Source organism: Rhodococcus sp. P4_C10, assembly GCF_056402135.1.
This window is the reverse complement of sequence record NZ_JBFUHZ010000006.1, coordinates 230,687-272,802: the sequence shown is the minus strand read 5'-3', so window position 1 is coordinate 272,802 and position 42,116 is coordinate 230,687. Positions and strand designations below refer to the sequence as shown.

General features: G+C 67.9%; 36 protein-coding genes, 1 tRNA gene and 1 pseudogene (1 of these 38 cut by a window edge). 20 read left to right on the top strand and 18 right to left on the bottom strand.

Annotation, left to right across the window (positions count from 1 at the left end; all coding sequences use genetic code 11):
- The 5 genes and pseudogenes from AC1DWC_RS05695 to AC1DWC_RS05675 form a co-directional block, all read left to right on the top strand.
- Positions 1 to 587 (top strand): annotated as a pseudogene (locus tag AC1DWC_RS05695) (hypothetical protein); the annotation flags it as partial.
- A gap of 107 nt (positions 588 to 694) precedes the next feature.
- Positions 695 to 2,023 (top strand): S1 family peptidase, encoded by a 1,329-nt coding sequence (locus tag AC1DWC_RS05690; protein WP_477906552.1) that lies wholly within the window; start codon positions 695 to 697, stop codon positions 2,021 to 2,023.
- Positions 2,024 to 2,241: 218 nt separating this feature from the next.
- Complete coding sequence (locus AC1DWC_RS05685; protein WP_477906551.1) at positions 2,242 to 3,552, top strand: S1 family peptidase; 1,311 nt, start codon at positions 2,242 to 2,244, stop codon at positions 3,550 to 3,552.
- Between the two features lie 234 nt (positions 3,553 to 3,786).
- Entirely contained in the window at positions 3,787 to 5,088 is a 1,302-nt protein-coding gene (locus AC1DWC_RS05680; protein ID WP_477906550.1) for a S1 family peptidase, read from the top strand.
- 240 nt (positions 5,089 to 5,328) lie between these two features.
- Positions 5,329 to 5,520, top strand: a complete 192-nt coding sequence (locus AC1DWC_RS05675; protein WP_477844098.1) for a hypothetical protein — start codon at positions 5,329 to 5,331, stop codon at positions 5,518 to 5,520.
- 130 nt (positions 5,521 to 5,650) lie between these two features.
- On the opposite strand, the gene AC1DWC_RS05670 is transcribed toward AC1DWC_RS05675, so the two are convergent.
- A complete protein-coding gene (locus AC1DWC_RS05670; RefSeq protein ID WP_477906549.1) occupies positions 5,651 to 6,334 on the bottom strand; it encodes a DUF8020 domain-containing protein in 684 nt (227 codons plus the stop codon).
- 331 nt (positions 6,335 to 6,665) lie between these two features.
- Here AC1DWC_RS05670 and AC1DWC_RS05665 point away from each other — a divergent pair, with 331 nt between their 5' ends.
- Positions 6,666 to 9,812: a heterodisulfide reductase-related iron-sulfur binding cluster gene (locus tag AC1DWC_RS05665; RefSeq protein WP_477906548.1), complete on the top strand. Its 3,147-nt coding sequence runs from the start codon at positions 6,666 to 6,668 to the stop codon at positions 9,810 to 9,812.
- Positions 9,813 to 10,099: 287 nt separating this feature from the next.
- Complete coding sequence (locus tag AC1DWC_RS05660) at positions 10,100 to 11,056, top strand: type IV toxin-antitoxin system AbiEi family antitoxin domain-containing protein (RefSeq protein WP_477906547.1); 957 nt, start codon at positions 10,100 to 10,102, stop codon at positions 11,054 to 11,056.
- Between the two features lie 107 nt (positions 11,057 to 11,163).
- Here AC1DWC_RS05660 and AC1DWC_RS05655 read toward each other — a convergent pair whose 3' ends face one another.
- Complete coding sequence (locus AC1DWC_RS05655) at positions 11,164 to 13,116, bottom strand: S9 family peptidase (protein ID WP_477906546.1); 1,953 nt, start codon at positions 13,114 to 13,116, stop codon at positions 11,164 to 11,166.
- A 99-nt stretch (positions 13,117 to 13,215) separates the two neighbouring features.
- On the opposite strand from AC1DWC_RS05655, the gene AC1DWC_RS05650 reads away from it, so the two are divergent.
- From AC1DWC_RS05650 to AC1DWC_RS05635, 4 genes are all read left to right on the top strand, one after another.
- Positions 13,216 to 14,472, top strand: coding sequence for a pyridoxal phosphate-dependent aminotransferase (locus AC1DWC_RS05650; RefSeq protein ID WP_072846599.1), 1,257 nt, complete (start codon positions 13,216 to 13,218; stop codon positions 14,470 to 14,472).
- Positions 14,473 to 14,482: 10 nt separating this feature from the next.
- Entirely contained in the window at positions 14,483 to 15,112 is a 630-nt protein-coding gene (bluB, locus tag AC1DWC_RS05645; protein WP_477906545.1) for a 5,6-dimethylbenzimidazole synthase, read from the top strand.
- Between the two features lie 292 nt (positions 15,113 to 15,404).
- The gene (locus AC1DWC_RS05640; RefSeq protein ID WP_477906544.1) at positions 15,405 to 15,728 is read left to right on the top strand and encodes a GNAT family N-acetyltransferase; all 324 of its coding nucleotides are present in this window, start codon (positions 15,405 to 15,407) and stop codon (positions 15,726 to 15,728) included.
- Positions 15,729 to 15,807: 79 nt separating this feature from the next.
- Positions 15,808 to 17,103, top strand: a complete 1,296-nt coding sequence (locus AC1DWC_RS05635; protein ID WP_477906543.1) for a YibE/F family protein — start codon at positions 15,808 to 15,810, stop codon at positions 17,101 to 17,103.
- Position 17,104: 1 nt separating this feature from the next.
- Here the strand turns inward: AC1DWC_RS05635 and AC1DWC_RS05630 are convergent, their stop codons facing one another.
- Entirely contained in the window at positions 17,105 to 17,680 is a 576-nt protein-coding gene (locus tag AC1DWC_RS05630) for a TetR/AcrR family transcriptional regulator (RefSeq protein ID WP_477906542.1), read from the bottom strand.
- An 89-nt stretch (positions 17,681 to 17,769) separates the two neighbouring features.
- Here AC1DWC_RS05630 and AC1DWC_RS05625 point away from each other — a divergent pair, with 89 nt between their 5' ends.
- A complete protein-coding gene (locus AC1DWC_RS05625; RefSeq protein ID WP_477906541.1) occupies positions 17,770 to 18,744 on the top strand; it encodes a quinone oxidoreductase family protein in 975 nt (324 codons plus the stop codon).
- Between the two features lie 4 nt (positions 18,745 to 18,748).
- Here AC1DWC_RS05625 and AC1DWC_RS05620 read toward each other — a convergent pair whose 3' ends face one another.
- The 3 genes from AC1DWC_RS05620 to dcd all read right to left on the bottom strand — a co-directional run bounded on the left by AC1DWC_RS05620 (position 18,749) and on the right by dcd (position 22,333).
- Positions 18,749 to 20,095 carry a DUF7159 family protein gene (locus tag AC1DWC_RS05620; RefSeq protein ID WP_477906540.1) on the bottom strand — a complete coding sequence of 449 codons (1,347 nt, stop codon included), beginning with the start codon at positions 20,093 to 20,095 and terminating at the stop codon, positions 18,749 to 18,751.
- Positions 20,096 to 20,237: 142 nt separating this feature from the next.
- Complete coding sequence (locus AC1DWC_RS05615) at positions 20,238 to 21,563, bottom strand: UDP-glucose dehydrogenase family protein (RefSeq protein ID WP_477906539.1); 1,326 nt, start codon at positions 21,561 to 21,563, stop codon at positions 20,238 to 20,240.
- A gap of 191 nt (positions 21,564 to 21,754) precedes the next feature.
- A complete protein-coding gene (gene dcd, locus AC1DWC_RS05610; RefSeq protein WP_477906538.1) occupies positions 21,755 to 22,333 on the bottom strand; it encodes a dCTP deaminase in 579 nt (192 codons plus the stop codon).
- A gap of 77 nt (positions 22,334 to 22,410) precedes the next feature.
- Here dcd and AC1DWC_RS05605 point away from each other — a divergent pair.
- Positions 22,411 to 22,484, top strand: a tRNA-Gly gene (locus AC1DWC_RS05605).
- A gap of 253 nt (positions 22,485 to 22,737) precedes the next feature.
- On the opposite strand, the gene AC1DWC_RS05600 is transcribed toward AC1DWC_RS05605, so the two are convergent.
- From AC1DWC_RS05600 to AC1DWC_RS05585, 4 genes are all read right to left on the bottom strand, one after another.
- Entirely contained in the window at positions 22,738 to 23,142 is a 405-nt protein-coding gene (locus AC1DWC_RS05600; RefSeq protein ID WP_477906537.1) for a hypothetical protein, read from the bottom strand.
- Positions 23,139 to 23,495, bottom strand: a complete 357-nt coding sequence (locus tag AC1DWC_RS05595) for a PadR family transcriptional regulator (RefSeq protein WP_477844074.1) — start codon at positions 23,493 to 23,495, stop codon at positions 23,139 to 23,141. The genes AC1DWC_RS05600 and AC1DWC_RS05595 overlap by 4 nt, the downstream gene beginning before the upstream one ends.
- 599 nt (positions 23,496 to 24,094) lie before the next feature.
- Positions 24,095 to 24,373: a hypothetical protein gene (locus AC1DWC_RS05590; RefSeq protein ID WP_477839128.1), complete on the bottom strand. Its 279-nt coding sequence runs from the start codon at positions 24,371 to 24,373 to the stop codon at positions 24,095 to 24,097.
- Between the two features lie 49 nt (positions 24,374 to 24,422).
- Positions 24,423 to 26,054 (bottom strand): alpha/beta hydrolase, encoded by a 1,632-nt coding sequence (locus AC1DWC_RS05585; protein ID WP_477906536.1) that lies wholly within the window; start codon positions 26,052 to 26,054, stop codon positions 24,423 to 24,425.
- Positions 26,055 to 26,173: 119 nt separating this feature from the next.
- On the opposite strand from AC1DWC_RS05585, the gene AC1DWC_RS05580 reads away from it, so the two are divergent.
- Positions 26,174 to 26,497 (top strand): YbjQ family protein, encoded by a 324-nt coding sequence (locus AC1DWC_RS05580; RefSeq protein WP_477839132.1) that lies wholly within the window; start codon positions 26,174 to 26,176, stop codon positions 26,495 to 26,497.
- A 798-nt stretch (positions 26,498 to 27,295) separates the two neighbouring features.
- On the opposite strand, the gene AC1DWC_RS05575 is transcribed toward AC1DWC_RS05580, so the two are convergent.
- The 3 genes from AC1DWC_RS05575 to AC1DWC_RS05565 all read right to left on the bottom strand — a co-directional run bounded on the left by AC1DWC_RS05575 (position 27,296) and on the right by AC1DWC_RS05565 (position 30,528).
- A complete protein-coding gene (locus tag AC1DWC_RS05575) occupies positions 27,296 to 28,474 on the bottom strand; it encodes a hypothetical protein (RefSeq protein ID WP_477906535.1) in 1,179 nt (392 codons plus the stop codon).
- A gap of 795 nt (positions 28,475 to 29,269) precedes the next feature.
- Entirely contained in the window at positions 29,270 to 29,710 is a 441-nt protein-coding gene (locus AC1DWC_RS05570; RefSeq protein WP_477906534.1) for a hypothetical protein, read from the bottom strand.
- 413 nt (positions 29,711 to 30,123) lie between these two features.
- On the bottom strand, positions 30,124 to 30,528 hold the full coding sequence (locus tag AC1DWC_RS05565) for a MarR family winged helix-turn-helix transcriptional regulator (protein ID WP_269589733.1): 405 nt from the start codon (positions 30,526 to 30,528) through the stop codon (positions 30,124 to 30,126).
- A gap of 157 nt (positions 30,529 to 30,685) precedes the next feature.
- Between AC1DWC_RS05565 and AC1DWC_RS05560 the strand changes: the two genes are divergently transcribed.
- From AC1DWC_RS05560 to argS, 5 genes are all read left to right on the top strand, one after another.
- Positions 30,686 to 30,943, top strand: a complete 258-nt coding sequence (locus tag AC1DWC_RS05560) for a hypothetical protein (protein ID WP_477906533.1) — start codon at positions 30,686 to 30,688, stop codon at positions 30,941 to 30,943.
- A complete protein-coding gene (locus AC1DWC_RS05555; RefSeq protein ID WP_477906532.1) occupies positions 30,918 to 31,319 on the top strand; it encodes an SgcJ/EcaC family oxidoreductase in 402 nt (133 codons plus the stop codon). Before AC1DWC_RS05560 ends, AC1DWC_RS05555 begins: the two co-directional genes overlap by 26 nt.
- Complete coding sequence (locus tag AC1DWC_RS05550; RefSeq protein ID WP_477906531.1) at positions 31,316 to 32,038, top strand: SDR family NAD(P)-dependent oxidoreductase; 723 nt, start codon at positions 31,316 to 31,318, stop codon at positions 32,036 to 32,038. Before AC1DWC_RS05555 ends, AC1DWC_RS05550 begins: the two co-directional genes overlap by 4 nt.
- 36 nt (positions 32,039 to 32,074) lie before the next feature.
- Positions 32,075 to 32,515 (top strand): SgcJ/EcaC family oxidoreductase, encoded by a 441-nt coding sequence (locus tag AC1DWC_RS05545; RefSeq protein ID WP_477906530.1) that lies wholly within the window; start codon positions 32,075 to 32,077, stop codon positions 32,513 to 32,515.
- Between the two features lie 519 nt (positions 32,516 to 33,034).
- On the top strand, positions 33,035 to 34,687 hold the full coding sequence (gene argS, locus AC1DWC_RS05540; protein WP_477906529.1) for an arginine--tRNA ligase: 1,653 nt from the start codon (positions 33,035 to 33,037) through the stop codon (positions 34,685 to 34,687).
- A gap of 252 nt (positions 34,688 to 34,939) precedes the next feature.
- On the opposite strand, the gene AC1DWC_RS05535 is transcribed toward argS, so the two are convergent.
- From AC1DWC_RS05535 to AC1DWC_RS05520, 4 genes are all read right to left on the bottom strand, one after another.
- Positions 34,940 to 35,956, bottom strand: a complete 1,017-nt coding sequence (locus AC1DWC_RS05535) for a methyltransferase (RefSeq protein ID WP_477906528.1) — start codon at positions 35,954 to 35,956, stop codon at positions 34,940 to 34,942.
- Between the two features lie 1,664 nt (positions 35,957 to 37,620).
- Entirely contained in the window at positions 37,621 to 38,220 is a 600-nt protein-coding gene (locus tag AC1DWC_RS05530; RefSeq protein WP_477906527.1) for a hypothetical protein, read from the bottom strand.
- A gap of 581 nt (positions 38,221 to 38,801) precedes the next feature.
- Positions 38,802 to 39,629: an alpha/beta fold hydrolase gene (locus AC1DWC_RS05525; RefSeq protein ID WP_477906526.1), complete on the bottom strand. Its 828-nt coding sequence runs from the start codon at positions 39,627 to 39,629 to the stop codon at positions 38,802 to 38,804.
- Between the two features lie 592 nt (positions 39,630 to 40,221).
- Positions 40,222 to 40,983, bottom strand: coding sequence for an SDR family oxidoreductase (locus AC1DWC_RS05520; RefSeq protein ID WP_477906525.1), 762 nt, complete (start codon positions 40,981 to 40,983; stop codon positions 40,222 to 40,224).
- Positions 40,984 to 41,041: 58 nt separating this feature from the next.
- On the opposite strand from AC1DWC_RS05520, the gene AC1DWC_RS05515 reads away from it, so the two are divergent.
- Complete coding sequence (locus AC1DWC_RS05515; RefSeq protein WP_477906524.1) at positions 41,042 to 41,398, top strand: winged helix-turn-helix transcriptional regulator; 357 nt, start codon at positions 41,042 to 41,044, stop codon at positions 41,396 to 41,398.
- A gap of 247 nt (positions 41,399 to 41,645) precedes the next feature.
- Here the strand turns inward: AC1DWC_RS05515 and AC1DWC_RS05510 are convergent, their stop codons facing one another.
- Positions 41,646 to 42,116, bottom strand: partial view of a MarR family winged helix-turn-helix transcriptional regulator gene (locus AC1DWC_RS05510; protein WP_477906523.1) — the 3' portion only. It continues 36 nt past the right edge of the window; 471 of the gene's 507 nt are visible here — the last part of the coding sequence; its start codon lies off the right edge, out of view; it ends in the stop codon at positions 41,646 to 41,648.

Sequence of the window (42,116 nt, the reverse complement as noted above, 5' to 3'; positions counted from 1 at the left end):
CCGCACCCGCACCCGCACCCGCACCCGCACCCGCGGTCACCGTCACCGCCGCGGCCGCGGCCGGGGCCGCGACCGAGGCTGCCGGCGACACCCGCCGCGGCCTGCCCGACCGCGCCGTCCTGATCGGGGTCGGGGTCGCGATCGCCGTGGTCGCCGCCGCGGCCGCCCTCGGGTTCGCCCTGATACCCCGCGGCGCCACCGAGACACCCCTCCCGCGCATCGCCCCCGTGTCGACCAGCGTCGCGGCCGTCACGACCACCACCCCGCCGCGGCCGAGCCGCACCCCCGCCTCGGCGCTGCCGTTCCCCACCGTGGACGCCACCACGACCACCGTCGCGCCGACCACCACCACCACCACCACCACGACGACGGCGCCGCTTCCGCCGGTCGAAATCACCACCACCGTCGTCACCACGCTGCCGCCGACCACCACGAGGACGACCACCACCACGACCGCGCCGCCGACGACGACCACGACCACCAAACCCACCACCAAGACGACTACCACCACCACGACCACCACCGAACCGCCGGAACCGACCTGCAAGCCCGCCGACGAACCCTGCACGGCCACCACGCCCGAATAGCCGAGAAATTGCCGATATCGCGTTGAGCTGCGGTTTCGGCATCCTCTTCGGCCTCGTGCCGTACTGTGGAGCGCTGACCTACCGTCCGCTCGCAACGAAGGGTTTTCATGCGTCTCCGGCTGGCACTACGTGCCGCAATCCTGGCCTCTGCCACGCTCCTCCCGGTCACCGCGATCGCCCAGGCAGCGCCGGACGAACCCCCCTCGACACAGGCCCAGCAACTGCCCGCGGAGCTCGTCGACGCCATCTCCCGGGACCTCGGGCTGACGCCGGAGCAGTACCTCGACCGCGCGGAGCTCGCCCAGCGGCTCGGCAGCTACGCGGACGGACTGCGCCAGGCTCGCCCCGACACCTACGCCGGCTCCTGGATCGGCCGCGACGGCGTCCCCGTCGTCGCGGTCACCACCACCGAGACCGCGCAGCATGTCGCGAACGACGGCTACGCCACCAAGATGGCGGCCGTGTCCGCGAACCACCTCGAGGACTCGCTCGCGCAGCTGAACAAGTGGATCCTCGGCCTGCCCCGGGACGTGTCGTCGCAGATCAACTCGACGTCGATCGACGTGATGGACAACCAGATCGTGATCGACGTGGTGAACAGCCCGATCGGCCGCGCCCTGAACCTGCCGACTCTGCTCGCGCAGCTGAAGGTGGTGCTGAGCCCCGGCGGCGGCGGACCCGTCGACGCCCGCGCGGAGGGCGGCGACACCTACGTCACCTCGGCGGTGCCGCTCGACAAGATCGACGACCCGGCCTCGATCGGCGTCTGCTCGCTCGGGTTCAACGCGGTCGCCTCGGGCGGCCAGGCCTACAACATCAGCGCCGGCCACTGCGACCCGCAGCAGGAGAACCCGAACGCGGGCGCCGCGTCGCCGGTGTACCTTCCCGACTACGGCGATGTCGCCCGCAGCCGCCAGATCGGCAACTTCGCGCACTCCGCCATGGGTGAGCAGGCCGACGGCCTCGACTACTCGCTGATCAAGCTGAACGACGAGGGCGTTCGCGCGGGCCTCGACCGTCCGGCGGTCCGTGGCGCGAACGGCACCACGGTCACCATCACCGGGACCGCGCGGCCGGTGGTCGGTGCCCCGATCTGCAAGTCCGGTCAGACGTCCACGTTCACCTGCGGCATCGTCGTCGCCGAGAGCGTCGACGCGCCCCTGTTCATGGCGGACGGCACCAGCCGCCTGGTCCGCGGCTTCGCCGGTTCCACCTGCACCCTGAGCGGCGACAGCGGCGGCGCGATCCTCAGCGGCACCCGCGCCCTCGGCATCACCAGCGGTTCCAACTCGGGCGGCGCGCCCAGCTGCACCGAGGCCAACCTCGTCCTCGCGCCGGACGGCGGAACCGCGAGCATCGGCATCCCGATCGAGAAGATCATCGGCGACGCAAATGCGGCGCTGGGGCAGAACGTGTCGGTGCGCACCGCGCCCTGACGTCAATCGACTACGCCGACCGGCGCCGATCGCTCGAAATCCTCGACGCGACCGGCGCCGGTCGTTTTCCGCGCGCGGAACTGCAATACCGTCCACCACCTGGAAAGCTCCCGATTCTCGGTATGCAACCGACCGCTCACCCCATATAGTCGTTGGCATTTGCCTCGGCCGCACCACGGTCGCGGCATACCCGCATGCCCTCGAATCGAAAGGTCCCCATGCGAAGCGTTCGCGCGCGCCGTGCCGCGATGATCGGCTCGGCTGCCTTGCTCCTGCTCGCCCCCACCGCTGCGCTCGCGCAGGCGGCGCCGGCCGAGCCCGCCGCGACTGTCGCTCCCGCCGCGACGCTGCCGCCTGAACTGGTGGCGGCGATCCAGCGCGACCTGGGCCTGACGCCGGAGCAGTACCTGGCGAAGGCCGACGCCGGCCAGCGCCTCGTCGAGTTCGCGGAGGCCATGCGCACGAAGTTCCCGGACTCCTTCGCAGGCGCCTGGCTGGACCCGTCGGGCAACCCGCTGATCGGCCTGGCCGACGGCAAGGGCAAGGACGACGCCCGCAAGGCCGCCGAGGACGAGGGCTACCGGGTCAAGGACCTGCCGCGCAGCGAGCGCACGCTCAGCGACCAGCTGAACAAGGCGCACGACTGGATCGCCACGCTGCCCGCCCCGCTCGCCGGACTGGTCGGCGGCACCGGCGTGGACATCGTCAACAACCAACTGGTGATGCAGGTCAAGAACACCGCTCAGGGCCTGGGCTGGCAGCTGCCGGACTTCCTCAAGGCCGTCGACGTCGTCTTCGTGCCGGACCTCGGCTCGGTGGGTCCGCAGCCGATCGACGCTCCCGGTGGCGCAGCCTCGCAGGGCGGCGACTCGTACGCGGCGGAGAACGCCGCGGGCGCCTTCCGCTGCTCGCTCGGATTCAACGGCACCGACGGCGGCGGCCGCGTCGTGAACATCTCCGCCGGACACTGCGACCCGAACCGCGGCACGGCCGGCACCGCCAACGCCTCCGTCGCGTTCGACATGCGCGGGCAGGGCGTCTTCGGGGAGCGGTTCGGCACGTTCGCCCGGTCCAACCTCGAGGGCCACGACTTCTCCGTGATCCGGATCGACGACAACGCCGCCGACCGCTTCCGCAACAACCTGGTGCGGGTGCCCGGCGCGGCCCCCGTCGCCATCACCGGCACCGCGGACCCCGTCGTGGGCGCGCCGGTGTGCAAGTCCGGCCTGACCACCGGGTTCACCTGCGGCACCATCAACGGCGTCAACCTAACCGTCGGCGTGGGCGCCAGGACGCTCAACCACGGCTTCTCGTCCAACATCTGCGCCCTGCAGGGCGACAGCGGCGGCGCCATGGTCACCGGCACCCGCGCGCTGGGCATCTCCAGCGCGTCCAACGTCGGCGACATGCGGCTCTGCGAGATCGCCCAGGTCATCACCACGGTGCTCGGCGACGCGCCGACGCTGTACGCGACGCCGATCAACGCGATCCTCGCGGACAACCCGGGGCTGTCGGTTCGCACCTTCTGATCCACGCGTCACCCCCACGACACAGGTCGGGGTGGAAAGTCCGGTCCGGCTCCTCGAGAGCCTGGACGGGGCCGTCCACCCCGACCTTCTGTCGTTGATCACGAATCACCAACTGGTGACTGATGATTCGCCAATTTCTGCCTACCGATTTCCGCATCCACCAGGGATCTTCACCGCTTAATGTCGAAGGCATTCGCCGCGGCAAGTCCGCATGCCTCGAACCGGAAGATCCCCATGCGACACGCCCGCGCACGCCGCGCCGCCCTCATCGGCTCAGCCGCCCTGCTCCTGCTCACCCCCACCCTGGCGCACGCCGAACCCGCAACGGCCGCGTCGGCCACCACAGCACTACCGCCCGAACTGGTCACCGCGATCCAACGCGACCTCGGACTGACCGCCGAGCAGTACCTGACGCAGGCCGACACCGGCCAACAACTCGTCGCATTCGCGAACACCCTCCGAGTGAAGTACCCCGACGCTTTCGCCGGCGCCTGGTTGGACCCGTCTGGAAACCCGTTGGTCGGTCTAGCCGACGGCGCCGGCAAGGACGACGCCCGCAAGGCCGTCGTGGACCAGGGATACCTGGTCAAGGACGTGCCGAACAGCGAACGCGCCCTCGGCGAGGAGTTGAACCGCGCCCACGACTGGGTCGCCACCCTGCCCGCCCCGCTGGCCGAGCTGATCGGCGCCGCCGGCATCGACGTGGTCAACAACCGCATGGCGATACAGGTCTCGGACACCGCGCAGAACCTTGGCCTGCAGCTGCCGGACTTCCTCGCAGCCGGCGACGCCCTCGTCATTCCGCTTCCGGACCTCGGTTCGTTGGCCCCGCCGCCGATCGACCCACCGGGCGGCCTCGCCGCACAGGGTGGTGACGCCTTCGCCGTCGGGGACCCGCCGGGTCCGAAGCGTTGCTCGCTCGGTTTCAACGGCACCGACGCGGCCGGCGACGCGGTCAACATCACCGCCGGACACTGTGTCGCGAACCCCGCGACCGCCGGCACCCCGGACGCCGACGTCGTGTACGACCTGCGCAATGGCGCCGTCCTCGGGGACAGGTTCGGCACGGTCGCCCGCTCAGTTACCGACGACGTCACCGACTTTGCTGTGATCCGGATCGACGGCGACGCCGCCGACCGGTTCCGCAACAACCTGATCCGGGTCCCAGGGGCGAGTTCCCTCGCGATCGACGGTACCGCCGACCCCGTCGTCGGTGCGCCGGTCTGCAAGTCCGGCCGGATGTCCGGGTACAGATGCGGCACGATCACCAGCACCGACCTCGTCGTCGACGTCGGTTACCGGATATCGCGCACCTTCGGGTCGAACATATGCGGCCTGGGGGGCGACAGCGGCGGCCCCCTCGTCACCGGTACCCGGGCCCTGGGCATCACCAGCGTGGCCAGCGCCCCCGGCGCGCAACTGTGCGTGGTCTCCAGCCTGGTCTCGTTCCTGAACGGCGAAGCCCCGTGGGTGGGCGCGACACCGATCAACGCCATCCTCCGGGAGAACCCCGGACTGTCGGTCAACACCCACTGACGCCACGTCGTCACCCATCGACACGGGTCGGGGTGAGCGGTCCGGGGTCGTTCACCCCGACCTTTTCCGTACCGGGTTTTTGCGCCCGCGAGCGATGAGCGGGCGGCACCCGCCGAGCCGGGTGAAATCATTTATGAATATGGTTCGCATCGATAGTGAATTACACGATTGCAATTCATCCAGCCGCCCGCAATATCGGGGAGGCTCCCCACTCGCATAACCCAGCCGGTAGAATGCCCGATGTTGCTGGCACGAAAAGAATTTCGCGCCGGCAACGAAGCTGACTGGGGGGACCAGTCGGACTCGCCGCCGGCCCGCGAGTCGGCCTACAGACAGGAAAATTCAATGGAGGAACTTCTCCCCATCGCATTCGACGTGTTCGGCTACGTCGTCAAGATCGCGACGAACGCCGGTGGCGCCGGACTCTCCTAGCGAGAACTTGGAGCCAGCGCACCGGGCCGCGCCTCGCCAACGTGAGACCGGTCGGACGCACTGCCGCAAACCAACGACAGCGGCCCGCCACCTCCGAAGAGGTGACGGGCCGCTGTTGCGTTTCGGGTTCTTACTTGGCGTACATCGTGGTGCCGGGAGCCGCCGTCAGCGTCTGAGCCAGGCCGATGCCAGCGGCAACCAGCGTCGGACCACCAACAGCAATGGTGCCGACAATTGCCCCGATGCCAGCGCCGGTCGCACAGCCCGGAAGGGCAAAGATCACGGTGGGCGCACCGAGGAGGCCACCCGCGATGCAACCGATGATGGTGCCGGTCAGGCCGCCGGCCGCGGTTGCAACCGCAAGCTGGGAGGAGAAGGTGTCCTGCGCCATCAGGTTCTCCTCCGGCGAGGCGATGTCCTTGATGGCGATACCACCGATGGCCTTGTCCGCGCGGACGTCGGCGGCGATCGGCTTCGCCTTGCCGAGGTCGAAGACCGGGGTCAGCGTCAGCTTCTTGCCGTCCTCACTGACCTTCTGCTCGTACGGGAACTGAAGGTTGGAAAGCTGGAACGCGAGCGGCAGGCTCACGACCGCGTTGCCCTTGCCGTCCTGGATCTCGACGTTCTTGCCGTCGCCCGAGACCTTGAACGCGCCGGCGTCGATGGTGGTGACCACCGACTTGCCCTCCACGTTGGATGCCCAGTTGATGCCGTCCGCGGCGGGGGCGGCCGGCGCCGCGTACGCGGTACCCGCTCCGACACCCAGCGCCGCGATGGACAGAACCGCGGTGGCGGCAAGCTTCTTCATTCTCATACTGATGAATCCCCTCCGGAAAGAACTTGTTATAGGCACGCAAAGTCTGTGCGACAGGCAGATCCTAGTCTGAGGAAGCCCTGAGAACAATGACTGTGAGGCGACGTAACGAGACCCCTCCCAGCCCGCTCCCGTGCAGGTCATCCGGGGAAGTTAGGATTACCTGCTAATCGGCCCTGATAGGGGCACAAATTACGGTGGACGTCACAAGACCTGTGCCGTCGCGTCCGGACCCCCGGCAGCGTATCTTGCACTCGACCCTGGATCCGCTTGCTACCGGCGGGTAACTTAGCCCGTAGCGACTGCTGTAAGTCAAATGAAAGGCCGTGACATGAACGCCCTGACGATCACGTTGGGCACGATCGGCGTACTGCTCAGCCTCGTGTGCTGGGCCTCGTTCTTGAGCGGGGCCTGGACCATGGCGAAGACAGTGCAGATCGGTCAGCCAGCCCCGGACCGGTGGCGCCCGTTCTTCCCCCGCTTCAAGCAGATGATCGTCGAGTTCATCGCGCACACCCGGATGCAGAAGTTCCGCACCGTCGGCTGGGCGCACTGGCTGGTCATGATCGGCTTCCTCGGCGGCTTCCTGCTGTGGTTCGAGGCGTACGGCCAGACGTTCAACCCCGAGTTCCACTGGCCGATCTTCGGCGACACGTGGATGTGGCACCTGTGGGACGAGATCCTCGGCATCGGCACCGTCGTCGGCATCCTGACGCTGATCGTGATCCGCCAGCTGAACCACCCGCGCATCCCCGAGCGGCTCTCCCGCTTCGGCGGCTCCAAGTTCGGCCCCGCGTACTTCGTCGAGATCGTCGTCCTCGTCGAGGGCCTCGGCATGATCATGGTGAAGGCCGGCAAGATCGCCACCTACGGCCACGCCAACCCGTGGACCGACTTCTTCACCATGAACGTGGCCAAGCTGCTGCCCGCCAGCGCCGTGATGGTCTCGGTGTTCGCGTTCGTCAAGCTGATGTCCGGCATGATCTGGCTCTTCGTCGTCGGCCGCAACATCACCTGGGGCGTCGCCTGGCACCGCTTCTCGGCGTTCCCGAACATCTACTTCAAGCGTGAGGACGACGGCGACGTCGCCCTCGGTGCCGCGAAGCCGATGATGTCCAAGGGCAAGGCCCTGACGATGGACAACGTCGACCCGGACACCGACACCCTGGGCGCCGGCCAGATCGAGGACTTCTCCTGGAAGGGCTGGCTCGACTTCACCACGTGCACCGAGTGCGGCCGCTGCCAGAGCCAGTGCCCCGCCTGGAACACCGGCAAGCCGCTGTCGCCGAAGCTGCTGATCATGTCGCTGCGCGACCACGGCTACGCCAAGGCGCCGTACCTGCTGGCCGGTGGCCGCAAGGACATGGGCGGCGACGAGATCGGCCTGGTCGACGCCGAGGGCAACGTCAACGAGGCCGCGCTGGCCAAGATCCCCGAGGCCGCGCGCACCGAGGCCGAGCGCAAGCTGGTCGGCGAGACCGTCGAGGGCGAGCTGGCTCCGGTCATCGACCTCGAGACCCTGTGGTCGTGCACCAACTGTGGCGCCTGCGTCGAGCAGTGCCCCGTCGACATCGAGCACGTCGACCACATCATCGACATGCGCCGCTACCAGGTGCTCATCGAGTCGGAGTTCCCGTCCGAGCTGGCCGGCCTGTTCAAGAACCTCGAGAACAAGGGCAACCCCTGGGGCCAGAACTCCAAGGACCGCCTCAACTGGATCAAGGAGATGGACTTCGACATCCCGGTCTACGGCCAGGATGCGGACACCTTCGAGGACTACGAGTACCTCTTCTGGGTCGGCTGCGCCGGCGCCTACGAGGACCGTGCCAAGAAGACCACCAAGGCCGTCGCCGAGCTGCTCGCCACCGCGGGCGTCAAGTTCATGGTCCTGGGCGCCGACGAGACCTGCACCGGTGACTCCGCTCGCCGCGCGGGCAACGAGTTCCTCTTCCAGCAGCTCGCGATGCAGAACATCGAGATGCTGAACTCGGTGTTCGAGGGCGTCGAGCAGCGCAAGCGCAAGATCGTCGTCACCTGTGCGCACTGCTTCAACGCGCTCGGCAACGAGTACCCGGAGGTGGGCGGCGATTACGAGGTCGTCCACCACACCCAGCTGCTCAACCGCCTGGTCCGCCAGAAGAAGCTGATCCCGGTCGCCTCGGTCTCCGAGGACGTCACCTACCACGACCCGTGCTTCCTCGGCCGTCACAACAAGGTCTACGACGCACCCCGCGAGCTGATGGAGGCGTCCGGCGCCAAGCTCGTCGAGATGCCGCGTCACGGCGAGCGGTCCATGTGCTGTGGCGCCGGCGGTGCGCGCATGTGGATGGAAGAGAACATCGGCAAGCGCATCAACGTCGACCGCGTCGACGAGGCGCTCTCGACGAACCCGAAGAAGATCGCCACCGGCTGCCCGTTCTGCCGCGTCATGCTCACCGACGGCGTCACCGCGCGTCAGGAGAAGGGCGAGGGTGAGGGCGTCGAGGTCGTGGACGTCGCGCAGCTGATGCTGAACTCCGTCACCCGCCTCGAGTCGGACGTGCTGTCCGCGAACCTCAAGGTGGTCCAGCGCGAGAAGGTCGCCGTCGCGGAGCCCGCTCCGGTGGACGAGGCCCCGGCAGCGCCTGCTGCCGCGCCCGCCGCGGCCGCTGCTGCCCCGGCAGCGGCGAAGCCCGCCGCCAAGGGTCTGGGTATGAAGGGTCTGGCCAAGGCCCCCGGCGCCAAGGCTCCGGGCGCAAAGCCCGCCGCCGCTCCGGCCGCCGACGGCGAGGCCAAGCCTGCCGTCAAGGGTCTGGGCATGAAGGGTCTGGCCAAGGCCCCCGGCGCGAAGGCACCCGGCGCCAAGCCGGCCGCCGCGGCGCCTGCCGCCGAGGCTCCGGCCGCGGCAGCCCCGGCTCCCAAGGGGCTCGGGCTCAAGGGCGGGGCGAAGGCACCCGGTCTCGGCATGAAGGGCGGGGCCAAGGCTCCGGGCGCCAAGCCCGCCGCTGCTGCTGCGCCCGCCGCCGAGGCGGCACCGTCCACCGAGGCTCCCGCCGCCGAGGCCGCCGCCAAGCCGAAGGGTCTGGGGCTCGCCTCGGGCGCCAAGGCTCCGGGCGGCAAGGGTCTGCAGATGAAGGGTGGGGCCAAGGCCCCCGGTGCCAAGGCCGCCGCGCCTGCTGCTCCGGTCGAGGCCGCTCCGGCTGCCCCGGTCGAGGCGGCTCCGGCTGCTGAGGTCGCGGCACCCGCCGCCCCGCCGCAGCCGAAGGCAGGCGGACTCGGGTTCAAGTCCGGCGCCAAGGCTCCGGGTGCCCGTAAGGCCGCACCCGCCGCCGCCCCGGCACCCGCCGCCGAGGCCCCGCAGGCCGAGCCGGCTGCTGCCGAGCCGGTTGCCGAGGCCCCCGCCGCGGCGCCCAAGGCCGAGACCCCGGCGCCGCCGCAGGCCAAGCCCGGCGGACTGGGCTTCAAGGCCGGCGCGAAGGCACCCGGTCGTAAGAAGTAGGTTCCGCCGGCAGTAAGCGCAACACCGAGAAGGSGCCCCMCCCSCAAGGGTCGGGGCGCCTTCCTCGTCCGCGCACCCGCGCGCCTTTCCCGCCCGCGCCGCCTGCACACCCCTTCTGTCTCCGTCACACCCCCGATGCACGCCCAGGGCCCTTGTGCCGGAGCCAAAACCTGTGTGACGGCGCCTCGACCGCAAGCCATCCACAGGCCGGGGAACCATCCACAGGGTCGTCGAAGGCCCAGTTCGCGCATCCGTACGCGGGCAACGGCCCCCGCACGATGAGACGCATGAGCATCGTCTTCCGCAGACCCGACGCGTTGCAGCGCGGCGCCACCGACCGCGAACTCCAGCGGATGTGCAGCACGGGGCGCTGGCGCCGGCTGCGCCCCGGTTCGTTCACCGACAGCACGGAGTACGACGCCCTCGACGCGGTGGCGCAGCACCGCATGCGGGCGGAGTCGGCGTTGCGAGCGGCCTCGCCCGACGCCGTGCTGAGCCACCAGTCGGCGGCCGTCGTCCACGGACTCGACCTGTGGCACACGCCGCTGCGGGCCGTACACCTCACCCGCGACCGCCGCACCGGCGGCAGCAGGTCCGCACTCCGGCACGTCCACTCGGCCGGACTCGACCGGTCCGAGGTGGTGGAGGTGGCCGGCCGGCGCGTCACGTCGCTCGCGCGCACCGTCGTCGACCTGGCCCGGACGCTGCCGTTCGAGCAGGCGCTGGTCGCCGGGGACCATGCCCTGCACGGCACCGCCCTCACCCCCGACCTGCTCGAGGATGCACTCGGGTCGATCGCCGGCCGGCCGGGCAGCAGGCGGGCCCGGCGCGTGGTGGACCACCTCGACGGGCGCGCCGAGAGCGTCGGCGAATCCCGAAGCCGGGCGATGTTCATCCGCAAACACCTGCCGCTGCCCGAACTCCAGGCGAACCTCTACTCCGACGAGGGCGAACACCTGGGCCGGGTGGACCTACTGCTCGAGGAGCACGACGTGATCTGCGAGTTCGACGGCCGTGTCAAGTACGGCCGGCTGGTGCCCGTGGGTCAGGTACCCGCCGACGTCCTGTGGGCCGAGAAGCTCCGCGAGGACCGGCTGCGAGACGCGGGCTGGCAGGTGGTCCGATGGATCTGGGACGAGCTGGCGACACCGCAGGTGATCATCGAGCGAGTGCACCGGGCGGTGGCGCGCGCCCGGAAGTCCCCGCCGCCGACCGGTCGCATCGAGCACACCCCGAAGCCGTGACCCCACACCCGCCGTCACACACCTTCTGGCTCCGTCACACCCCCGTTGCACGTCCAAAACCCCTGTGCCGGAGACAGACGCGGTGTGCTCGCGAGCAGGCGGCGACGCTACTGCGGGCGCCAGAGCTCGAGCCGCGGAATGCCCGGCGTCTCGAAGCCGAGCAGCTGCCCGTAGAAGGACAGCTCCGCCTCGCGGGCGCTCACCTGCGTCTGCAGCCGGCGGAACCCGTGCGCCTCCCCCTCGTAGGCCAGGTACGCGTGCGGTATCCCCTTGGCCACCAACGCATCACGGAATCGCTCCGCCTGCGACGGCGGCACGATCGGGTCGTCGAGGCCCTGCAGCAGCAGCACCGGGCAGTTGAGGCCGTCGACATTGTTGAGCGGCGCGCGCTGCGCGTAGAGCGCCGCGGACTCCGGCAGCGGGCCGATCAGCCCGTCGATGTACCGGGACTCGAAGTCGTGCGTCTCCTGCACGAACCCGTCCAGCTCCGCGACCCCGTAGTACGAAGCGCCGCAGGCGAACACGTCCGAGGTGGTCAGGGCCGCGAGCACCGTCCAGCCGCCCGCCGAGCCGCCCTCGATGGCCAGCCGCTCCGGGTCCGCGAGCCCGGCCTCGGCCAGCCCGCGCACCGCGGCGACGGTGTCCTCCACGTCGACGATCCCCCACTGCCCGCGCAACCGGTTCCGGTATTCGCGGCCGTACCCGCTGGACCCGCCGTAGTTCACGTCGACCACGCCGATGCCGCGGCTGGTGAAGTAGGCGAACACCAGGCTCAGGGCGGGCGCCACGTGCGCCGTCGGCCCGCCGTGCACAAACGCCACGTACGGCGGCAGCTCGCCGTCGAGTCCGACGAAGTCCGGGTTCCGCGGCGGGTAGGCGAACGCGTGCACCTCCCGGCCCTGCGGCCCGGTCACCGTGATCGGTTGCGCGGTCGGCAGATACCCGGCGGGAGGCAGCGACTCCACCCCGAGGCGCACGTCGGCGAGCGTGCCCGACGCGAGGTCGAGCAGGCGCAGCCCGGCCGGCGTCCCGGCGCCGCCGCAGCGCAGCAGCAGCCGCTCCCCGTCAAGGTCGGACACCGCGACCGTGGTCAGGTCGCCCATGTCCAGGTCGTGTGCGGTGCTGTCGGCCGGGTCGATCACCGTCAGCGCGTCGGTGCCGACCGTGCGGACGGCGAGCAACCGGCCGTCCGCCAGCTCGGTGTACCAGCGGGCGCCGAGCTGCCACAACGGAGCACCGAAGTCCCCCGCCGCGGCGCACACCGGCTGCGGCGCGGCGCCGTCCAGGCCCACCCGGTGGATGTTCCACCAGCCGCTGCGGTCGCTGATCGCGTACAACGAGTCGTCGCCGTGCCACTGCGGCTGCAGCACCGACTCCTCGACGCCGCCGAGCAGCACCCGCCACGGCCCGCAGATGCCGTCGCCATCGAGCTCGGCGACACGCAGTTCGGTTCCGTCCCACGGCATCTGCGGGTGGTCCCAGGCGATCCAGGCGAGCCGGCGACCGTCCGGCGACAGCGTCGGGTACGCCAGGAAGTCCGAGCCGGCGACGATCGACCGGATCGCGGACGCGTCGTCGGCGGCGGCGCCGTCCAGCGGGATCGCGCAGACGTCCCGGCGCACCTCGCCCGCCTGCGTGTGTGTCTCACGCACGCACCAGACCTCGTCGCCGACGACGCTCAGTTCGCCGTACCGGACGCCCGCGGGGATCGGCGGCTCCGGGGTGAGCGGCACCGGGTGCCGGCCGGCGGACTTCACGTACACCCGCTGGTCGCCGAACTCGGCGAACACCAGCCGCTGATCGTCGGTGACCGCCCAGGCGCCGCCGCCGTACTCGTGCACCCGGGTCCGCGCGTTCCACGGCGCGTCGAGCACGTCCACCGGCTGCCCGCCGGGGCCGGCCCTGCGGATCGCGGTCCGGCCGCCCTCCGCGGGTCGCAGCTCGGACCACCAGATCTCGTCCCCGACGAATCGGCCGACGTCGACCGGGTGGCCGCTGGCGGCCAACTCCGCCGCGGCGATCGGGGAGGTCCAGGAACCGTACGGCGCGCGCTGTGGCATGGGCACCAACATAGCCAGCCCGCCGCGAACCGGCCGCGCGTGCCGCGACAACTTCCGACCTCCAGAAATGCGATTGCGGCGAGGTGGCACCATGGACGGGTGACCGAATCGGAGCCCACCCACCACCAGCACATCGTCCCGCGCGAATTGACGCAGTCAGCAAAGCTGCAGAACGTGCTGTACGAGATCCGTGGACCGGTACATAAGCACGCCGCCCGGCTCGAGGCCGAGGGCCACCGCATCCTCAAGCTGAACATCGGCAACCCGGCGCCGTTCGGGTTCGAGGCGCCGGACGTGATCATGCGCGACATGATCGCCGCGCTGCCCACCGCACAGGGCTACTCCGAGTCGAAGGGCATCCTGTCCGCGCGCCGCGCCATCGTCACCCGCTACGAGCTGGTGCCCGGTTTCCCGGATCTCGACGTCGACGACGTGTACCTCGGCAACGGGGTCTCCGAGCTGATCACCATGACCATGCAGGCGCTGCTCGACAACGGCGACGAGGTGCTGATCCCGGCGCCCGACTACCCGCTGTGGACCGCCACCACGAGCCTGGCCGGCGGCACCCCGGTGCACTACCTGTGCGACGAGAACGACGGCTGGAACCCCGACGTCGCGGACATCGAGTCGAAGATCACCCCGCGCACCAAGGCGATCGTGGTGATCAACCCGAACAACCCGACCGGCGCCGTGTACACCGCGGAGGTGCTCAGCCAGATCGTCGCGCTGGCCCGCAAGCACCAGTTGCTGCTGCTCGCCGACGAGATCTACGACAAGATCCTCTACGACGACGCCAAGCACATCTCGCTGGCCACCCTGGCCCCGGACCTGCTGTGCCTGACGTTCAACGGCCTGTCCAAGGCCTACCGCGTCGCCGGCTACCGCTCCGGCTGGCTGGCCATCACCGGCCCCAAGGACCACGCGGCCAGCTTCCTCGAGGGCATCGACCTGCTCGCCTCGATGCGGTTGTGCCCGAATGTGCCCGCGCAGCACGCCATCCAGGTGGCGCTCGGCGGGTACCAGAGCATCGAGGACCTGATCCTGCCCGGCGGACGCCTGCTCGAACAGCGCGACGTCGCCTGGGAGCGGCTGAACATGATCCCGGGTGTCTCCTGCGTGAAGCCGCGGGGCGCGCTGTACGCCTTCCCCCGGCTGGACCCGAACGTCTACGAGATCCACGACGACGAGAAGCTGGTCCAGGACCTGCTGCTGCAGGAGAAGATCCTGGTGGTCCAGGGCACCGGCTTCAACTGGCCGGACCACGACCACCTGCGGATCGTGACGCTGCCGTGGGCCCGTGACCTGGCGGTCGCGATCGAGCGGTTCGGCAACTTCCTCTCCAGCTACAGCCAGTAGGGATCCGACGATGACCAGCGAACCAATGTCCGTCTACGACGCGATCCGGCTGCGGCGCGACGTCCGCGCCGAGTTCACCGGTGAGCGGATCTCCGAGGAGCAGCTCACCCGGATCCTCGAGGCCGGGCACGCCGCGCCGAGTGTCGGCAACACCCAGCCGTGGGACTTCGTGGTGGTGCAGAAGCCCGAGACGCTGTCCACCTTCGCCGAGCACGTCGCCGGGTGCCGACGCGACTTCGCGGACTCGCTGCCCGAGGACCGGCGCGCGACCTTCGACCCGATCAAGGTCGAGGGCATCACCGAGAGCGGCACCGGCATCGTCGTCACCTACGACCCGAGCCGCGGCGGCACCCACGTGCTGGGCCGCCGGACCGTCGACGACACCGGCGTGTTCTCCGCGGTGCTGGCGATCCAGAACATCTGGCTGGCCGCGGTCGCGGAGGGCATCGGCGTCGGCTGGGTGTCCTTCTACGAGGAGGAGTACCTCACCGAGTTGATGAACGTGCCCTCCCCCGTCCGGCCGATCGCGTGGCTGTGCGTCGGGCCGGTCTCGGAGTTCCAGCAGACCCCGGACCTGGTGCGGTTCGGGTGGCGTGAGGGCCGCCCGCTCGACGCGGCCGTCCACCGCGAGAGTTTCTGACGTCGTGCCGCCGGGTAGCTGCACGATCGCTCGTGACCCGGCGGGCCCGTCTCGCCCCTCCGCAGGGTGCGATTTCTGAATTCATGACTATTTTCGCCCCAACCGCGACAACCGGCGCCCGGCGAGGTACATTCCTCTCGACACTCCGGTGTCCAGCAAGCCCGAATACCCCTCCCCCCCCTGTGGGTATTCGGGTCGGTGGCGGGGAACACCCCCCTGTGCCCCGCCACCGCTGCCGGGGTTTGACGCCAGTCCCCCGCATCTTCCGCAGCGTCCAGCCGACGGAGTCTCCATGAGCGAGCCAGCGACCCGGGTCGAACACAACGCGGACCACACCCGGTACGAGGTCTACGTCGACGACGAGCTCGCCGGGCACACGGACTACAAGCCTGCCGACGCCAACCGCGCCTTCGTGCACACCGAGATCTTCCCCCGCTACGAGGGCCAGGGGCTGGCCAAGGTGTTGATCCGGGGCGCCCTCGACGACACCCGCGACCACCAGCTCGGGGTGCTCCCCTTCTGCCCGTTCGTGCACCGGTTCGTCGAGAAGAACCCCGACTACCTGACGCTGGTCCCGTCCTGGGCACGAGAGCGGATGGGCCTGCCCGCCGCCTGAAGCCGCGGCACCGCACCACGGCCGACACGGCGCCCGCAGTCGGCCTCGGTACCCTGACCCGCATGCGGAATCAGGCCCGATGAGCCACGGACACGGACACGGACACACCGGCCCCGTCCCCGTCGGCCCCGTCGCCGCCCGCGTGGTGGTCGGACTGCTGACCGTGATCGGCATCGCGGTGCTCATCGGCGCCGCCTGGCTGTGGCCGAGCAAGCACAGTGTCGAGATCCCGTTGCCGTTCCAGACCGCCGGCGGCGGCGCCGTCGTGACCGAGGCCGGCCTCGTGGCCTCGCAGGACCTCGGCCCCTGCGGCAGCCCGTCCGCCGGTCGCGCGTTCACCGGTCCCCCGCTGGCCGCGCCGGAGAGCTCGTACCAGTGCCAGCGCAGCATGGTCGACATCCGGTCCGGCCCGGACAGGGGCACCCACACCCTGCTCGAGATCGCGCCGGGCGCCGGTCAGCCGGACCTTCGGGTCGGCGACAACATCCGACTGGTCCTGCAGAGCGACCCGTCCGGCACCACCATCTACTCGTTCGAGGACTACGCCCGCGGCCTGCCGCTGCTGCTGATCGTCGCCGCCTTCGTGCTGGTGATCGTCGTGGTGGCCCGCTGGCGGGGGCTGCGCGCGCTGCTGGGACTGTTCGTCGCGTTCGGGGTGCTGGTCGGGTTCATGCTGCCGGCGCTGCTCGACGGCAAACCCGCGATCCCGGTGGCGCTGGTCGGCGGCTCCGTCATCCTCTACGCGGTGCTGTACCTGGCGCATGGCGTCAGCCTGCGGACCAGTTCCGCCCTGCTCGGCACGCTGGCGTCGATGGCGTTGGCCGCCGTGCTGTCCTGGGTGGCGATCGAGATGACGCACCTGACCGGGCTGTCGGAGGAACAGAACACCAACGTGCAGACCTACATCCAGCACGTGAGCATCACCGGGCTGCTGCTGGCCGGGTTCATCATCGGCTCGCTCGGCGTGCTCAACGACGTCACCATCACGCAGGCGTCGTCGGCGTTCGAGCTGGCGCACCTGGACCAGGACGCGAACCGGCGGGAGATCTTCGGCGCGGCGATGCGGGTGGGACGCGACCACATCGCCAGCACCGTCTACACGCTGGTGCTGGCGTACGCGGGCGGTGCGCTGCCGCTGCTGCTGCTCTTCAGCGTCGCCGGCCGGTCGATCGGCGACGTGCTCACCGGCGACGCCGTGGCCATCGAGATCGTGCGGTCCGCGGTCGGCGGCATCGCGCTGGCCCTGTCCGTGCCGTTGACCACCGGCATCGCGGTGATGCTGGCCCGGCCGATGGGATCGGGGACGGCGGCTCCGGCGGTCGCGCCCGGCGCGGCGGCGGACGCCCGGCCGCGCGGTGGCCGGCACGCCCGCTGACTCACACCGGCCGGACGACCGATTCGACGAGGTCGTGCACGGACGCCGCGAGGCGCTCGGTCTGACCGGTTCGGATGTGGTGCAGGACGAGGTCGCCGTTCAGCGTGCTGAGCAGGATGCGGGCGAGCACCTCGGCGTCGACGTCGGGACGCACCTCGGCGAGCAGGCCGGCGATGTGGCCGTACCAGAAGGCGTGAATCGCCTCGGCGTGCGGATCGGTGGTGGCGTTGTCGTAGGCGATCATCAACTCGACGTTGTCCACCACCAGCCGGAACATCGCGTCGAAGTACGCGAGCAGTCGCTCACCGGCCGGCGCCCCTGGGCCGAGCGGTGGGGCACCGCCGACGACGTCGTCACGGAGGGTGTGCGCGCGCTCGAGAAGCAGGGCCCGCATCAGCCCCGCGCGGTTCCCGAACCGGTGGAAGATCGTGCCCTTGCCGACTCCCGCCGCCGCGGCGATCTGCTCGATCGAGACGTTCTCGGCGCCGAACTCGGCGAGCAGGGCGTCGGCGGCCCCGAGAATCGCGCGCCGGTTGCGGGCCGCGTCGCTGCGCTCCCGCTTCGGTTCGTCACCCACCGCTGCACCTCCCGTTGACAAGTTGACCGCCGGTCCATATCGTCACGAACGGACACCAAGTAGACCGACGGTCAACTTATGGAGGGCCAATGAGGGCAATAGTAATGACGTCGGCGGGCGACCCCGATGTCCTCGTGCTGCGCGAGGTCCCCACCCCGATTCCCGCCGCCGGGGAACTGCTGATCCGGGCGGAGGCGATCGGCGTGCAGTACGCCGAGACACAACTTCGTGCGGGCACCTTCCCGATGCCGACCGCGACTCCCGCCGTCTTCGGTTTCGAGGCCGCGGGCACCGTCATCGCCGTCGGAGCCGACGTGGACCGGAACCTGATCGGCTCCCGAGTCGTCGCGACGACCGACGGCACCGGCGCGTACGCCGAACAGGTGGCGGTCGACGCGAGGTCCGCGATCGCGATACCGGACGGGTTGTCGACGCTCGACGCGGTCGCCGTCGCGGCGCCCGGCGCGGTCGCGCTGGCACTGCTCGAGACCGCCGCACTGCGCGGCACCGAGGTGGTCCTGGTCGAGGCAGCCGGAACCGGGGTGGGCGCCTACCTCACCCAACTGGCCGGCGAATTCGGCGCCGGACGCGTGCTCGCCACGGCAGGCTCCGACGTGAAGCGTGCGCGGGCAAGGACTTACGGCGCCGACGACGTGTTCGACCACTCGGCGACGGGTTGGCAGAGCGGGCTGCGCGAGTCCCTCGGCGGGACCACGATCGACGTCGTCTTCGAGTCGATCGGCGGCGAGTCCGCGAGGGAACTGCTCGACGCGCTCACGCCCTCGGCCGGCCGGATGCTGTCGTACGGAATGCTCAGCGGACGATCCGCGGCCGTCGCCGCTCAGGACCTGATGTCGCGCGGCCTCACCCTCACCGGGTGTGGTGGGCCCGCCTGGCTCCGACGGGTGGCCGACGCCAGGGCGGACATCCTCGCGCGGGCCGCGGCGAGGACCGTCACGCCCCTGATCGACTCGGTGCTGCCGCTCGAGCATGCCGGGCTCGCCCACGACAAGATCGAGCGGCGAGCCACCACCGGAAAGGTGGTTCTCACGCCCATGGGCTGAGCGGTCAGCCCAGCCGGGGCAACTGCAACGGCGGCGGCGGATGGATCTCGATCGGCGGCAGGCCTCCCGGCATCGGGATCACCAGCGGCGGCGGTCCGGGCGGCGGTCCGGGCGGCGGAGGCGGCGGAGGCGTGGGCGTGGGCGTCTCGGTCGTGGGGGCGACGGTCTCCGGCGGCACCGTCGTCGGCGACGGCGACGGCGTCGGCGAGGGCGTCGGCGAGGGCGTCCGCGACGGGGTGGTGACGGTGGTCGACGGCAGCGCGTCGGACGCCCCTGCCCCGGCGGGCTGCTCGGCGGCGCCGCCCGAGGTGCCGAGCGCCAGACCGGCGACGGCGATCAACGCCAACGCCCCGGCAGCCGTGCCGGCGATGACGAGCTGACGCCGCGGGACCCCGCGCTCGCGGTGGCTGGTCGGCCGCGCCACCGGCTCGGTCGGCAGCCACCCCGTGTCGTCCGCCGGGGAGGGGTCCCCGGAGACCGCGGAGGGGGCCCGCCCGGCCACCGGCGTCGCCATCAGGGCCGCGCCCTGGGCCGCCACCATCTCCGGTTCTGCGGGCACCAGGGTCGGCAGGCCCAGCCAGGCGCCGAGCACGTGACGGACCAGCGGGATGTGGGCACCGCCGCCGAGCAGCACCACCGAGTCGGGCTGGCGCCCGGACTCCGTGATGACCTGCCGGGCCAACCGGGCCGACCCTTCGACGGGGACGACGATGAGGGACTCGAAGGTCTCGCGGGAGAGCAGCAGCAGGCCGCCGTCGCCGGGCAGGCACGCGGCGTCGCTCGTCGAGAGCTGTTCCTTGGCGGCGCGGCAACGGCCGGTCAGCTCGGCGAGGGCCCGCGCGTCTGCGGGCGCGGCGACTTTGCCGGCGCGCACCTGCTGGTCGAGGATCAGCCGGTCGAAGTGGTCGCCGCCGATGGCAGTGCTGCGGTCGACGGCGAGCACCGTGCCGGTGTCGCGGTCCACCACGCTCACCGTCACCCCGGAGCTGCCGAGGTCGTAGAACACCACGGTGCGGAACCCGCCCAGGACGCCGGTGTGCTCGAGCAGCGCCAGGGCGGCGGAGGTCTCGGGGACGAGGCGGTAGTTGTACAGCCGCTGCCGGGCCATCGCCTCGTGCACCGCGGCGGCCTGCTCGGTGCTGCCGTAGGTGACCGCGGTGGCCGAGTGGTTGTCGCGCTCGAGCATCACCCCGACGGACTGCGCGGCGAGATCCTCGGCGCCGACGGTTCGGACCGCCAGTGCCTGCCGCTCGAAGCCGGGGCGGGCGGCAGGCGTGGTCGCGTCGAGGCCGGTCGGCTGCGCCATGCGCACAGCACTGGCCCCCACCGATACGCCCAGAACCACGCTCATCGAGCCGCCTTATATCGACCGGAGCGGGGCGTCGCGCTCGAACGACCCCCGCAGGACCCGCCGAGTCTAACCAAGGGGTCCGTCACGGCCGGGGGCCGCTCCCACTCCGTGGGGATTCGGTCACATGTCCAGTTTCGGAGGTTCAGCCCCGGCCCAGACCGCGGTAGGCCCAACCCGCCGCCGACCACTCGTCCGCGTCGAGGCAGTTGCGGCCGTCCACGATCGACCGCCCCCGCACCACCGGGTCCAGGTCCGACGGCCGCAGCGAGACGAACTCCTCCCATTCGGTGGCGAGCAGCACCGCGTCGGCGTTCTCGCAGGCCTCGGCCACGGAGGTCGCGTAGTTCAGGGTCGGGAACAGCCGGCGCGAGTTGTCCAGGGCCTTGGGGTCGTACACGCTCACCACCGCGCCGTGCAGCTGCAGCATCCCCGCGACGTTGAGGGCCGGCGAGTCACGGACGTCGTCGGACTCCGGCTTGAAGGCCGCGCCGAGGACGGCGATGTTGGACCCGAGCAGGGAGCCGCCGACGGCGCGGGTCGCCAGCTCCACCATCTTGGTGCGGCGGCGCATGTTGATGCTGTCCACCTCACGCAGGAAGGTCAGCGCCTGGTTGGCACCCAGTTCGCCGGCACGGGCCATGAAGGCGCGGATGTCCTTGGGCAGGCAGCCGCCGCCGAAGCCCAGTCCGGCGTTGAGGAAGCGGCGTCCGATGCGGGCGTCGTAGCCGAGCGCGTCCGCCAGCGCGGTGACGTCGGCGCCGGTGGCCTCGCACACCTCCGAGATGGCATTGATGAACGAGATCTTGGTCGCCAGAAAGGCATTCGCGGACACCTTGACCAGTTCCGCGGTCGGCAGGTCGGTGAGCAGGAACGGCACGGCCCCGTCGTCGATGAGGCTGGCGTACAGCTCACGGATCAGCGCCTCGGCGCGGCCGGGGCGGGCGTGGTCGACGCCGAGCACCAGGCGGTCCGGGCGCAGCGTGTCCTCGACGGCGAATCCCTCGCGCAGGAACTCGGGGTTCCACGCGACCTCGACGGCATCTGACGCCGGCGCGAGTTGCCTTGCGCGAGAACCGAGTTCGGCGGCGGTGCCGACGGGGACGGTCGACTTGCCGACGATCACCGCCGGGTGGTCCAGCAGCGGGGCCAGGGTGTCGACCACCGAGTGCACGTGCCGCAGATCGGCGCCGTACTCGCCCTTCTTCTGCGGGGTGCCGACGCCGAGGAAGTGCAGGTCCGCGAAGGCGGCCGCGTCGACGTACGAGGTGGTGAACTGCAGGCGACCGGCGTCGAGGTTGCGCCGGAGCACGTCGGCCAGGCCGGGTTCGTAGAACGGCACCTCGCCGGACGAGAGCTTGGCGACCTTGCCGGGGTCGATGTCGACACCGAGCACCTCGTGCCCGAGTTCGGCCATGCATGCGGCGTGAGTCGCTCCGAGGTAGCCGGTTCCGAATACGGTGCAGCGCATACCTTCTTGGTAGTCCGCCGCGGTGAGCGCGGCGGGTACCGCGGGCGAGGCGGCGGGCAACAGGAGATGTACATCCGGTGCCCGCAACGGTCGCGCCGGCGTCGGCACACACCCGTTGCACCCGTCACAGCGCGCCTACACGCGCAACGCCCGTGTGCGCAGCCCAGAAGGGGTGTGCGGAGCCGGCGCCGCTAGCGGGTGTCGGTGCGGTTGAAGTTCAGGTACGCCTTCGACGGCGTGGGGCCGCGCTGTCCCTGGTACTTGGAGCCGACTGCGGCGCTGCCGTACGGGTGCTCCGCGGGGCTGGAGAGCCGGATCAGGCACAACTGCCCGATCTTCATGCCCGGCCACAGCGTGATGGGCAGGTTCGCCACGTTGGAGAGTTCGAGCGTGATGTGCCCGGAGAAGCCCGGGTCGATGAAGCCCGCGGTGGAGTGGGTGAGCAGGCCCAGGCGGCCCAGGCTCGACTTGCCCTCGAGTCGGCCGGCCAGGTCGTCGGGCAGGGAGCACGTCTCGAGGGTGGAGCCGAGCACGAACTCCCCGGGGTGCAGCACGAACGGCTCGCCCTCGGCGGGTTCGACCAGGGTGGTCAGCTCGTCCTGCCGCTGGGCCGGGTCGATGTGCGTGTACCGGGTGTTGTTGAACACGCGGAACAGGCGGTCGAGTCGGACGTCAACGCTGGAGGGCTGGACCATCTCGTCGTCGAACGGGTCAAGGCCCAGACGGTTAGAGGCGATTTCTGCGCGGATGTCACGATCTGAGAGGAGCACGGGTAGACATTATGCCTGTCTGCTACAGTTGCGCCTCGCAGGGGTTGGCGTGGTTCGCTATGCCAAAAGCCCTGCATGCCGATGTAGTTCAATGGTAGAACATCAGCTTCCCAAGCTGAATACGCGGGTTCGATTCCCGTCATCGGCTCCATCCACCATGCTTGGTCGGCTTCTCTCCCGACCATTCGCTGTCTGTCTATCGAGAAGCCACGGAAGAAGCCTCGGTGCACCGTCAGCCAGTCCTTCTTCAAGTCGGCGAACACGCTCTCGATGCCAACCCTGCGGTGATACGTCGGATTCACCCTCCCCGCGCCTCCCACGCGAGGGTTCGGGCATCGACGAGTTCATTGGCAGCGTCATACATCACGCATTTGGACTCGACCTTCGAGAGGAACGGCAGGCTGCTACTCGATCCTCGCCTCAATCGGCGGCGAGAACCCGGCCGGAAGGCGGTTGTCCACGATCGAGCCGACGATCGAGCCGACCGCAAGGAGGATGATAAGAGCGATCATCCCGGCGAACTGCTGGACGAACGGGATCTCGATGGAGAACCATCCCGGCGAGATCGCGTAGGCGACCACACAGAGAATGCCAAGCACCCCGAACGGTATAAGCGCGCGCTGACCCGGCGACGCCTTCCTTAGCCCCTTGTACTGTGCCGCATACTCTTTCGCCGTGCCGAACTCGTGTTCTGGGCTGCCGTCGCTGGCGGTGACGCCTTCCTTCACTGTCTCCAGGACCTCAGCGACCTGCTTCTCCGTGCACTTGCGCATGCGCAGCTCGCAGGCCAGGTCGTTGTAGTAGCTCATTCAGTTTCTCCTTCCGCGCTTGCCGGGTCGGCCGACAACGCGATGTCCATCAGCTCTCGGAATCGCTCCCACTGGCCGTGCTTATCCGCGAGATGTTCGCGACCCTCGGCCGTGATGGTGAGCACCTTGCGCGGCGGGCCGCTGACCGGCGTGTGCCAGTCGGCTGTAACCCATCCTTCGTCTTGCAGCTTTGCTAGGTGTGGGTACACCGTGGCTCCTGTCGTCTCGAAGCCGAGGTGACGGATGACCTCAATCAGCCCGTAGCCGTGGGCCGGAGCCTTCGATAGCTCTTGCAACAGCAGCAAGGGAAGCGCCGGACGGAACCACTCGGCGGCCGACTTGTCGATTCCCATAGCTAGATCGTAACGCGTACTAGTCGGATCAACAACTAGTCGTGATCTCGACTAGTGCGCGAGTGTGTTGCCGAATTCCTGCGCGCGAAAGCTGGGCTACCGCAAGGTTCGGACGATGGGCACCAGTCCTGACGACATTTCGGCAGCCCAGGCCACCACGGGTCTCGCGTGGCCGGCGGCGAAACCGAGCAATGATTTCAGTAGTCCCTCGACGACGCTCGAGCGCCAACGAAGCTGGAACTCATCCAGATTTGTGTGATCTGGAGCCGTCCTTAAGTGTGATTACCGACCGGTCAACCTATCCAATCCGCATGCAGCCCAGAACGAACCGCCATTGGTGAATTCCCTTCATCTAGCTCTGGCCGCCTAGGGTGTTCACCCATCAGCGTCGATCGGGTTCACCTATCAACCCGCCAGTGACAGAATCCATGCATTTCCGGCCGAATTTTCGGATCTGCGTCGACGACCCGCCGTCTGCAGAACTTGGGTGGGCGCTTCCCGGTACACGCACCCCCGAATTCACGCCTCAATGGCCAGCTTTCGGCATGTGACTCACGACACTCCCCTGGGGCCTCTGGTCCCAGTGCGGGGCGTGGTCGCTAGAGGCCGTTCCCGGTGGCGTTCGCTCGACGTGACGCCCCTCGACGAGAACCTCGCCGCGAAGTGGTGTGCCGCGGCTCGGGTTCCCCGAGTACCTGTCCCCAGGGGTCGGACAGGTCGCGTTCGAGGTGCCAGTACCGCAAGGTCATCACATTCATCGCGGCGAGGGTGAATCCGAGCAGCAGTCGGTGCGCGGTGAGGCCAAAGATCCGGAAGTACCCGCGGCGCAGGTGCAGCACATTGCTTTTCAGCCCCCCGAACGCCGATTCGATACCCACTCTAAGACGATGCGGGGGCGTAGGCGCTGGTGGCGGGAATGCCAACGTCTCACAGCGGCGCGGTAATTGGCGTCTCCGGCGCATGGGTGACGGCGGTGGCCCCGGTCAACAGGTAGCCCGTGATCGCCATGTCGATGGTGGGGTTGCTGCCCTGGATGGCGGCGCCGTGGTCCCCTCCGTCCACGGTGACCAGGTGCGCACCCATGTCGCGCGCGTGTCGGACGCCGCCGTCGTACGGCGTCTGCGGGTCCCGCAATCCCTGCAGCACCAGGGGCGCCGTGGCCAATCCCTTGTTGCCGATTTCCGGTACCGCGGTCACCGGCTGTGCGCCTGCGCACCCCTGCCCCGCGCTGTAGCCGTAGCCGATGGCGTCGAACAGGTCGCCGGTGACGAAGGTCGAGAAGAGCCAGCCCGGGAGCCTCTCTGGGCGTGGCGCGACCGCGTTCTCGTTGCAGACCACGACCGCCTGCATCATCTGGGCCCGGACGATCGCGTCGAGTTGGTCGGCGGTGACCTCTCCGGTCACACCCTCGGGAAGCGCCCCTGTGCCGTCCCGGATTACGCGGGCGACCATCGGCCAATTGTTGCGGGCGGGAAGCACTTGGCGTGTGAGGGCATAGATGCTCGACGCGGACTGGGTGTGGGCCGGATCGCCGAGTCGTCGCAGGAACGCCTCGAACTGCACTCGGGCAGGGCCAGTCAGGTCCACACCGGCCCGGTACGCGGCGGCGACGCCTTCCAGGCCGGGTGGGACGTCTCCGATCCTGGCCGGCGGGGGCGCCAGGGTGGGATTGCCGCCCGCTTCCTCGACGATGCGGTCGGACCAGCGCTGGTACACCTTCAGCGGGGTGTCGCCGAGGCCGTAGGTCGCGTCGTTGGCCGCGATCCAGTCCATGAGGTCGTAGAAGCGCGTCTTGTACCCGTCGTTCTGGTGCCACAGGACGTCGTTCCACATCCAGTCGCGATCGACCGCCGAGTCGAGCACCATGCGTCCCGTGTGCTGCGGGAACAGGGTGGCATATGTCGAGGCGAGGATCGTGCCGTACGACAGGCCGTAGACGTCGATCACATCGACACCGAGCGCAGTCCGCACCTGTTCCCAGTCACGGGCGGTGTTCTCCGTCGTGATGTGCGCGGTGGCGCCGGGCGTCGCGCCGTCGCAGGCCAGCCGCGCCGCCCCACCCGCGAAGCCGACGTTCATCGCGGCGAAAAGCTCCGGGGTGACGGCGCATTCGACCGCCCCAGCATGCGCGAGACCCCGCGGCTGCACACCGATGAAGTCCCACTGCCGGCGGATCTGTTCGGGAAGCGCCTGCGCGAACATGCTGTTGGAGGCGATCGCGTCGCCGCCGGGCCCACCGGGGTTGGTGAACAGCACGCCCCGGCGCGCGAGCGGGTCCTCGGCGCGGTGACGGGTGACGAGGACATCGATCGATCCGGCCGTCGGATTCGCATAGTCGCGCGGCACCGTCACGGTTCCACACTGGTCGGTGTCCGGATCGAGCGCGTACTCGGCGGGGCACGGGCCCCAGGCCAGCTCCCCGCCGGCCGGGACTGCCGCGGCCGACGGTGCTGCGACGGAAGCGAATCCGATCGTCACACCGATCGCGACGGCACCGAAGCGAGCACTCCGACCGGTGCGGGACCGGAACTTCCCAATACTGTTCCCCGAATTCAGCACGTCCAGGACGTTAGTACGCGGGAACGCTTTACTCCGAATCGCATTCGTACGCGACGGTGTATATTCCGACCCTTCCGGGGCGAAGCGCGCCGGGAGGAGTCGCTGCGTATGCTCGGCCGATGTTGATTAGCACCATGAATGACCTGCCCGGCTACACCGTCGACGAGGTGCTGGGCGAAGTGTTCGGGCTCACCGTCCGCTCCCGCCACATCGGCTCGCAGATCGGCGCGTCGCTGAAGTCCATCGTCGGTGGCGAGCTCAAGGGCATGACGAAGATGCTCGCCGAGGGCCGTCAGGACGCGCAGGAGCGGCTGGTCGAGGAGGCCGCCGCCAAGGGCGCCAACGCGGTGCTTGCTTTCCGGTTCGACACGTCCGAGCTCGGCTCGACATGGACCGAGATCTGCGCCTACGGCACGGCGGTCAAGGTCTCGCGCGCGGCCTGACTGCGACCTGGAACGAGGTCCGCCGGCTCGCCGCTTGACCTGCCCGAGACCGACGAGGGCACGGCGTATGCGGCAGGCGGCCCCGGCGCGTGAAGGAGAAGAGCTTCGCCTGGGAGCGCCCACTGCGGCGCGGTGATCTCGAGGAGCGGTGGCGCCCGGCGCGACGAAAAAGGGGCCGCCACCGCCGCTGTCGAGAAAAGGTGGCGGCCGCCTCCGGCGAGCCTCCCGCGGGACGACACCCAACTGGCGATGCCCTTGTTGACGTTTGGGACAGTTGACAGAAATATGAGATCGCCGCTGCCAGGGTCAGCAGCAGTACCCGAAGGACACCACCAGCACTTCCAACGTCGGCATCATGTGCCCGACCGCCTCTCCAACCATGCGACGCCCTGGAAAGCCGCCGGTGCCGCCCGAGTGCATCGTGTACCCATTACTGTCGCGGTTGATGATCGTCCAGGACATCCCTCCGCGGGTCCCGCCGGGCTTGTCCCATCAAGGCGTCATCGCACTCCAGCCGAGGCTGTCTCCGCCGGCAGCGCCAAACGGCCATCCACTGACCCGACACGTCACTCGGGACGGTTCACCCACGTCGCACACAAGCTGGAACGCATCCAGATTCGTGTGATCTGGAGCCCTCGTTAGGTGTGATCACCGACTGGTCAACCTATCCAATCCGCATGCAGCCCAGCACGCTCGGGCATTGGTGAACACCTCTCCACTGCATGGCATGGACCATCCATCCATCGGCCGACGGCCGCCTCCATGCCTGGGGTGTTCACCCATCAACGCCCGTTGCGTTCACCAATTTGACCCGCTGCCAGACTTCCGACGCCGATTCCCCCTCAACTGGACCGGGCCCGCCGCCTCCTCCGACTGCCGCACACCCGGCACCGGCACCGGCACCGGCACCGAGATCCTCGCCATGATGTCCGCGTTCGCCGGATCGGCATACGGATCCGGCTGAATCCAGTGCACCGTGCCACGAGTGCGCGCATCGAGATCGGCTCGCCGGCGCGTGCCGTCCGGTGACTGCGCGGTGAGTCCGACGACGGCGACCCATTCCGTGCCGTCGGCACCGCTCGCCTTGTCGGCACGTCGCGGCTCAGCCGTCACCCGGGCAACGGTGGCCGGATCATCGACCGGGACCAGCCGCCGCTCGTCGTCGAGCATCCGCACCGGGTGGGCATCGGGATCGACACGCACCGCACCGTACCTTCGATCAAGGCTGAGCATCGGATACGTGGAACCGACAAGGAACAGTCGCCCGTCGACGAGGACGCTGCTACCGCCCTCGGCACAGACACGTTCGATGGTCAGCGTGCCGTCCCCGGCACGGTCGCACCGGAACACCTCGTATCGGGAGGTGATCCAGCACCCGTCACGATCGGCGTGGACCTTGCGGGTCCACTGGTCGGTCGGCGGCTCGATCGTCAGCGGCAACAGATACTCGACGACCCGTGGCGGGGTCGCCGCCGTATCGAGGTGCAGCAGAACAGGATTCGACCGGTCCATCACCCACACGTCGGATCCGTCGACGGAGACCGCGCCGGCGACGAACTCCACCTCGGTGGCCGGTACGTCGTCGAGGTCCAGGTCGAGCAGCACTCCCATCTCCTCGAAGCGGTCCGCTGTCGAGGTCGTGTCCCAGTTCGACCAGAAGCGGTGCGGGGTGGACTCGACCTCGGTCAGTCGCTCGGTGCCGTCCACGGCGCGCAACCCGCCGCCGGTGTGTTCGGTGCGCTGTTCGACAAGCTGGACCCTACGAACCCTGCCGCGAACCCGGACGGGATTGTCGGACGCTGTCCAGGAGATGCCGACGAAGAGTCTCCCGGTGAGTTCGACTCGCCCCGTCAGGGGCCGGTCGGACAACCACTCCGTGGACCATCCGTCACCGATCACCTCGAGCGGCCACCGCAGGCCACCCTCAGGGTGGCTGTAGGGGGTGTGCCCGAACACCGGCCGTACGGTTGCCCGCACGGTCTGCCCACATGGTGAGGGTGTTTGGCCGGTGGGATGGAAGGTCAGTACAACTTCGACGACGTCCCCGCGAGCGGGTGGTGAGAGCGAGCCGTCATCGAGGATCCATCCGGGGACGTACACAGCAAGAGTGCGATCAGCCATTTCGGCAGTCATCGTGAAACCCCACACACTCGACGATCCGATGGGCGACGCCATCGGGCGCGGGGCTACCTTGCGATGAAGAATACCGCGACGGTCGAGTTTTGCGGTATCCATCGAGGATCGGCTAGGGCATTCCGACCAATAGGACCAGCGGGCGCCCGTTGCCGTCGCTGAGCTGGTGAATCTTCGTCCTCAGCCTGACTCGTCACCCCGCCCGGGGGCAATCCCTCCCGTCGCCGTTCAGACGGCGCCGGCAAGTCATCGAACCGACGATGGCACACCTGACTAGCTCAACCTGGAGTTAATCCAGATCTGTGTGATCAGGAGCCATCCTTAAGTGTGACTACCGACCGGTAGGCCTATTCAATCCGCATGCAGCCCACCACGCTCCGTCATTGGTGAACACCCTCGTGCTGCTCGTCGCTCCCCATCCATGGGGCGACTCTGGCTTCCATCCATCCAGATGTCTCGCGCTGCAGAGCCAGCGGCACAGGTTCGCCGAGCCGCGATCCCGCCGGCGTTGTGGCGGGACAGACGACGTAACAGCGCGCAGGATCGGCAGATCATCCGCGGGCAGGTCTACGGCGGGAGACCGGGCCAATATGCGTCTGTGCTCGGCACAGGCATCGAGCCCCGACATGCGGGCAACCCCTATCGGAGTTCGGGAATCGCTTCCTGCTTTCCCCGGGCCTGGTCGGTGCTTCCCCAGACCCGCCGCTCGTCACCGCTACGAAACGCGACACCCACCCCTTCCACGCCCCAGTTGATGACGGTGATCTCGCCGGGCAGTCCGGGATCCGAGCCGCTCGTTGAGTAGGTAACACCCACTGCGTCGACCTGGACAACCCGTCCATCCGGCATCCGGATGTGCAGACCCTCGGGATTGCAGTCGTGAAGCCGGTCCTGATCGAGCTCGTCGACCGGGATCTCCTCGCGCACGGCGCATCGGGGCAATGACTCAAAGCCGGGAGTGATGACTTGCCCCGAATAGCCACCGCAGCCACTGAGCAGCAGCGGCGTGGCGACGGCCGCGAAGAGCACATGCCTGCTGGACCCTGCACCACCAAGAAGTACCCGGATACGCCCGACCATCCGTTGAATCTCCCACAAGGCCTGGCGTCCCGCCTCAACCGACGGCAACCTGCCGGCCGGCCGTCCTGCTTTCGACGAGCTTTAGATGCGACCGCTGAGCTGCATGTCAACGGTGATCGGCGGTACACGCCCGAGTAGGGCGAGAGCCTGCCATTGCCGAAGGCTCGACGGGTCTCACCTGCCAGGCTTGGGGCCGGGAGACCTGGCATCCGTCGCTGGAACTCATCGAGAATGGTGTGATTACCGATCGGTAAACCAATCCAATCTGCATGCAGCCCAGAACTAGTCGCCATTGGTGAACGCCCCCTCTCGTCTCTCTCACATGGTGATGGGGCATTCGCTGATTTGACTCGGCGTGGCCCTGTCGGAGTGGATCCATGCCAGGTGCGTCACGGCAGTAGTGGGCGATGGGGTCAATCGGCACTTCGGTCGTGTTCGGCGATCTCGTCGACCGACAACTGGAAGGCCTCGGACGCGCGGGCGAAGTAGTCGAAGAGCAGTTCACGCTGTTGCGGGGTGTAACTCGCGACGATGTCGCCGATCCTGCGCCGGGCCGGGGCCAGCACTGCATCGAGGTCGGCGGGTGAGTCGATCGGTTCGACGATGACCTTGCGGCGGTCGCCCGGATCGGCGGCCCGCCGCACGTAGCCCGCCTGCTCGAGGCGATCGATGAGCCGGGTGGTGGGACCGGTCGTCAGGCCGGTCCGCGCGCCGAGTTCGCCGGGCGTCATGGCGCCGTTCAGTTCGAGGATGTTCAGCGCGTACAGGTCGGTCGCGCCCAGATCGACGGCCTTCGCGCCCGCTTGAGCATGCAGCACAACGGAACTCAGGTACCGACGGAAGACGGCGCTCGGATCAATTGCGTGCCGAGGTGTTGACAAGGGTGACCCTCTCTCATAATCTCTTCCTTAACGAAGAAGCATCGCCAAGGAAGAGAAGTCTTCTAAGCAGAGAATAACATGGAGGGCTCCTGCTATGACCGCTGTCGATACGAAACCGACCACATCGGGCAAGTCGCGTCGCCGCACCATTGTTCGGGTGCTCGGCGCGACCGCTCTCGCGCTCGGGGTGACCGCCGCAGGTGGCTACCTGTGGCTGAACCAGACCTCCGAGGTCCGAAACACCGGCGTCGCCGAGTGCACGACGGTCACCCCCAATGGCGGTTCGGACGCCGACCTGCGGGGGGGTGTGTGCGACCTTGGGCGCGATGACCGAGGCATGGGGTCGCAATGATGCCGACGCCTACGGCGCGGTATTCACGGAGAATGCGAGCTACACCACCTTTATCGGCACCCACTACCAGGGACGCAGCGACCTGACCGCGGCGCATCGCGCCCTGTTCACCGGATTCCTGAAGGACACCAAGCTCGCGGACTCCTATCTCGGTGTCCGCTTCTATGGCGGCAACGTCGCCATCGTCACCAGCCGTGGCGACCGCTACGAGAACGACCGTCCGGCCGAGCTGTCCAAGACCCAGACCTACACGCTGGTTCGCGAACAGGACGGACAGTGGCGGATCGCCAGCTTCCACAACACTCAGCGACAGCGGGTGATGGAACGGATCTCCTACATCTTCGACCCGGAGACCAAGCCGCAGGCGGAGCGATGAAGGCGCTGGTGACCGGTGCGAGCGCGGGCATCGGCCGAGCCTTCGCGAAATCGCTCGCGGCAGCGGGCTACTCGGTGACGGCCGTGGCGCGGGGCGGCGAGAGGCTCGAAGCGCTGATGGCCGAACTCGGTGACGGGCACGAATATCTCGTCGCGGATCTCGCGACCAAGGACGGGCTCCGTGTCACGGCGGAGATGCTTCGCGCCGGCGGATACTCGCTGCTGGTGAACAATGCCGGTGCTGCAGCGCATGGCGACTTCGCTGATATTCCGCTCGAATCCGCGCTCACCACACTGAATCTCAACTGCCGGGCCGTGGTGGTGCTGGCGCATGCTTTCCTCGCCGCCGCCGCTCCCGGCAGTGCGCTGGTGAACGTGTCCTCCACGCTCGGGCACACTCCGAAGCCTGGCATGAGCGTCTACAGCGCCTCGAAGGCCTTCGTCACCACGTTCTCCGAAACGCTGTGGCACGAACAGAAGCCGCGTGGCGTCCAGGTTCTGGCCCTGTGCCCGGGCGTCACCGCCACCTCCTCGCAGGCGGCCGCTGACGTGCCGACCTGGCTGATCCAGTCGCCACAGCAGGTGGTGGGCAGCGCCCGGAAAGCCCTGTCCGACAGCACCGGTCCGGTTGTGCTCACCAGTCGTGCCAACCGCCTGTTCACCGCCGTGCTGCGGCTGCTGCCTCGGCGCATTGCGCTGTCTTTCCTTGCCTCGACCTGAAATTCACTCCGCGCCAACGATTGAAAGGACCTCGCGATGAACACCACTGATACCACCGCGATCCGTGCACTGGTCGAGCTCAGCCAGGACGCCTGGAACCGGGGCGACGGGGCGGCCTATGGCGCCTGCTTCACCGCCGACGCCACCGATGTGACCTACGTCGGCACCGTCTACCACGGCGGCGAAGAGATCGGCAGGGCCCATCAGGCGCTGTTCGACAGCTTCCTGAAGGGCACCCGTCTCGTCGTCGATATCCTGGAAATCCGCTGCTACGGCATCGATACGGCTGTCGTCGTGACCCGCGGCGAATCCTCGAAGGGCGAGCCGAAGAAGCTGGGAAAGCTCGCGACCTACACCGTCATCCGTGACGTCGACGGCCAGTGGCGCATCGCGGCCGTGCAGAAGACCCAGCACAAGCCGCTGATGGAGGCGGTGTCCTTCAAGTTCCAGCCCGCCACCCGACCGGCCACACACTGACGGCCCAATCGCAGCAACCAAGGGAGGGGGCCCGGGGGACTGCAGACAGGATGTGAATCGTCATCGTGGTTGTCATTTCCCGGGGCTCTGAAGTTGCCACTGCAGGACGGTGACAGACGCGTGCAGGCGACGCTCATCTACCTACGGTCGCTGGGCTGACGAAGGAGCGAGGCAGGTGTACGCCGCCCCGGTCCGACCACAGCCACCGCCGCGGGACTGCTCCAATCGACACCTGACCGCGGCACCTGAATGCCATCAACCTGGAATCCATCCAGATTTGTGTGATCAAGAGCCGTCCTTAAGTGTGATTACCGACTGGTCAACCTATCCAATCCGCTTGCCGCCCAGAACGAACCGACATAGGTGAACACCCCTCCATCCGGCCGAGCTTCGTGTGGCGCGCGCGCAGCTGGGTGCGTGCTGCTGCTGATCGCCAGCACTCTCACTCCCTGCTCTATAGGGGTGATGCAGCGGATTCGTCGGGTAGTCGCAGAACACCTGTCCGTATAGTGCGTTGCCATGAACCCGACCATGCTCAGTGAACTTCTCCGCGACTCTGCCGCGAAGGTTCTCACTGAGCGACGATTGGATTCTTCGGTACTTCCGACAGTCGTGACGGTCGAGCGTCCCCGCAACCCCGAGCACGGTGACTACGCCACCAATGTGGCGATGCAGGCCGCCAAGAAGGCCGGCGTCAATCCCCGCGATCTCGCCACCTGGTTGGCCGCGGAGCTGACGGCGTCCGACGGCATCGATTCGGCCGACGTCGCCGGACCCGGCTTCCTCAACATCCGACTCGCGGCCGACGCGCGGGGCGCGATCGTCGCGAAGGTACTCGAGGCCGGTGCGGCGTACGGCACGGGCGACTCGCTCGCCGGAAAGCGGATCAACCTCGAGTTCGTCTCCGCGAACCCCACCGGTCCCATCCACCTCGGTGGAACGCGCTGGGCGGCGGTCGGCGACGCTCTCGGTCGCATCCTGACCGCGCAGGGCGCCAACGTGACGCGCGAGTACTACTTCAACGACCACGGCGCCCAGATCGATCGCTTCACGCGGTCGCTGATCGCCGCGGCCGAGGGGGAGCCGGCGCCGGAGGACGGCTACGCCGGCGACTACATCGGCGACATCGCTGCCGAGGTACAAAAACAGGCCCCGGGCATCCTCGACCTGCCCGAGGTCGAGTCCCACGAGACCTTCCGGTCCATCGGCGTCGAGCTGATGTTCAAGCACATCAAGCGCACGCTGCACGAGTTCGGCGTCGACTTCGACGTCTACTTCCACGAGAACTCGCTGTTCGAGTCGGGTGCGGTGGAGACGGCCGTCGAGACCCTCAAGGGTTCGGGCAACCTGTACCACGAGGACGGGGCCTGGTGGCTCAAGAGCACCGACTTCGGTGACGACAAGGATCGCGTCGTCATCAAGTCCGACGGCAACGCCGCGTACATCGCCGGCGACATCGCGTACTTCCAGGACAAGCGGGCCCGCGGCTTCGACCTGTGCATCTACATGTTCGGCGCCGACCATCACGGCTACATCGGTCGCCTCAAAGCCGCCGCGGCCGCTTTCGGCGACGACCCGGACACCGTGGAGGTCATGATCGGGCAGATGGTCAACCTCGTGCGCGGCGGTGTCGCGGTGAAGATGAGCAAGCGCGCGGGCACGGTCATCACCCTCGACGACTTGGTCGAGTCCATCGGCGTCGACGCCGCCCGCTATGTGCTGGTGCGTTCGTCGGTTGACCAGAGCATCGACATCGATCTCGAACTGTGGACGAGTACCAGCAACGAAAACCCGGTGTACTACGTCCAGTACGCGCACGCGCGCCTGTGCTCGATCGCTCGCAACGCTGCGGAACTGGGGCTGAGCTCGGTCAACCCGAACCTGGCGTTGCTCACGCATGAACGCGAGGGCGACCTGATCCGCACCATCGGCGAGTACCCGCGCGTCGTCGCGAAGGCCGCCGACATGCGTGAGCCGCACCGCATCGCGCGGTACCTCGAGGAGCTCGCGGGTACCTACCACCGCTTCTACGACGCGTGTCGCATCCTGCCGCAGGGCGACGAGGAGGCAGGCGAGCTGCACACCGCGCGTCTGGAGCTGTGCGACGCGTCCCGCCAGGTCCTCGCGAACGGTCTCGAACTGCTCGGCGTCAGCGCTCCGGAGCGGATGTGAACACAACGCCATATGAACGAATCAGCCGGCGCTTCCGCGCCGTCGAGTAGTGCTCCGCAATAGCCGACGGTATGCGGCTCCGGTTATCGACCTAGGCACGCCGCGATATTGGGCTGGCTCCCTCGCCCTTGAGCGCGTCCAGAAACCTAGTGAAACCGTGAACGTGGGTAGCCCGAGGTCGGTGTGTCCTGATTGACGATCGCCGATCCGGACACTCTGCCAGGTCGGGAGATCCAGCGAACCCACAGCGGTTCATCCGTCGGTTAGGGGCGCGACGCTGAACTCCACCGCGATACGTCCGTCCGTCACTGGGACCGAGGTGTGGAACTTGAGCCCACAGTGGGCGGCAAGCTCGATCAGCTCGTCGACCGTCCTCTCCTTGCCTCCGAAACACATCAGCATGAACAGGTCCATGCCTGTGCCGACGCCGTGCCCTCGTACCGGCTCGACTACCACCACTGAGCCGCTCGGGGTTGCGGCCCGCCTGCACTCGGTCAGGATCTTCCGGGCGTGCTCGTCGTCCCAGTCGTGGAGGATGTCGGAGAGCAGGTAGGCGTCGGCTCCCGCGGGCAGCGGGTCGAAGAAGCTGCTGGGAATGGCGCTTGCCCGATCCTCGAGTCCGACGGCAGCGAACCGTTCGGCGGCCGCGGTCGCCGTGGGCGCCAGGTCCAGTACCCGGCCCTTGACGCCGGGATGGGCATGCAGAATTTCGCTGAGCAGCTGCCCGTCTCCGCCGCCGACGTCGACGATGTCGGGAAAGCGGCTCCAGTTCAAGCTTTTCGCGATCTCCGGCGCCTGTTCGCGGAACCGCCAGTTCATCTGGGCGTCGAAGGTGCGCCGCAGTTTCGGCTCGGCGTCGAGATCCGCCCAGAAGTCGTGCCCGTACCGGTGCGGATAGGCGGGTGCGCCTGTGGTGACCGTTTCGAGGAGATCGACGAAGGCGAGTTCGGCGCGACCGCCTGCGCAGGTGATGTCGAGCAGCGGTTTGACCCCTTCCGGGGCGTCCTCGCTCATCTGGGCACCGAGACTCGTGGGTCGGTAGCGGGCGGGCTCGGCATCGAGACAGAAGACGCCGATCGTGACCAGGTGGTCGAGCAGGCGTCGCAGTGCCTGTGTCTGCGTTCCGGTTGCAGTGGCGAGTTGCTCTGCCGTCGCCCCCTCGGTGCCTGCGTGTTCGACCAGGCTCAGGGTCGCCGCTGCTCGGATCGCCATGGGTGTGGCCAGATCAGCCAGCGCCATGATCGACCGTGTTGCCGTTGGATTGTCCACGGCACGAACCTACTCATGCCGGCGTACCTCCCGGTGACAAGTCCTGTTCGACGAGCGTCAAGGTGGACGGCCATCTCGACTTCTAGTAGCGAATCCAACCTCGGCCAGGGGCCGACGCAGGTGTCCCGGAAACCCGTCTGGCATCTCGATCCGGAGAGCTGGCCTATGCCGGACTCGAGCGCACCCGGACCGACAAGGCTTGGAGCTCTGCCAGATTTGTGTGATCCGGAGCCTTCCATAAGTGCGACTACCGACCGGTAGGCCTATTCAATTCGCATGCAGCCCACCACGCTCCGTAGTTGGTGAACACCCCGGGGGCAAGGGTGTTCACCCATCAGCGTCGCTCGCGGGTTCGCCTATGAACCCGCGAGCGACAGAATCCAGGTATCTCCGGCCGGATTTTCGGATCTGCGTCGACGACCGCCGTGTGCCGAACTTGGGTGGGCGCTTCCCGGTGCAGCGGTCCCCAGGTACACCGCGGACGATAGTGGCGGCCGCCGCCACCCGCTCGCCAACACACATCGTTTCCGACATCCACGGTCCGGGCTCGTCAGCCAACCCGACCGGCGCGCCGTGACCGGTACCGATCGTGCAGAGACACGCCCGACGCCGCCGGACGGTCGAAGACGGAAGGGGACGTGTCATCCGCACAGTTCACAGCCAAAAAAGGTGTTGCTGTCGGCGCGCTCGGCACCAACCGGCAGCAAACCGGTCGACTCACCTCACGCTGACACGCGAGGAAATCCTCGATACTCGGGACATGCCAACTTCACACAAATCCGCTTCGGCCGCGGTAACCGGACTCATCAGCGCGGCAATGTTCGTTGCCGCGCCAGGGGTAGCCGGGGCCACCGAGGCAACCGGCCCTTGCCAGCTCGGGACCAGCAACACAGAACCACGATCGTGCGCCCAGTCGGAGATCGGATACAACCGGGTGTTGACGCTGGGAAACGGCATCTGCGCTGGCTTGATGTCCGTCTCCGGGACTGCGTTCGACGGACCCCTGTGGGACTACTCCGAGGGCCGAGGGGCTGTACATTCCGTCGAACTGCGAATCTCGCAGGGCTTCTCACCGCTGGGCAGCTGGGGATCGACCACCCTGGCCTGCGACGTCACTGCGATCATCGATTGGCAGAACCTCGACACCGGTCACAGCGGCACAGCGAGTCGGCCCATACCCGCCAGCAACACCAGCACCCAACCACCGACGCTCATGCATGTGGGTACGGGCCCGGGACGGGTTCGGCTCACCATGCGAACCGACCACCCGAGCATTCCGGTTTCCGCGGACGTGGTCGTCCCCTGACGCAGGTCACCGCACAGCACGACGGCTCGGCGACTTCTCGTACCCACAGGGTGTGAGGTCTCCTGGCGACCCGCCCGCCGAAACCGGAGGCGGCTGGCGGATCAGCCCCTAGCGACTGACCCTGCTCGGGTGGCGGGCGTCCGGAACTCCTTCGCCTCCGGGCGCACTCGTCGAGTGCGCCCCCACCGCTCCACTCCACGCGCTCTCTCTACATTCATTCAGTTAGTCAGACGCTCATGGGCGTGGCGCGTCTCTCTCGTCTCTCTAGTACGCCTGGATAGGCCCGAGCTCACCGCGCAACGTGACGCTGCCATCGGCGGCTCGCACGACGAACACGAGTGCGGCCTGCGCGGACGAATCAGCTGTCGGCGCCCCCGCCCGCTCCCCAGAGATGTGCTGCGTAGCGCGGGCATGTCTCTTCGTCGTCGAGGTTGTCAATTACTGCCGCGAGTTCCGAGTGGCCGTTGAGCGCGGCGAGGGTCATGAGCAAGTAGCGGAGGTCGCGCTCGCCCCGATAGGGAAGCGTGGCAGTCTCGGCGGTGATCCTTCGCGCCTCGACGAGAGCCTCGGCATGAGGATCAGGCCTCGTGTCCCGAGGCGAAACGGCGGCGATCGTCTCTTGCCACATGCTGGGCGTGGAGTCGCTCACGATGAGCCCGAGCACGGTGACGTATTCGAGTCGCTGCTCGGCGCTCACGCGCCGAGCGATGCTGACCAGGTATGGAAAAGCAGCGACAGCGGCCGGCCAGGTGGTGCCTTCCGAAACGAGTGCGGGCCACTGCTCGGCGAAGCGCTCGCCGTCTACAGGATCCGCATCCAGTGCGCGCAACCAGTCGGGCACCCACGCAGCATCGCCGTCTCTGGTCGACAAATCCTTCCAACGCGGATCGTCCAGGGGAAACACCCCTGTCGTGGAGGCCTCCGGACGCCAGAGGGATTCACTACTCGGCTGCATCACGAGTCCATCGTCGACGAAGACAGTGATGATGTCGAAATCGGCGGGAACCGGGTTGGTTCGGTGAACCTGTGCATTTCATGTCCCGAGTACTCGACGAACCGCGGCACGACGGCCGCGGACTCGGGATCGCTTGAGAGCACTGTGGCCGGGCGGCCGGTCCTCCGTCAAGAATCGTCGGCGGACGACAAGAAGCAGCGGCGACGCAATCGGTCCTGATTTGCTGTGATCTGGGGAATTCGTTGCGTGTGATCACCGCCCGGTCAACGTAGCCGAAACGCTTGCCGCCCAGTCTAAGTCGCGCGCCGACGGCCATCCACTGACCTGACAGGTCACTCGGACGGTTCGCCCACCGTCGCACACAAGCTGGAACGCATCCAGATTCGTGTGATCTGGAGCCCTCGTTAAGTGTGATCACCGACTGGTCAACCTATCCAATCCGCATGCAGCCCAGCATGCTCCGACATTGGTGAACACCCCTCCACCCATCCACTCCACCTCTCCACACCGCCACCGCCACCGCCAATTCAGTTGTGTCACACACAAACACGACATGATCACGCGGTGGCCGCCCCCGGTCCGGCCTACTGTCCAACACCTTCGTCGATCACGGATTCCGGCTGGAGTACCAGCATGGCGGCGAGCAGCTGATCCCAGGTCGTGGCCGGAAGTTCGTGGCCGATGCCGTTCAGGGGGAGCAGGTCGGCGCCGGGAATCTCTCGAGCCATGGCCTGTCCGTTGCCGTACGGAAAGAACGGGTCATCGGTCCCGTGGACGACGAGGGTCGGCACGGTGATGTCACCCAGACGCTCCCGCCAGCGGTCGCCCGCCTCGACAAATGACAGATTGCGCATGCTGGAGGCCATATTGGTGGTGCGGTCGACCATTCGGGTCGCCTGCTGCCGCGCCTCCTGTTCGTCGAATCCGTGTGCGCCCGCGCGTACCCGGGCCTGTTCGACGCCGTAGTCGATCACCGCCGCCCGGTCGGACCAGTCCGGGTCGGGTGCCTTGGTAAAGAACTCCATGACCCGGTCCGAGTGTCCGGGCAGATCCGAGTCCGCCGGGCCTGGGGACGTCGGACGGGTGTTGATCAGGGTCAGTGCCGACATACGGTCGGGGTGGTCGAGGGCGGCAAGCTGACAGATCCATCCGGCCACGGAGAAGCCCACCAGGTGAGCTCGCGGAAGTTCGAAGACATCCATCAGTCCAATGATGTCCAAGACCAAGTCACGGAGGCTGTAGCCGGGAGAGCCGGTCGCATAAGCAGTCGACCGGCCTGTGTCGCGGATGTCGTAGCGCAGGACGAACCGGCCAGCGCCGGCAAGCCGGTCGCAGAACCGGTCTTCCCAGAACAGTCTCGATGTGCACGGCAGCAGCACCGGCGGCTGCCGCCGGTCCCCGAATGTGGTCACACACAGGTCGACGTCACCGACGGTGACCAGGTGCTCGGGCGATCGTTGAATATGAAGCGGCATGGCGACTCCTCTACGGTTGCATCTCGCAAGAAGAGACCACTTCCGCGGCTGTAACTCATCGGTCCCGGGTGTCCTTTCATGACCAGCGATGCCGCCTCACGCCATGATCACGAAGTCCGGCTGGAGTACTAGTCGAGGACGGTGTGCTCCGCTGGGACTTTCACTGACAGCGCGGAGATGCATCTCCAATCACTGGAATTGGTACGACGCAGCAGTCGGCGGCGAACCCGAGCAGTGATTTCAGTAGCCCCTCGACGCTCGAGCACCGACCAAGCCGGAACTCATCCAGATTTGTGTGATCTGGAGCGTCCGTGAGTGTGATTACCGACTGGTGAACCTATCCGATCCGACTGCACCCCATAACGAACCGCCATTGGTGAACACCCCCGCCATCACTCAACTCCGCCCTCCCGCCCGTGCCCGTCTCACTCCATCCGCCCGGCCCGCCCACCATCTCTCCTCTCTCACGTCTCCAAGCACCGTCCCGCACCATCCCGCGTACGGCTGCCGATCGCTGGACGCCAGCAGGTTAGGCAGTTGGCATCGAGAGGTAGTCCAGTCCGCCGACGTAGACCGTGTGACCCGTAGCGTTGTCGCTGCGAGTGGCATCGGCGACCGCGCGGGCGAACTCCTCGACCGTCGGCAGTGGCCCTTGGTCTCGACGCGCCTCGACGGCGTCGCTGTTCCGGCGTTCGAGTAGTCGCACGATGATCGTGCCGTCGATCATGTCGCCCGACACAACGGTGAGCTCGATTCCGCGATCGGAGAGCAGCGGGATCATGTTCCGCAATGCGTCTTCTCCTGCGCGCTTGCTCTCCGCGATGGGTTCATACTCCGCCGGCACAGGCTTGCGGCCGTGGAAATGCGCCTGATGGCTGGTGACGAACACGATCCGAGACCCAGATGGCATGAGCGGCAACGCCAGCTGGACGAGCCTGAGCTGCGCGTCACGGTTGATCTTCATCGGATAGTCCGGGCCCGCACCGAGTTCGAGCCCACCGGACGCGTTCAGGACCAGCACATCCAGGCGCCCGAACTCCTTGGTCACCTCGGCGATCAAGCGATTTGCAGCCACTTCGTCGGACAGATCGCCGCCGGCGACCGATGCGGTCCCTCCTGCTTGAGCGATGCCGTCTGCGATCGCCTGCGCACGCTTCAACTTCTCTCGATAGTTGATGATCACATGATCGCCATCCGCCCCGAGCACCTGCGCGGTCTCTGCGCCAATCCCGCGCGATGCCCCCGTGACCAGTACGACCCGTCGACCATCAAGATCCACGACCTCGCTCACGACGCCCCCTCCCCAATCCCCAAACGCTTCTAATTTCGAACCACTATGATGGTTCGAAATGAGAAGTGCAAGAGAACCGGAACGGTCCCGACAGCTGAGCGAGCCCTCCGCACAACCAACAATTGCAGCGATGGAGCTCCTTGGGCAGCGATGGATCTTGCGTGCAGTCTGGGAGCTCGAGCCCGGCCCGTTGGGCTTTCTCGAACTACGACGACGGATGGGAAGGTGCTCGTCGAGCGTGCTTTCGGAGCGGCTGCAGCAACTGCAGAACGCCGGGATGGTCGAGAAGCGGGCCGACAAGACCTATGAGTTGACCGTCGCGGGCATGGAGCTCGGCGCGGCCTTGCAGCAAGTCTGGGATTGGTCTGAGCGTTGGTCGGAAAATCTCCATACCCGCTCTGCTCCGGACGATTAGCGCCGGATCGGATACAGCTCACTCAGGCCGATTGCCGTTCTGAGAGTAATGGCGACTCACGATGGTCTCGGCACATGGTCCGCCACAGGAGTCTGGCGATCTGGCACTTGAAGGGGTATTGCGCCCCGCGGACGGTCTTGCCTTCGGGAGAGTTTTCGCTGGCAGCAGACGTGTCCGATGTTCCCGGGGCTGCGAGCGTTGAATGCCCTTTGAAGTCCATCAGGCAACCCACCAGGCATCGAGCTGACTACGCCGGCGGCCCGTTGAGCTGTGATTCCATGGCCTCCGCCAGGTGATTCAGCGTGGCGAGGATCTCGTCCCGATCGCGTCCAAGTCCGGCGAGTAGCTTTGCGTGAGCATCGAGTTCGCGAGGGAACACGTCGTCGATGGCACGCATCCCGGAGTCCGTCAGATTGATCAGCACCGAGCGCCTGTCTGTGGGATTTGGTGCGCGGCTGATCAAGCCCCGGCGCTCGAGTTTGGCCAGGGTCTTACTGACCCCCGCTCTGGACATACCGAGGAGTTCCGCCAAGCGGATGGCGGTGACCACCTCGTCGGCATACCGAAGTGGCACGAGCAACTCCACCTCAGCCACGGTGAGCTCCGCACCCTTGTAGATGGGCTCGACGGCCAGCTCGAGCAATGCGGAGATTCGTTTGAGCTGCGCCACAACAGCCATCGGCGAGGTATCCAGAGTGGGGTTGTGCTCACCCCACAG

Coding starts and splice junctions, on each gene's coding strand:
- AC1DWC_RS05690 (WP_477906552.1), top strand. CDS start 695: ATGCGTCTCCGGCTGGCACTACGTGCCGCAATCCTGGCCTCTGCCACG.
- AC1DWC_RS05685 (WP_477906551.1), top strand. CDS start 2,242: ATGCGAAGCGTTCGCGCGCGCCGTGCCGCGATGATCGGCTCGGCTGCC.
- AC1DWC_RS05680 (WP_477906550.1), top strand. CDS start 3,787: ATGCGACACGCCCGCGCACGCCGCGCCGCCCTCATCGGCTCAGCCGCC.
- AC1DWC_RS05675 (WP_477844098.1), top strand. CDS start 5,329: ATGTTGCTGGCACGAAAAGAATTTCGCGCCGGCAACGAAGCTGACTGG.
- AC1DWC_RS05670 (WP_477906549.1), bottom strand. CDS start 6,334: ATGAGAATGAAGAAGCTTGCCGCCACCGCGGTTCTGTCCATCGCGGCG.
- AC1DWC_RS05665 (WP_477906548.1), top strand. CDS start 6,666: ATGAACGCCCTGACGATCACGTTGGGCACGATCGGCGTACTGCTCAGC.
- AC1DWC_RS05660 (WP_477906547.1), top strand. CDS start 10,100: ATGAGCATCGTCTTCCGCAGACCCGACGCGTTGCAGCGCGGCGCCACC.
- AC1DWC_RS05655 (WP_477906546.1), bottom strand. CDS start 13,116: ATGCCACAGCGCGCGCCGTACGGTTCCTGGACCTCCCCGATCGCCGCG.
- bluB (WP_477906545.1), top strand. CDS start 14,483: ATGACCAGCGAACCAATGTCCGTCTACGACGCGATCCGGCTGCGGCGC.
- AC1DWC_RS05640 (WP_477906544.1), top strand. CDS start 15,405: ATGAGCGAGCCAGCGACCCGGGTCGAACACAACGCGGACCACACCCGG.
- AC1DWC_RS05635 (WP_477906543.1), top strand. CDS start 15,808: ATGAGCCACGGACACGGACACGGACACACCGGCCCCGTCCCCGTCGGC.
- AC1DWC_RS05625 (WP_477906541.1), top strand. CDS start 17,770: ATGAGGGCAATAGTAATGACGTCGGCGGGCGACCCCGATGTCCTCGTG.
- AC1DWC_RS05620 (WP_477906540.1), bottom strand. CDS start 20,095: ATGAGCGTGGTTCTGGGCGTATCGGTGGGGGCCAGTGCTGTGCGCATG.
- AC1DWC_RS05615 (WP_477906539.1), bottom strand. CDS start 21,563: ATGCGCTGCACCGTATTCGGAACCGGCTACCTCGGAGCGACTCACGCC.
- AC1DWC_RS05600 (WP_477906537.1), bottom strand. CDS start 23,142: ATGAGCTACTACAACGACCTGGCCTGCGAGCTGCGCATGCGCAAGTGC.
- AC1DWC_RS05595 (WP_477844074.1), bottom strand. CDS start 23,495: ATGGGAATCGACAAGTCGGCCGCCGAGTGGTTCCGTCCGGCGCTTCCC.
- AC1DWC_RS05580 (WP_477839132.1), top strand. CDS start 26,174: ATGTTGATTAGCACCATGAATGACCTGCCCGGCTACACCGTCGACGAG.
- AC1DWC_RS05570 (WP_477906534.1), bottom strand. CDS start 29,710: ATGGTCGGGCGTATCCGGGTACTTCTTGGTGGTGCAGGGTCCAGCAGG.
- AC1DWC_RS05560 (WP_477906533.1), top strand. CDS start 30,686: ATGACCGCTGTCGATACGAAACCGACCACATCGGGCAAGTCGCGTCGC.
- AC1DWC_RS05555 (WP_477906532.1), top strand. CDS start 30,918: ATGACCGAGGCATGGGGTCGCAATGATGCCGACGCCTACGGCGCGGTA.
- AC1DWC_RS05550 (WP_477906531.1), top strand. CDS start 31,316: ATGAAGGCGCTGGTGACCGGTGCGAGCGCGGGCATCGGCCGAGCCTTC.
- AC1DWC_RS05545 (WP_477906530.1), top strand. CDS start 32,075: ATGAACACCACTGATACCACCGCGATCCGTGCACTGGTCGAGCTCAGC.
- argS (WP_477906529.1), top strand. CDS start 33,035: ATGAACCCGACCATGCTCAGTGAACTTCTCCGCGACTCTGCCGCGAAG.
- AC1DWC_RS05515 (WP_477906524.1), top strand. CDS start 41,042: ATGAGAAGTGCAAGAGAACCGGAACGGTCCCGACAGCTGAGCGAGCCC.